Origin of the sequence: Rhizobacter sp. Root1238 (genome assembly GCF_001425825.1) — a bacterium.
GTDB lineage: Bacteria > Pseudomonadota > Gammaproteobacteria > Burkholderiales > Burkholderiaceae_C > Rhizobacter.
Genome location: NZ_LMDM01000001.1, coordinates 168,801 through 223,987, shown reverse-complemented (window position 1 = coordinate 223,987; position 55,187 = coordinate 168,801). Strand labels below are relative to the sequence as shown.

Genomic DNA, 55,187 nt, shown 5'->3' with positions numbered 1-55,187 from the left:
CAGCTTCGCGCCCGGCAATGCCGACGGCGGCCTGACGACGCAGGAGGAGAAATCGCTCGGCGCCTACGCGAAGAGCGGCGATTCGCCGATCAGCGGCCTGATCAAGCCCGGCGACATCCCGCCGACCGGCGGCCTCTACCTCCTCGACGTGGTACCCGACGGCGAGGTGCGCTTCGGCTTCCCCAACATCTCGGACAACGCCGAGATCGTCGAGCTGATCGCCTGCGGCGCGCACCTGACGCTGTTCACCACCGGCCGCGGCTCGGTGGTCGGCTCGGCGATCTCGCCGGTGATCAAGGTGTGCGCGAACCCGGACACCTACGACCTGCTGGCCGACGACATGGACGTCAACGCCGGCCGCATCCTGCGCGGCGATGCGACGCTCGACCAGGTCGGCGCCGAGATCGTCGCGCTGGTGCAGGACGTCGGCCACGGCCGCGAGACCGCCAGCGAAGCGCTCGGCCACCGCGAGTTCATCCTCACCTACAAGGCCTTCGAGCCGATCGGCCCGAGCTGCCTGCCCGTGCGGCAAGCGACACGCGCGATGCCGCTCCAGTCTTCCACGCGAGCCACGCCATGACCACGATGACCACGCTGCCGACCCGCATGCTCCCGCGCACCCGCCACGCGCTGACCACGTTGGGCATGGGCGGTGCGCCGCTCGGCAACATGTACGACCTGATCTCCGAGGACGCGTCGCGCGCCGCCTTCGACGCCGCGTGGGCGGCCGGCATCCGCTTCTTCGACACCGCGCCGTTCTACGGCTACACGCTGTCGGAGCGGCGCTTCGGCGAGGCGCTGCGCGAGCACCCGCGCGACCAGTGGGTGCTGAGCAGCAAGGTCGGCCGGCTGCTGAAGCCGCTGTCGCCGCATGCCACGCGGCGCGAGCTGCCGGCCGGCGAAACGGCCTGGCAGAACCCGCTGCCGTTCGAGGTGCACTACGACTACAGCGCCGGCGCGATCCGCCGCTCGGTCGAGGACAGCCTGCAGCGCCTCGGCACGAACCGCCTGGACCTCGCGCTGGTGCACGACATCGGCCGCGTGACGCACGGCGACCGCCATGATTTCCACTGGCGGCAGCTGACCAGCGGCGGGGGCTTGCGCGAGATGGAGGCACTGCGCCGCGAAGGGCTGATCGGCGCGATCGGGCTGGGCGTCAACGAATGGGAGATCGTGCGCGACACGATGGAGCACGTCGACCTCGATTGCACGCTGCTGGCCGGCCGCTACACGCTGCTGGAGCAGCAGGCGCTCGACCCGTTCCTCGCGCGCTGCGTGGAGCGCGGCGTCGGCATCATCGTCGGCGGACCGTTCAACTCGGGCATCCTCGCGGCGGGCCTGCGGCGGCCCAGCAGCACGCTGAAGTTCAACTACGCGGCGGCACCGGCCGAGGTGCTCGGGCGCGTGGCCCGGTTGCAGGCGGTGTGCGACGGCTTCGAGGTGCCGCTCGCGGCCGCCGCGCTGCAGTTTCCGCTCGGGCATCCGGCGGTGGTGTCGTGCGTGCCGGGGCCGCGCAACGCGGACGAATTGAACGGCATCGTGCGCTGGATGACGCAGCCGATCCCCGCGGCGCTGTGGGCCGCGTTGCGCGAGCAGGGCCTGATCGCCGCCGACGCCCCGGTGCCGGCGGGAACCGACCGATGACCGCGCCGTACCGCATCGATGCGCACCAGCATTTCTGGTCGCTCGCACGCGGCGACTACGGCTGGCTGACCCCCGACCTGGCACCGCTGTACCGCGACTTCGCGCCCGCCGACCTGCAGCCGCTGCTCGCCGCCCACGAGGTGCGTGGCACGGTGCTGGTGCAGGCCGCGCCGACGCTGGCCGAGACGCAGTGGCTGCTGCGCCTGGCCGCGCAGCACGACCTGGTGCGCGGCGTCGTCGGCTGGGTCGACCTGGCACACGGCGATGCAGTGCCGGCCCTCGACGCACTCGCCGCCGATCCGCTGCTGAAGGGCGTGCGGCCGATGCTGCAGGATTTACCTGACCCGGCCTGGATCGCCACCGCGCCCATCGATGCCGCGGTGGGCGCGCTGGTGCGCCACGACCTGCGCTTCGACGCGCTGGTGAAGCCCGCGCACCTGCCGCACCTGCTGGCCTTTGCGCAACGCCACCCGGCCCTGCCGATCGTGATCGACCATGCCGCCAAGCCTGATATCGCACGCGGTGCCTTCAGCGCCTGGCGCCGCGGCCTGCAGGCGCTGGCGCAGCTGCCGTCGCTGCACTGCAAGCTGTCCGGCCTGGCGACCGAAGCCGGCACGGGCTGGCGCGCCGCCACGCTGCGCCCGTATGCCGAGACGGTGCTCGAGCTGTTCGGCCCGCAACGCGTGATCTGGGGCAGCGACTGGCCGGTGCTGACGCTGGCCGGCGGCTATGCCGAGTGGGTCGCGGCGACCGACGAGTTGCTGGCACCGCTGGATGACGCCGATCGCCATGCGGTGTGGGCCGGCAATGCCGAGCGCTTCTACCGCCTGGACTGAGCAGGCCGGGCCGAGAAGGTGTGAACAACGACAACGATGGAGACAACATGAACCAAAGGTCGATTTCCCTCTGGGCCACGCTGGCCTGCACGGCCGCGCTCGGCCTGTCCGGCGCGCAGGCGCAGACCAAGGCCTACGCCGGCGTCACGCTGAACGTGATGACCTTCACCGGGCCGCAGATCGCCGAGCCGCTGCAGCGCCGCGGCAAGGAGTTCGAGGCCGCCACCGGCGCCAAGGTCAACGTGATCACGGTGCCGTACTCCGACCTGTACCAGAAGCTGCTGACCGACTGGTCGACCGGCACCAACTCGATCGACGCCGCGATCCTCGCGCCGCAGTGGATGCCCGACTACGTCGGATTCCTCGAGGACCTGAGCCCGCGCGTGAAGGCCGACGCCAAGCTGCGCGAGGACGACGTCGCGCCGTTCTTCCGCGAGTTCTCGCAGAAGTACGGCGGCAAGACCTACACCGTGACGCTGGACGGCGACTTCCACATCGCCTACTACCGCAGCGACGTGCTGGCCAAGCTCGGCCGGAAGCCGCCGCAGACCTGGGACGAGTACCTCGACATCGCGAAGGCCGCGCATGGCAAGGACTTCGGCGACGGCAAGCCGATCGTCGGCTCGTGCATCGCGAAGAAGCGTGGCGCGCAGTCGTTCTGGATGATCACCTCGGTGGCCGGCGCCTTCCTGCAGGCCAAGGGCACCAGCGAGGGCGCGTTCTTCGACCCGGCGACGATGAAGCCGCTGGTCAACAACGACGCCTTCGCACGCGCGCTGGAGATCTACAAGGAGACCGGCAAGTACGGCCCGCCGAACGAGATCAACATGGACGTCGGCGACACCCGCACGCTGTTCGTCAGCGGCGGCTGCGCGCTCACCGTCGACTGGGGCGACATCGGCCCGCTGGCGGTCGACCCGAAGGCGTCGAAGGTGGTCGACAAGGTCGGCGCGCTGATGCTGCCCGGCACGACCCGGGTGCTCGACCGCGCCAGCGGCAAGCTGGTGGCGTGCGATGCCACGCGCTGCCCGCATGCGGTGAACGGCGTGAACCGCGCGCCGTTCGCGGCCTTCGGCGGCTGGTCGGGCGCGATCAACGCGAAGGCGAAGCCGCAGGCCAAGGACGCGGCGTATGCCCTCTTCTCGTACATGTCGCAGCCGGAGCAGTCGAACGCCGACGTGACGGTCGGCGCGACCGGCTTCAACCCGTACCGGCAGAGCCAGTTCAAGGACATGGGCCCGTGGAAGAAGGCCGGCATGTCGGACAAGGCGGCGAAGGACTACCTGGGCGCGATCCAGGATTCGCTGAACTCGCCGAACATGGTGCTGGACCTGCGCATCCCGTTCAACCAGCGCTACCAGCAGGTGGCGCTGGACACCGCGATGGCGCGCTTCCTGGCCGGCGAGCTCGACGTGAAGGGCACGATGAAGAACATCGAGGACACCTGGAACGAACTGAACGACGAGCTCGGCAAGGCGAAGCAGCAGGCCGCCTACAAAGCGAGCATCGGCGCCAAGTGACGAAGGCGGCGTTCAGCGACTGGCTCGATCGGCAGGCCGGCACGGTCTTCATCGCACCCGCGGTCACCGTCGTCCTGCTGTTCTCGATCTTCCCGCTGCTCGCCTCCGCCTGGCTGTCACTGACGCGCTTCTCGCTGCAGGCCGGCGGCTACGAGCTGAGCTTCGTCGGCGCGCTGAACTACCGCAAGCTGATCGCCGGCTCGCAGCAGTTCCACCTGCTGGGCACGGCGGGCGAGCTGGCGGCCGGGACCTGGGTCGCGCTCGCGGCCGCGCATGCGCTGCTCGCGTGGGCGCTGCTGCGCAGCCTGCGGCGGCGGCAAGCCTATGCGCAGGCCGCGCCGCGGGCGCCACAGGGCGCGGCAGCGGTGCTGACGCTGGCCTGCGTGATCGTCGCCGCGCTGCTGTCGCCGCTCGGCCCGTTCGCGGCCGCGGCCCAGGCGGCGCGCGATGCGCTCGACCTGCCGTGGTTCGCGTGGCTGCTCATCGCGTTCGCCGGCTTCGTGATCGCCGCGCTCATCGCCCGCAGGCTCGGCGCGCCGGCCCGCGTCGCCGGCCTGGTCGGCCGCCAGCTCGCCGGCAGCGTGTGGCTGCTGGTCGCGCTGGTCGCCGCCGGCACCGCGGGTGGCCAGCAAGGCTCGCTGCTGACGACGCTGTTCTACGTGGCCGGCGGCGTCGCGCTGCAGTTCGCGCTCGGGCTCGGTCTCGCGCTGCTGTGCGCGCAGCCGATCCGCGGGCGCAACCTGTTCCGGCTGTCGTTCTTCCTGCCGCTGATGGTGACGCCGGTCGGCATCGCCTACATGTTCCGGATGCTGGCCGACATGGGCGTCGGCCCGTTTGCGCCGGTCGCCCGCCTGCTCGGCCTGGGTGCGGTGACCTGGGCGCAGAACGCCTGGTCGGCGCGCTGGGTCGTGCTGATCGGCGACACCTGGCAGTGGGTGCCGTTCATCTTCATCGTGCTGCTGGCCGCCATCGAGGGCCAGCCGCGCGACCAGCTCGAGGCAGCGCAGCTCGACGGCGCGCCGTCGTGGCGCATCTTCCGCGACATCACCTGGCCGGCGATCGCGCCGACCGCCGCGGCCGTGGTGCTGATCCGGCTGATCGAGGCCTTCAAGATCGTCGACCTGCCGAACGTGCTGACGAATGGCGGTCCCGGTATCGCGACCGAGAGCATGACGCTGCATGCCTTCATCGACTGGCGCTCGCTGAACCTCGGCGGCTCGGCGGCGGTGGCCTACCTGCTGCTGCTCGCCTCGACGCTGATGGCGGTGAGCTTTTTCCACTTCGTCGTGCGGCCGGCGCGCGGGGAGCCGGCGGCATGAAGCGCTGGCTCGAACCGCAGCGCCTCGGCGAGCTCGCGCCGCTCCCGCGTGCGCTGGTCTACGGCGCGCTGCTGGCGTGGACCTTCGTCGTCTTCTTCCCGCTGTACTGGGTGCTCGTCACCTCGTTCAAGGAGCCGCTGCAGGTGGCCGACGGGCCGGTGTTCCTGCCCTTCGTCGATTTCCAGCCGTCGCTGCATGCGTGGAAGTACATCCTGGTCGAGACCGGGCGCGACACGCTGCGGCCCTACCTCAACTCGATGCTGATCGCGAGCCTGTCGACGCTGCTGGCGGTCGCGATCGGCTCGATGGCGGCGTACGCGCTGACGCGCATCGTCTACCGGCCGAGCGTCGCGGCGGTGCTGCTGTTCATCGCGAGCGTCGCCGCGGTGGTCGCGCTGGTGCTCGGGGCCGGGCTGTCGCTCGGCTGGGCCCTGCCGCTCGGCGCGATGCTGTTCGTGCTGGGCTTGCGGCCGCTGCAGCGGCGCATCACCGCGCGCCTCGGCAACGACGACATCCTGTTCTGGATGATCTCGCAGCGCATCCTGCCGCCGGTGGTGTCGGCGATCCCGATCTACGTGATGTTCCAGCAGGTGCACCTGCTGGACACGCAGTTCGCGCTGATCGTCACCTACATGACCGCCAACCTGCCGATCGTCGTCTGGCTGATGGTCGACTTCTTCGACGGCATCCCGCGCGAGCTGGAGGAGAGCGCGGCGCTGGACGGTGCGTCGCGCTTTCGCATCCTGTTCGACCTGATGCTGCCGCTGGCGCGGCCGGGGCTGGTCGCGACGACGCTGCTGCTGCTGATCCTGAGCTGGAACGAGTACCTGCTCGCGCTGTTCCTGTCGACCGCGAACGCGCAGACCATGCCGCTGCTGGTGGCGGCGCAGAACGCGACGCGCGGGCCGCAGTGGTGGACGATGAGCGTGCTGATCCTGCTGATGATCGTGCCGGTGGTCGTGATGACCTTGTTCCTGCAGAAGTTCATTGCCCGCGGCCTGCTGACCGGCGCGGTGAAAGGCTGACCCTTGACGACCCCGCTGTCCTCGACCCCGCACCCGGTCACCTTCGACCACCTCGGCAAGCGCTTCGGCGCGGTCGAGGTGCTGCGAGATTTCAACCTGCAGGTGGCGCCCGGGGAGTTCCTCGTGCTGCTCGGCGAATCGGGCTCGGGCAAGAGCACCGCGCTGCGGGTGTTCGCCGGGCTGGAGACGGCCAGCGCCGGGCGCATCCTGATCGGCGAGCGCGACGTGACGAACGTGCTGCCGAAGAACCGCGACATCGCGATGGTGTTCCAGAGCTATGCGCTGTACCCGCACAAGACGGTGGCAGAGAACGTCGCCTACCCGCTGGACGTGCGCGGCGTGCCGAAGCCTCAGCAGCACGAGCAGGTGCTGGCGGTGGCGAAGCAGGTGCAGCTCGACGGGCTGCTCGACCGCTACCCGCGGCAGCTGTCCGGCGGGCAGCGGCAGCGCGTCGCGCTGGCGCGCGCGATGGTCCGGCGGCCGTCGGTGTTCCTGATGGACGAGCCGCTGTCCAACCTGGATGCGAAGCTGCGCGGCCACATGCGCGCGGAGCTGAAGCACCTGCAGCAGCAGCTCGGCATCACGACGCTGTACGTCACGCACGACCAGGTCGAGGCGATGACGCTGGCGCATCGCGTGGCGCTGCTCGACAAGGGCGTGCTGCAGCAACTCGACACGCCGGCGCGCATCTACAACGACCCGGCCAACCTGTTCGTCGCCGGCTTCATCGGGTCGCCGCCGATGAACTTCCTGCGCGGGGCGTTGTCGGGCGGCTGGCTGGAGGGCGCCGGCTTTCGCGTGCCGACACCGGTGACCGCGAGCGCCGCGGATGCGGTGCTCGGCATCCGGCCGGAGGACTGCCGGATCGCCGACGGTGGCACGCTGCAGGGCGAGATCTACGCGGTGGAGCTGATCGGCGACCACACGCTGGTCACGCTGCACATCGGCACGCACAAGCTGACCGTCAAAGGCGCGAAGGATTTCGACCAGGCGGTCGGGCGGCGGGTCGGCGTGGCGTTCGATCCGGGCGCGGCGTTCGTGTTCGACGGCGCGACGGGTGCGCGCATGCGCTGAACGCCTACAGGTGGCGCGACAGCAGCATCCGCAGGCCGGCGAAGCCGAAGAACAGCGCGATCGTGCTGTCGAACGCGCGGCGGGTGGAGCGGTGGATGCGCCGCGCGACGGCGGTCGAGAACAGCAGCGCATAGCTGACGAAGATCAGCACGCCGAGCAGGCCGCAGACCGCGAACACGACCAGCGAATCGGTCGGCGAGGCGTGCGCGGGCAGGCCCATCGAGATCGTCGACAGCCACACGAAGATCGCCTTCGGGTTCGTGATGTGCATCGCGATGCCCTTCAGGAACACCTGCCGCAGGCTGCCGGTGCGGCCGGACGCGCCGGCGTCGGCCGCATCGTGGCGCGACAGCGCGGAGCGACCGGCCTTGAACGCGAGCCACAGCAGGTAGAGCCCGCCGATCACCTTGACCACCATCAGCGCGCCGGACCACGCGGCCAGCAGCGATGCGAGGCCGAGCGCGGCGGTGAGCCCGAGCGTCCACGACGACAGCGTGATGCCGGCAGCCAGCGCGAGCGCCGGTGCGCGGCCCCCGTTCATCGCGGTGCCCATCAGCGCGACGATGCTCGGGCCGGGGCTCGCACAGCCGATGAAGTAGGCGGTGCAGGCGACGGCGAGGTTGGGGTTGGCGGTGAGGGTGTCGAGGTGCATGGGGCGTCTCGGGGCTCGATCATCTGTGCGAGGACGGGGCAGGTCTGATGCCGCGACGAAGCGGTCCGTCAGGCGTTCCCATGGTTGCCGCGGATGTGCGAGTAGCGGTGGATGTCGGTGCGCTGCTCCCAGCCCTGGCTTTCCCAGTAAGCCTGCCCCACATCGTTGGTTCGGTACACGTCGATGTGCGACTTCAGGATGCCGAGCTGTTCCAGCGCTGCCAGGCAGCGGTCGACCAACGCGTTCGCGATCCCTTGCCGGCGATGCTCGGCGAGCACGACCAGGTGCTGCAGATAGCCGCGCCGCCCGTCGTGCCCGCTCATCAGGCAGCCCACCAGGCGGCCGTCCTTCTCGGCGACGAAGCTCAGGCCGGGGTTGCGTTCGAGGTAGCGCGCGGTGGCGTCGCGCGAGTCCGCATCGCGGAACGAGACGCCCGGGGTCGCCTTCATCAGGTCGATCACGGCGTCGTAGTCGCCCATCGTCATCACGCGGAGCGAAGCGTTCGACGGCGCCGTCACTTCGACGCTTCCGGCGTGTACGACTGCATGAACCGCTTCGTCGTGGCGAGCAGCATGCCATCCAGGATCCTCAACACCGGCTGGGCGATGACCGAAGGGACGCCGCCGTAGAAGGCCTGCGCGATGCCGCCGGTGATGCAGGCGATGGTGTCGCTGTCGCCGCCGATCGAGATCGCATTGCGGATCGCGTCCTCGAAGTCGGTCGACTCCAGGAAGGCGATGATCGCCTCGGGCACCGTGCCCTGGCACGAGCTGTCGAAGCGGTAGACGAGCCGGATGTCGTCGAGACGGCGCGACAGGTCGTAGCCGAACGTGGTCTCGACGTAGCGCTTGATGTCGTCGCGGCTGGTCCCGGTGCGGGCCAGGAAGATGCTGGCCGCAACGGCCTGCGCGCCCTTGATGCCTTCCGGGTGATCGTGGGTGACGCGGGTGTAGTGATCGGCCTTGGCCAGCACCTCGTCGAGCGAGTCGAACGCGAAGCCGACCGGGCTGATGCGCATCGCCGCGCCGTTGCCCCAGCTGTAGTACGGCGTGGGGTCCTCGGATCGCGCCCATTGCTTGAAGCGGCCGCCGTAGCCGGCCCGCGGGTAGCGGCCGGCATAGGCCTTCAGCAGCGTGGTGTAGTCAGCGTCGTCGAGGATGGCTTCGGCCAGCGCGACGGTCAGCACGGTGTCGTCGGTGAAGGTGCAGCGGGGTCCGATCAGCTCGAACGCCTTGGTCTTGATGTTGTTCCACTCGTAGATCGATCCGATCACGTCGCCGGCGATGGCTCCAAGCATGGTGTGCCTCCTTGGGGGCTACTCTACCGGCTGGCGGCTCATCATCGACTTGCTACTCAAAGTCTGTAGACGCAAAGTAGGCGCTGGTGCACTCTTCGCGCCCCATGGAATGAAGAGGAAGAATTTGCGCATGGCCGACCCCGCTCCCACTTCGCGTCGAAGGGTCAAACAACGGTCTCGCGCCATCGAGAGTCGGCGCATCAGTCGCTTGCTCGCCCAGGTCATCGACATCACCGACGGCACGCGCCACCTGCTTGAACTCTCGGAGCAGGACGCCTGGGCGCTGGCCGATGATCAGGCGCCTCAGCTCGACCGCAGGCAACACGACGCGCTGCGCCGGATGGCGATCACTGCGCTGCTGCTGGTGTCAGAGGAAGCCGAGCGTCTGGGGGAGCGGTTCGACGGCGCGCCGTGAGGGCGCGGGAGCCGTCGGTGCGCTTCGGCACAAACCCTTCGACACGGGCCCTCGGCAGGCTCGGTCCCTGCTCAGGGCGAACGGAACGGGAGCGGCGCGCCTCAGGCCACCGCGTACGCCTGCAGCACCATCTCCTCGTCCCCCACATCGCTGATCTCGATCAGCACCGTGTGCTGCAGCGCGACCTCCGGGTGGTTCGCGCAGTTCTTGCAGAACCACAGCACCTCGCCCAGCGACTCGACCTCGTGCGACGTCGTGACGACCTGCGCCGCCTTCGGGATCGGCCCGAAATCGAAGTGCTCCAGGTTGGCCATCGCCACCGAGTGGTCCCACAGGCTCGCGTCCTTGCCCCAGGCCATCACGTGCAGGCAGCCGTCCTGCACCAGCCAGTTGCTGACCTCGATCTGCCAGGTCAGCGTCAGCTTGGCATCGATCATCACGACCGCCCGGAACGGCGCGAGCGCCGCCAGGTCGGGCAGCCGCGCACCGGGCACGAGGTGCAGGTAGCGCGCCGGTGGACCGGCCTGCGCCGGCCCGCCCGACAGCACGCGCAGCGTTTCGCGGATCGCCGCCAGCACGTCGAAGAAGCTGCCGTAGACGTCTTCGTCGGCGTCGTAGCGCGCCTGGTGCTCGGCCAGGTACTCGACCGCCGGCAGCAGCTCGGGCATCAGCGGCACGATGGCGTCGGGCTCGTCCTCGAGCCGCCGCAGGATCAGGTTCAGGAACGCATCGGCCGCGGTCGACGCGTACAGGCCCTGGTTGATCTCGAAGATGCGCGGCGACACGACGAAGTCGCGGAACACCGGCATGTAGAACCGGAACGGCCCGGCCGGCATCGCGCCCAGGTCTTCGGCACGCGACAGCACGTCGCTCTGCTCGAACAGTGCCAGCGCCTGCTCACGCGTCTTGTCGGCGAACTGGCGGTAGGCGTACGCGATGTCCAGGTCGGCCGCGAAGTCACCCCATTCGCCGGCGTCCGGCGGCGCGGCGGTGTCCAGGGCGTCCACCTCTATCGCCGCCGGTCGTCGCCCTGGCGCGGCCCGCGTCCGCGCGGACCGGGCGGCGGCCCGTCGCGCCGCTGCGCAGGCGGACGGCCCTGCGGCCTGGCATCTCGCGGCGGCTTGGCATCGCGCGCAGGCCGGCGCTCCTGGTCCTGCGCCGCCTCGGCCCGGGCGATCTCCAGCAGCCCGTCGAGTTCTTCCTCGGCGACCTGCTTCAGCACGCAGAAATTGGCCCGCGTCAGCGTCGTGCGTTCGTAGTCGAACAGCAGCCCGGCCCGGTTGCGCCGCTGCTGCTCTTCGAGCTCGCGGCGCGACTGCAGGCCGACGCCGCGCCGCGTCAGCTCGTCGATCGCGATCTGGCGGTGCTCGTCGCTGATCTCGCCACCGGGCTTGCCGTCCAGGTCGAAGCGCTGGCGGCCGCGGGCCACCGACAGCAGGTACGAGGTACTGCCGGTGTAGCGGCGGAAGAACGCCGTCAGCACCTGCTTGCTGAACACGCCGGGGGCACGCGCTTCGATGTCGACGTGGGTGCGCAGCTTCAGCGGCTTCGGCGGGCCGTCGAACAGCGCGGGGAAGCGCTGGCGCAGCGCCTGCGCGCAGGCGGCAGGGCTCATGCCCGGGGCCTTGGCGGGCGCTTTCGCGGGCGCCGCGTCAGGCACTTCGGCGGGTGTTTCCGCTGACGCTTCAGCAGACACCTCGGCAGGCACCTCGGCGGGCGCGTCGACAGGCGCGCCGGCAGCAGCAGACGTGTCGGCAACGGAGGTGTCGTCGACGGGCGACTCTGCCGCTGGCGTGGCCGGGGAAGGGGGCGTTGAACTCATGGGGTGAAGCGACAAGCGGGAAAGGAGGGGATTGTGACGCCGTGTGGCGAAGTCGGTGTGTCAGGGGGTGAGGGGCGCCGGGCACTCAGCGCCGCGCGCGGTGGCGCACCTGGGCCAGCGGCCGCTTGCCCTTCAGCTGCCGCTCGATGCCGTCGTTCAGCTGGCTGCGCAATGCCGTCACCTCGTCGACCTTGCCGTAGACGCCGGGGAAGCGCAGGTCCAGCCACAGCCACAGCGTGCACGAGCGCAGCGCCTGCTCCATGCGGTCGAGCCGGCTGTGGCCGTCGACGTCCTGCAGGAACCATGGCGAGCCGGCGCGGCCGGTCAGCGCATGGCTGCTGCTCCAGTCGAGGAACTCCTGCACCTGCGAGACGGTGCGGGTGTCCACCGGCGCCTGCGCGTAGATGAAGCGCTCCTTCAGCGTGAGCTTCGCGGCGCTGCGGTCGAGCTGCTCGGCCAGTTCCAGCATCTGCTCCAGCTCGGCCACGGCGAAGTGCGCGTTGTCGAGCTTCAGCTGCTCCATGAAGACGCCCAGCACCTCGCGCAACTGCGTCTTGCGCATCCGCGACGCGATGGTGTCCACATGCCAGCCGTTCGGCGCCACCGGCGCCTTGAAGTCGCGCGGCGCACGCGGCGTGCGCGGCAGCCGTTCCTTCAGCATGCGCAGCGCCTGCGGCTCGGCCTCTTTCAGCACGCCGACGAAGCCCTCTTCATGCATGCCGAAGCGGCCGGCGCGCCCGCCGATCTGGTGCACCTCGGATTCATCGAGCGGCCGGTCGCCCTGGCCGTCGAACTTGCTCATCGTGCTGAACAGCACGCGCCGGATCGGCAGGTTCAGGCCCATGCCGATCGCGTCGGTGGCGACCAGCACATGCGATTCGCCCTGCGCGAAACGCTCGGCCTCGCGCCGGCGCACCTCGGGCGGCAATGCGCCGTAGATCACTGACACCGGGTGGCCGCCGGCGGCGATCTGGTCGCGCAGCGTCAGCACGTCGCGCCGGCTGAAGGCCACCACCGCATCGCCCTTCGTCAGCGCGCCGATCGGCACCGGCGCCTCGATCAGCTGCACATGCTGCTTGCGCTCGAAGTGCCGGACGCTGCAGCGCTCGCCGCACAGCCCGAGCAGGTTCTCGATCGCCGGCACCGCATAGGCCGAGCAGATGATGATCACCTCGCTGGCCGGCACCGCGACGATCGCCTGCGTCCACGCCCAGCCGCGGTACGGGTCGAAGATCATCTGGGCTTCGTCGATCACCGCGACGTCGACCACCTTGCTGGTGTTCACCATCTCGATGGTGCTGGACACCAGCCCGGCGCCTTCGGCCGGCACGTTCTCTTCACCGGTGAGCAGCGAGCAGGCCACGCCGCGGCCCACCAGTCGGTCGCGGCCTTCCAGCGCCAGCAGCCGCAGCGGGGCCAGGTAGGCGCCGTCGTGCGCGCGCGCCAGCTGTTCGAATGCGGCGTAAGTCTTGCCGCTGTTCGGCGGGCCGACGTAGAGCGTCACGTTGCGCTGCAGGCGGCGCGCCTTCACGAAGGTGTCGGGGTAGCCCTGGAACGCGAGCTCGCTGTTCAGGCCGGCCAGCGTGTCGAGCTCGGACACCTGGTGTTCCCAGCGCTCCTGCGCGCGCACACAGGCGGCGCGCAGGTCGGCCACCGGCTGCGGCGTTGCGCATTCGGCCAGCAGGCGCGGCAGCAGCATGTCGAGGTGGCGCGGGTTGTGCGCGCGGCTGCGCTGCACCAGCGCCTCGAGCGCGGCCTGCACCTCGCCGGCGTGCGGCCAGGCTTCGATCGGGCCGAGCGCGGCCAGCAGCGCCGGCTTGTCGCCGTTGCGGAAGAAGGCCCACACCGGTTCCGACGCGATCGGGATCCGGAACATCACCGGCACGCGCCAGTTCACGTCGGCCAGCTGCAGCGGCTGGCTGATCAGGCGCGTCCAGCGGCCGCCTTCGCGGGCGATGCCGAGCGCGTCGAGCGCGGCGGTGCGGTCCAGCATCACGGTGCGCACCTCGGGGCCGTTGCCGACCTCGTCCAGGTGCTGCAGCGCCGCGTCGATCACGTCGGGTGCGATCCAGCGGCTCGGCCGGGCGCCGGCCACCGCCTTCTGCAGCAGCACGAGGCCGAGCTTGTCGAGGCGCTCGTCGAGCCCCGACGCGTGTTCATCGAAATAATCGGCGGGCTTGACGACCTGGGGCAGCGCATAGGCGGCCTGGCGGATGCGGGCGAGCTGCTCGGGCGAAACGTGCGCGGGCACGCGCGCCGCATGGCGCGGGTTGGGAAGATTCACGGTGGGGGAGGCACTCACAAAGGCTGGGGTACGGCGGGAAAAGCCCCGGAACTCTAACCGGTGTGCCCCGGGCGCCCGCCGGCGCGCATGCCCTTCCACCGCATGGGGCCGCTGCGGCTGCTCAACAATCGGCGCATGAACCCCCGACTCTCGGTCCCGAAGGACAAGCTCAAGTTCGTGTTGCTCGAAGGCATCCACGCGTCCGCCGTCGACGTGCTGAAGCGCGACGGCTACTCGCAGGTCGTCACCCATGCGAAGGCGCTGGCCGGCGATGCGCTGCACGCGGCGATCGCCGACGCGCACTTCCTCGGCATCCGCTCGCGCACCCAGCTGACGGCCGACGTGCTGAAGGCCGCGCCGAAGCTCGCCGCGGTCGGCTGCTTCTGCATCGGCACCAACCAGGTCGACCTGCGCGCAGCGATGGACCTGGGCGTGCCGGTCTTCAACGCGCCGTTCTCGAACACCCGCAGCGTGGCCGAGCTGGTGCTGGCCGAGATCATCATGCTGATGCGCGGCATCCCGGCGAAGAACGCGATCCTGCACCGCAACGGCTGGACCAAGAGCGCCGAGAACTCGTTCGAGGTGCGCGGCAAGACGCTCGGCATCGTCGGCTACGGCCACATCGGCACGCAGATCGGCGTGCTGGCCGAGCAGCTCGGCATGGCGGTGGTCTTCCACGACGTCGAGGCCAAGCTGCCGCTGGGCAATGCGCGCGCGATGGACGGCCTCGACGAGGTGCTCGGCGCGTCGGACGTGGTCACGCTGCACCTGCCGGAGCTGCCGTCGACCAAGGGCCTGATCGGGCGGGCGCAGATCCGCGCGATGAAGCGCGGCGCGCACCTGATCAATGCCTCGCGCGGCACGGTGGTCGACATCGACGCGCTGGCCGAGGCGCTGACGGACGGCCACCTGCTGGGCGCCGCGATCGACGTGTTCCCCGAGGAGCCGCAGGGCAACGACGCGCGCTTCGAATCGCCGCTGGTCGGCATGGACAACGTGATCCTGACGCCGCACATCGGCGGCTCGACGCTGGAGGCGCAGGCCAACATCGGCAAGGAGGTCGCGGCCAAGCTGGTGCGCTACAGCAACAACGGATCGACCACGTCGGCGGTCAATTTCCCCGAGGTCGCGCTGCCGGAGCACACCGGCCGCAGCCGGCTGCTGCACATCCACCGCAACGTGCCGGGCGTGATGGCGCGGGTGAACGAGCGGCTGTCGAAAGCCGGCATCAACGTCGCGGCGCAGTACCTGAGCACGCGCGACGAGGTGGGCTACGTCGTGATCGACGTCGACACCACAGCACCGGAGGCGGCGCTGGCCGACCTGGCGTCGCTGCCGGACACGATCCGCTCGCGGCTGTTGTACTGAGACCGCGGGCGCAGCTCACGCCGGGCTCGCGAGCTTCAACCCGACGATGCCGGCCACGATCAGCGCGAGGCTCGCGAGCCGCGCGGTGGACGCCGGCTCGCCGAACAGCACGATGCCGAGGACCGCGGTACCGACCGCGCCGACGCCGACCCACACCGCGTAGGCCGTGCCGACCGGCAGCGACTTCATCGCGTAGCCGAGCAGGCACACGCTGATGACCATCGCCGCCACGGTGCCGACGCTCGGCCACAGGCGCGTGAAGCCGGCGGTGTACTTCAGGCCGATCGCCCAGCCGATCTCGAACAGGCCGGCGGCCACCAGGATGATCCAGTTCATGCGCAGTCCTCGTCGGTGGTGAGCCCGGGTTGTACCAGCGTTGGCGCGTCCGTGCCGACAGTGCGTCGCGCGGGGCGCCGGAGGTGGTAAAACCTCGGCTCTTTCAACCCATTGGAGATTGGCATGAGCGCCGACAAGGACCGCGGAATCCGCCGTGTGAAGCAAAAGCGTGCGAAGGACGCGAAGAAACAGGAGCGCCTGGCGCGTGAGGCCGCCGCACAAGCAGCCACCACCGCGAAGCCGGCAGGCAAGAAGGCAGCCGCCTGATCTCGTTCTGAACGGCGTGGGGCGACGACGGCCTCGGAAGGCCGGTTCGCACCAGGCTGGTTCGCACTAGGCCGCTTCGTCCACGTCGCCCTTCACCACGCGGCGGATCACCTCGGCCGAGAAGCCCCGGCTCGCGAGAAACCGCTGCTGCTTCGCGCGGCCCGCCGGGTCGAGGGCCGCGACCCCGAACTTGCGCACCCACACCTCGTGGGCACGTGCCAGTTCGGTTTCTTTCAGGTGCTGCGCCTGGTCGGCACCCAGCGTGACGCCGTGCTGCGCCAGCTCCTGGCGGATGCGCAGGTTGCCGTAGCGGCCCTCGCGCACATGGACCCGGCTCTCGACGAAGCGCTGCTCGCTGAAGTAGCCCTTGTCCTGCAGCCAGGACAACACCTCGTCGACCTGCTGGTCGGCATCGGCCGGCTCAGGCTCGGTGTCGGTGTCCGTGTCGGACTGCGCCTTCCGCAGGTGCTGCAGCAGCTTGCGCCGCAGTTCCTGGCGGCTGTGCTCGCGCTGCGACAGCAACTGCACGCCGCGCCCACGCAGCGACAGCCGCTGCCGCATCATCGGCCCGCCGACGTCGGCCGCTTACTCGCGGGCTTCCTTCGGTTCCTTCGGCTCTTTCAATTCTTTCGCAGCCTTCTTGGCCGGCTTCGCCTCATCGGCGGCCGGCGCTGCGCCGCCACCGGTGGGCAGCAGCGGAATGCCCATCGCGTCGCGCACCTTGTTCTCGATCTCGATCGACAGGTCGGGGTTCTCGCGCAGGAATTCGCGGGCGTTGTCCTTGCCCTGGCCGATCTTCTCGCCGTTGTAGGCGTACCAGGCACCGGACTTCTCGAGCACCTTGGCCTCGACACCCATGTCGATCACCTCGCCTTCGCGGCTGATGCCCTGGCCGTAGAGGATGTCGAACTCGGCGGTCTTGAACGGCGGCGAGACCTTGTTCTTGACGACCTTGACCTTGGTCTCGTTGCCGATGACTTCTTCGCCCTTCTTGATGCTGCCAATGCGGCGGATGTCGAGGCGCACCGAGGCGTAGAACTTCAGCGCGTTGCCGCCGGTGGTGGTTTCGGGGCTGCCGAACATCACGCCGATCTTCATGCGGATCTGGTTGATGAAGATGACCATCGTGTTGGTCTTCTTGATGGTGCCGGTGAGCTTGCGCAGCGCCTGGCTCATCAGGCGGGCCTGCAGGCCAGGCAGCGAATCGCCCATCTCGCCTTCGATTTCGGCCTTCGGCGTCAGCGCCGCGACCGAGTCGATCACCACCAGGTCGACCGAGCCGGAGCGCACCAGCGCGTCGACGATCTCGAGCGCCTGCTCGCCGGTATCGGGCTGGCTGATCAGCAGCTCTTGCAGGTTGACGCCCAGCTTCTGCGCGTACGAGGTGTCGAGCGCATGCTCGGCGTCGATGAAGGCGCAGGTGCCGCCGAGCTTCTGCATTTCGGAGATGACCTGCAGCGTCAGCGTGGTCTTGCCGGACGATTCAGGGCCGTAGATCTCGACCACCCGGCCGCGCGGCAGGCCGCCGACGCCCAGCGCGGCATCGAGGCCGAGCGAGCCGGTGGAGACGACTTCGATGTCTTCGATCACCTCGCCTTCGCCGAGCCGCATGATCGAGCCCTTGCCGAACTGCTTTTCGATCTGCGCCAGCGCAGCCTGCAGGGCCTTGGCCTTTTCGGTATTGAGGGTGGCGACTTTGACGGGGGCATCCATGGGGGCGATCTCCTTGAGTTGCGCGGATTATCGCAAAGGCTGGATGTTTGTACAGTCTTTTCTGCCGGTCGCGGACCCCTCCCTACAATCCCGGCAGCGGCCGAGTTCATGCGCCGCACTGGAGGCAGCCATGCGGGTGTTGATCGCCGAAGACGACCAGGTGCTGGCCGACGGGCTGCTGCGCTCGCTGCGCAATGGCGGCTACGCGGTCGACCATGTGGCGAGCGGCACCGAGGCAGACGCCGCGCTGTCGGCCCACGAGTTCGACCTGCTGATCCTCGACCTCGGCCTGCCGAAGCTGCACGGGCTGGAGGTGCTGCGCAAGCTGCGCGCCCGCGGCTCGGCGGTGCCGGTGCTGATCCTGACTGCGGCCGACAGCGTCGAGCAGCGCGTGCAGGGCCTGGACCTCGGTGCCGATGACTACATGGCCAAGCCGTTCTCGCTGCAGGAGCTCGAAGCCCGCGTGCGCGCGCTGACGCGGCGCGGCCTGGGCACCGCGTCGAGCGTGATCCGGCACGGTCCGCTGACCTTCGACGCCACCGGCCGCGTCGCCTACCTGAACGAGCAGATGGTCGAGCTGTCGGCGCGCGAGCTGAGCCTGCTGGAGGTGCTGCTGCAGCGGGCCGGCCGGCTGGTCAGCAAGGACCAGCTGGTCGAGCGGCTGTGCGAATGGGGCGAAGAGGTCAGCAACAACGCGATCGAGGTCTACATCCACCGGCTGCGCAAGAAGATCGAGCAGGGCCCGGTGCGGATCGCCACGGTGCGCGGGCTCGGCTACTGCCTGGAGAAGATCGCAGCCTGATGAAAGCGACGAAAGAACAGCGCTCGCTGTTCGGCGAGATCCTCGACTGGATGCTCGCGCCGCTGCTGCTGCTCTGGCCGATGAGCGTCGTGCTGACGTGGCTGGTCGCGCAGGGCATCGCCAACAAGCCCTTCGACCGCCAGCTCGGCGAGATGGCGCGCGTGCTGTCGCAGCAGGTGACGGTGCAGGACGCCGGCGGCGGCACGCTGCCGTCGGCCAGCTTCGCGCTGCCGGCGAGCGCCGCCGAGCTGCTGCACACCGACGAGACCGACACGCTGTACTACCAGGTGCTCGGCCTGGACGGCCAGTACCTGAGCGGCGACCGCACGCTGCCGATGCCCAACGACGAAGAGCGCGCGGCGCCCGGCGTGGTGCGCTACCGCGACGACGAGATCAACCGCGAGCCGGTGCGCATCGCCTATGTGCGGATCGGGCTACCGGGCAGCGCCGCCGGTGCCGCGCCGGCCGGCGTCGAGCCGCCGATCGTGCAGGTGGCCGAGACGCTGGGCAAGCGCTCGCGGCTGGCCACCGAGATCATCAAGGGCGTGATGCTGCCGCAGTTCGTGATCCTGCCGCTGGCAGTGCTGCTGGTGTGGCTGGCGCTCGCGCGCGGCATCGCGCCGCTGAACGAGCTGCAGCAGCGCATCCGCCGCCGCGAGAGCCACGACCTGAGCCCGATCGACGAGCGCGACGCGCCGGAAGAGGTGTCGCCGCTGGTGCGCGCGATCAACGACCTGCTGGCCCGGCTGGACCGCAGCATCGGCGCGCAGAAGCACTTCCTGGCCGACGCGGCGCACCAGCTGAAGACGCCGCTGGCCGGGCTGCGCACGCAGGCCGAGCTGGCGCAGCGCGAGATCGACGCCGGCGAGCGCGACCCGCAGGCGCTGAAGAAGTCGCTGCAGCAGATCGCGCGTTCGAGCCAGCGCGCCGCGCGCATGGTCAACCAGCTGCTCGCGATGGCGCGCGCCGAAGACGCGTCGCAGGCGCTGCAACGCCAGCCGGTCAACCTGGCGCGGCTGGCGGCCGAGGCGGTGCACGACTTCGTGCCGCGCGCGCTGGAGAAGCGCATCGACCTCGGCTACGAAGGCCCCGATACGGCGTATACCGCGCGGCGCGGCGCGGCCGGGCTGTCGGTCTCCGGCCAGCCGGTGCTGCTGCGCGAGCTGATCCGCAACCTGGTCGACAACGCGCTGCAGTACACGCCCGAAGGCGGCACGGTCACGGTGCGGGCGGTCGACGACCCGTTCGGCCAGGTGGTGGTGGTGCAGGTCGAGGACTCCGGCCCCGGCATCCCGGCCGGCGAGCGCGACAAGGTGTTCCAGCCGTTCTACCGCTCGCTGGGCACCAACGTCGACGGCTCGGGGCTGGGGCTCGCGATCGTGCGCGAGATCGCGCAACAGCACGGCGCCGAGATCACGCTGGAAGACGCCAACCTGCGGCATCGCCCCGGGTTGAGCGACCAGGGCGGCGTGGCCTTCGGGCCGGGGGCGCGCTTCACGGTGCGCTTCCCGGTTCAGCTGCCGGCCGAGGCTGCGACCGGTGACGGCGCGGTGACCGACGGAAACATGGGCGAATCCCATCCGACTTAGACTGCCCCGGGTTAACCCGAGGCATTTCCGATGGCAGTTCACGAACCACACGCTCCCGCTTCGCTCGGCCTCGACCTCGCGCTGCAGGGCGGCGGCTCGCACGGCGCCTTCACCTGGGGCGTGCTCGACCGGCTGCTCGAAGACGACGGCCTGCACTTCAGCGGCGTCTCGGGCACCAGCGCCGGCGCGCTGAATGCCGCGGTGATGGCCAGCGGCTACCGGAAGGGCGGGCGCGACGGCGCGCGCGAGGCGCTGACCGAGTTCTGGCGCGACGTCAGCCGCTCCGGCTCGATCTTCTCGCCGTTCTCGGCCAGCCAGGCCCATTCGCTGAGCGACAACTTCAAGCTCGACAAGCTGCCCGGCTACCAGTGGATGAGCTCGTTCTTCCGCTCGTTCAGCCCCTACGAATTCAACCCGCTGAACCTGAACCCGCTGCGCGACGTGCTGCGCCGGCATGTCGACGAAGACGCGGTGCACGCGAGCGGGCTGCGGCTGTTCATCACCGCGACCAGCGTGACGACCGGCCAGGCGCGTGTGTTCACCGGCCGCGACATCACGGTCGACGTGCTGCTGGCGTCGGCCTGCCTGCCGTTCCTGTTCCAGGCGGTGCACATCGACGGCGAGCCTTACTGGGACGGCGGGTACACCGGCAACCCGGCGATCTACCCGCTGATCTACCAGACCGCGGCGCTCGACATCCTGCTGGTGCGCATCAACCCGCTGGTGCGCGAGGGCACGCCGACGCGCAGCGAGGAGATCATGGACCGGCTCAGCGAGATCACCTTCAACGCGAGCCTGATGTCGGAGATGCGCGCGATCTCGTTCGTCTCGCGGCTGGTGCGCGAAGGCAAACTGGACCCGGGGCGCTACAAGGACCTGCGGCTGCACATGGTGGCCGACGACGACGGCCTCGGGCCCTATGGCGCGAACAGCAAGTTCAACACCGACCGCGCCTTCCTCGACGACCTGTTCGCGCTCGGCCGCGCGGCGGCGACGAACTGGCTGAAGAAGCACCGCGCCGACATCGGCGTGAAGTCGACGCTCGACGTCGACCGCGAGTTCCTGCGGGGCCCGAAGAAGCACAAGTAGGTTCCATGTCGGGCGTCAAGCGGGCCGGGCGCCGGACCGACGCAAGACCTGACAGGCCCGGGCAACCGTTTGCGGCGATGATCGCGCTTTCGCGCCGCCCGCACCATGTCCGCCACCCCGCCCACCGCCCCGCTGCACCGCCCGAGCCTGATCGCGCTGACCTGGCCGCTGCTGGCCGAGCTGGTGCTCGGTCTTCTGGTCGGGTTGACGGGCCTGTGGCTCGCGTCGCGGCAATCGGACACCGCGTCCGGCGCATTCGCGCTCGCGAACAACGTGCAGGCCTCGTTCTTCCTGCTGTTCCGCATCATCAGCATGGGCGTCAGCGTGGTGATCACGCAGAACCTGGGTGCCGGCAACCGGCTCGGGGCCGACCAGACCGCGCGCGCCGCGCTCGGCGCGAGCACCTGGCTCGGCCTCGGCGCCGGGCTGGTGGTGGCGGCCTGCGCGAACCCGCTGCTCGCGCTGCTGAACGCGCCGGCCGACGTGCTGCCGATCGCCGGGCCCTACCTGCGGGTGCTGGCCGTCGCGCTGGCGCTCGACGCATTCAACGCCAGCATGTCGTCGGTGATGCGCGCCCACCTGCATGCGCGCGACACGCTGATGAACATGCTGGCGATGCACAGCCTGCACCTGCTGATCTGCACGCCGCTGATGACCGGCTTCGGCCCGGTGCCGGGGCTCGGGCTGCCGGGCTTCGCGCTCGCGATGGCGCTGAGCCGCGCGTTCGGCGTCGGCTTCCACCTGTGGCTGTGGCAGCGCCGGCTGAACCTGGTGCCGAGCGCGCGCGACTGGTGGGTGATGCGCTGGCGCCGGCTCGGGCCGGTGCTGCACATCGGGCTGCCCGGGGCGGCCGAGAACGTGGCCTACCGGCTCGCGCTGCTGGTGACGATCGCGCTGGTCGCGCGCATGGGCGCGGCCGAGCTCGCGGTGCACAGCTACACGATGCAGATCATGTATTTCATCCTGGTGTTCGGCCTCGCGATCGGCTTCGCCAGCGAGATCCTGGTCGGGCACCTGATCGGCGCCGGCCAGCTGCATGCGGCGCACCGCCTGGTGCGCAAGAGCCTGCGCTGGGGGCTGGTGGTGTCGACCAGCCTCGCGCTGGTCGGCGCGCTGACGGCGCGCTGGACGATGCAGCTCTTCACGCACGACCCGCACATCATCCAGGCGGCGACGACGCTGCTGTGGATCACGGTGCTGCTGGAGCCGGGGCGCACCTTCAACCTGGTCGTGATCAACGCGTTGCGCGCGACCGGCGACGCGAAGTTCCCGGTGATGGCCGGTGCCGCGTCGATGGTGTTCGTGATGGCCGGCGGTGCGTGGCTGCTCGGCGTGTACTTCGAACTCGGGCTGGTCGGCGTGTGGATCGCCTATGCGGCCGACGAATGGCTGCGCGGGCTGACGATGGCCGCGCGCTGGTACCGCCACGGCTGGGTGCCGTCGGCGCGGGCCACGCACCGGCGCGTCGTGCGCCAGCGGCACGGATTGGCCACCACGTGAACCGGATCGACAGCCGGGCTACCGTTGCACCGGCATGCAGAGTTCGCAGACGACGTCCTCTACCGCCGGCAACACCTGCTCCGCCGGGTAGACCTCGAAGAACGGCACGTCGCCGACCAGCAGCCCGGACGTCGGCAGCCAGTCGTTGAGCAGCTGCCGCCACGCCTGGTGCATCAGCGGACCCGGACCGTCATAACCCAGGCAGGCGTGCAGCCCGCCGGCCACGCGCTTGCGCGACACCCGCCCGCTGACCGGCTCGTGCCAGTTCGGCGGCAGCACCACGCAGGCATCGAAGCGGCAGCGCGACACCGGCGCGATGTCCGGATCGTCCAGCCCCATGCCCAGCCGCGGCTGCCCGGCCAGCCCGAGCGCCTCGATGTGCGGCGTGAAGGCGGCCCAGGCCGGCGACACCATCGTGTCGTAGCGGCCCTGCACCCGCCAGTACAGCACCTCGCGCTCGGGCAGCTGCTTCAGCACCACCGGGTAATGCGGGCCGATCGGCGCCGGCCGCGTGCGCACCATGCGCTGGCGGCGCTCCCACAACAGCTGCCCGCCGCGCCGCCAGGCGGTCGGCGTCATGCCGAAGTGCTGCTTGAACGCGCGCGAGAACGCCTCGCCCGATTCGAAGCCGACCGCGAACGCGATCGCCGTGATGCTGTCGCGCGGCGCATGGCGCAGCCGCCCGCCGGCGGCCTCGAGCCGGCGCCGGCGCACGAAGTCGAGCAGCGTCTCGCCGGTCCACGCGCGAAACACGCGGTGGAAATGGAAGGGCGAGAACGCCGCCACCTCGGCCAGCGTCTCCAGCCGCAGGTCGTCGGCCAGGTGTGCATCGATGTGGTCGAGCACGCGGTTCATGCGCCGCAGGTGCGCCTCGGGTGCGTCGGCGCAGGGTTGGCGTCGGGTGGTCACGGCAGGAAGTGCAGCGCAGTCATGGGGCTGCATCCTGCCAGCAAGAACGGTTCGGGGGTCGACACACTGGACATACGGGGAAATGCACGCACGGCATTTTCGTGGAACACCTCGCCGGGCGCACTCCACTCAGCGTGCAGCAACCCGGACGACTGCCGTTGTCGAGAGAACGCTGGCGCACAAGGGCCGTTGGGCGATTCACGATGAGCTGAACAGAGCACAAGCCTTGCTGCGTGTCATCGAAGGCCGGATAGAGCGCCTGGAGCAGGGCTGATACCCGATATCCCCCGCTCACCCGCTTCGCCGCAGCAGCTCGAACACGCTCGCGTCGTCGAGCCCCGCGAAGCCGCGCTCGCAGGCTTGCGCGAACACCGCGGCCGCCGCCTCGCCGAGCGCGGTGGCCGCGCCCGCCTGGCGCGCGACGCCGAGCGCCAGGTGGGTGTCCTTGTTCAACAGCCGGGTGTGCGCCCGCGGCAGGTAGTCGCCGCGCAGCGCGCGGTGCAGCCGGTCGCTGCCGATCCAGCTCTGGCCGCTCGACTGCTCGACGACCTGCAGCGTGCGCGCGACGTCCAGCCCCATGCGCTCGGCCAGCGCCAGCGCCTCGGCCGCGCCGGCCAGGTTGATGCCGGCCAGCAGGTTGTTGACGAGCTTGGTGCGCGCACCGTCGCCCGGCCGCTCGCTGATGCGGAACACCCGCGACGACAGCGCGTCGATCAGCGCGCCGTGCCGCTCGATCGCGTCGCCCGGGCCGGCCAGCATCAGGCTCATGCTGCCGTCGCGGGCGCGGTCGGGGCCGCCGGACATCGGCGCGTCGATGCAGGCGATGCCGTGCCGGTGCAGGCTGGTGGCGAAGCGCTCGACATCGGCCGGCGCGATGGTCGGGCACAGCAGCACGGTGCCGCCGCGCGCCAGCCCGCGCGCCGCGCCGTGCGGGCCGAACAGCACCGCCTCGGTCTGCACCGCATCGACGACCGCGACAATCAGCACGCTGCTCGTCGCGGCCACGCCGGACGGTGTCGCACAGGCCATCGCGCCGGAGCCGACCGCCAGCGCCTCGCAGCGGTCGTCGATGTCGTGCACCGCGACCTGCCAGCCGAGCGACAACAGCCGCGCCGCGATCGCGCCGCCCATGTTGCCGACGCCGACGATGCCGACGCAGCGGGCGAGGCCCGGGTGAGGAGCGGAGACGGCGTCTGCGGGGTGCTGCAGGCTCATGGGGGTCGTCCGGTGGTGGCGGCGAGGCGCAAGCTTAGCGTGCCGGCAGGGACCGCGCGGGCGCGCACCGCCCGCACCCGCGCGGCCTCAGCGCTGCATCAGCCGCCGGCTCTTCGAGATCGACATGAGGATGCCGAGCCCGAGCCCGAGCGTCAGCATCGCGGTGCCGCCGTAGCTGATGAACGGCAGCGGCACGCCCACCACCGGCAGGATGCCGCTGACCATGCCCATGTTGACGAACGCGTAGGTGAACCAGCTCAGCGTCACCGCGCCGGCCAGCAGCCGGGTGAACACCGTCGGCGCATCGGCCGCGATGACCAGCCCGCGGAAGATCAGGAACGTGAAGCCGAGGATCAGCGACACGCAGCCGACCAGCCCGAACTCTTCGGAGAAGGCCGCGAAGATGAAATCGGTGGTGCGCTCGGGGATGAACTCCAGGTGGGTCTGCGTGCCCTTCATGAAGCCCTTGCCCTCGATGCCGCCGGACCCGATCGCGATCATCCCCTGGATGATGTGGAAGCCCTTGCCGAGCGGGTCGGTGGTCGGGTCGAGCAGCGTGCAGACGCGGTTCTTCTGGTAGTCGCGCAGCATCGGCCACACCACGTCGGGCTGGCAGATGCGGTCCTCCGACACCACCACCGCGGTGATCGCGGCGCCGCCGATCAGCAGCACCGGCACGATCAGCTTCCACGACAGCCCGGCGAAGAAGATCACGTACAGGCCGGCCGACAGCACCAGGATCGCGGTGCCCAGGTCGGGCTGCTTGACGATCATGCCGACCGGCACCGCCAGCAGCCCGAGCGCGACGATGAAGTCGAGCACGCGCAGTTGGCCCTCGCGGCGCTGGAACCACCACGCGAGCATCAGCGGCATCGCGATCTTCATGATCTCGCTCGGCTGGATCACGATGCCGACGTTCAGCCAGCGCGTCGCCCCCTTCTTCGTGACGCCGATCACCGCGGTGGCGATCAGCAGCGCGACGCCGACGGCGTACAGCGGCACCGCCAGCTGCATCAGCCGCTGCGGCGGCACCTGCGCGACGACGAACAGGATGATCAGCGCGAGGACCATGTTGCGGCCGTGGTCGACGAAGCGCGAGCCGTTGTCGAAGCCGGCCGAGTACATCGTCACCAGCCCGGCCGCCCCGAGCAGCAGCAGGCCGACCAACAGCGGCGCGTCGAAGCCGGTGAAGACCGGCTTCAGCCGCTGCCAGACCGAGGGTTTCTCGAAGACGACGCTCATGGCGCGCGCCGGCCGGGCCTGGCCGCAGAGGCAGCCGCCGAAGCGGCGGGCGAGGGCGCCGACGCGGCCGGCGGCGAGATCAGCAGCGACGGTGCCGACGCAGCCACCGGCACCACCAGCGCCGGCGGCACATCGGTGGGCGCGGCCGCGACGTTGTTGATCGACACGCCCGGCAGCGGCACGCCGGCGGCCGGCCGCGGCTTGCCGATGGGTGCGTAGGTCTGGCCGCCGCGCGTCGCGAGGATGTCTTCCTCGCTCGGATACTGGCCTTCGAGCACGTAGTCGAACACCCGGCGCGCGATCGGCGCGGCGGCGCCGGCGCCGAAGCCGGCGTTCTCGACCACCAGCGCGATCGCGATGTGCGGCTCTTCGAGCGGCGCGAACGCGGTGAACAGCGCATGGTCGCGGTGCCGCTCGTCGACCTTGCTGGCGTCGTACTTCTCGTTCTGCTTGATCTGGATCACCTGGGCCGTGCCGGTCTTGCCGCCGGAGCGGTACAGCGAGCCCTGGAACGCGCGCGCCGCCGTGCCCTCCTGCGTGACGCCGTACAGCGCCTGGTGGATCACCGCGACGTGGTCGGGGTTCCACGGCAGCGGCTCCAGCGCGCCGCCGGTCAGCGTCTGCTGGCTGCGCGTCTCGACGTTCTCGATCGCGCGCACCAGGTGCGGCTTGAAGCGCTTGCCGCCGGCCGCGAGCGTCGCCTCGGCCTGCGCGAGCTGCAGCATCGTGAAGGTGTTGTAGCCCTGGCCGATGCCCAGCGAGATGGTCTCGCCGGGGTACCACTTCTGCATTTCCTTGCGCTTGTAGTTGCTGCGCTTCCATTCGGTGGACGGCAGCGTGCCGCGCAGCTCGCCCTGCATGTCGATGCCGGTGATCTGGCCGAGCCCGAGCGGCGCCATGAAGTCGTGGATCGCATCGACGCCCATGTCGTTGGCGAGGATGTAGTAGTAGGTGTCGCACGACTGCACGATCGAGCGGTACATGTCGACGACGCCGTGGCCGCCTTCCTTGTCGTCGCGGAACTTGTGGTTGCCGAACCAGAAGAAGCCGGGGTCGCTGATCGCCTGCTGCGGCGTGCGCTTGCCCAGCGTCAGCGCGGCCAGCGCCATCAGCGGCTTGTAGGTGGAACCGGGCGGGTAAGCGCCGCGCAGCGCGCGGTTCAGCAGCGGCTTGTCTTCCGACTCGTTCAGCGCCTTCCAGTTCTCGGCATCGATGCCGTCGACGAACAGGTTCGGATCGAAGTTGGGCTTGCTGACGAAGGCCAGCACCTCGCCGTTGCGCGGGTCGATCGCCACCAGCGCGCCGCGCCGGTCGCCGAACAGCTGCTCGACCAGCGCCTGCAGCCGGATGTCGATCGACAGCACCAGCGTGTTGCCGGGCGTCGCCGGGTTGCTCTTCAGCTGGCGCACCGCGCGGCCGCCGGCGCTGGTCTCGACCTCTTCGAAGCCGGTCGCGCCGTGCAGCTGCGCCTCGTAGGCCTGCTCGATGCCGAGCTTGCCGATGTACTCGGTGCCGCGGTAGTTGGAGTCGTCTTCCGACTCCTCGATCTTTTCCTTCTCGGCCTGGTTGATGCGGCCGATGTAGCCGATCAGGTGGCTGCCGACCTCGCCGAGCGGGTAGTTGCGGAACAGCCGGGCCTTGATGTCGACGCCGGGGAAGCGGAAGCGCTGCGCGGTGAAGCGGGCCACTTCCTCGTCGGTCAGCTTGGTGCGGATCGGCAGCGACTCGAAGCTGCTCTTGGTTTCTTCCATCAGCCGCTTGAAGCGCTTGCGGTCGCGCGGCTGCACCTCGACCACCTCCGACAGCTGGTCGATCAGCGCGTCGAGGTCGTCGATCTTGGTCGGCGTGATCTCCAGCGTGTAGGCCGAGTAGTTGTTGGCCAGCACGACGCCGTTGCGGTCGACGATCAGCCCGCGGTTGGGCACGATCGGCACGACCGCGATGCGGTTGTTCTCGGCCTGCGTCGAGAGTTCGTCATGGCGCATCACCTGCAGCACGACGAGGCGGAACACCAGCAGCCCGAATGCGCACAGCACGAACAGCGCGGCCGCGAGCAGCCGGGTGCGAAACCGCCCCAGTTCCTGCTCGACGTTCTTGAGTTCTGTCATCGGACGACCGCGCGAAGGGTCACAAGGGCCGGTTCTGGTCGGGATCCGGCGGCCGGCGCTGCGGCGCGAGCAGCACCCACGATGCCACCGGCCACAGCAGGCTTTCGAACACCGGCGCGAGCATCAGTTCCCACCCCGGCAGCATGCCGCCCACCAACATTCTCACGATCAGCGAGACCGCGTGCGCCGCGACGAACAGCGGCAGGATCTGCAGCGCCTGCTGCGGCAGCCCGAACCACAGCAGCCGCCGGTGGATCGTGATCGTGAAGAAGCTCAGCAGCGTGTAGGCCAGCGCATGCTGCCCCAGCACCGCGCTGTCGTGCACGTCCATCAGCAGCCCGAACATGAACGCGATGCCGACGCCGATGCGCCGCGGCTGGTGCACGTTCCAGAACACCAGCGCGAGCGCCAGCAGGTCGGGGATGGCCGGCAGCCGGCCGAACGGCACCAGGTTGAACAGGAAGGCCAGCAGCAGCGAACCCCAGATGAACCAGGGGTTCGCCGGCAACAGCAGCTGGTCGGCGCCACGCGGCATCATCGGCGGGTCCCCTTTCGTCCGCTGGCGGCGCCGGGCTTGGCATTCGGATCGATCGCCGGCTCGGGCTTGGGCTGCATCTGCACCCCCAGCGGCTCCAGCACCAGCACATGGCGCACCGCGTCGGGTTGCGCGACCGGCGTCAGCGCGATGCGGGCGAAGCCGGTGTCGACGCGCCGGTCGACGCTGACCACCTTCGCGACCGGGATGCCCGACGGATAGACGCCGTCGACGCCCGAGGTCGCGAGCACGTCGCCGACCTGCACGTCGGCATTGCCGGCCATGAAGCGCAGCTCCAGCCCGGCGCCGGTCGAATTGCCGAAGGCGGCGCTGCGCACCTGGGTGCGCATGTTCAGCACCGGGATCGCGGCGTCCTTGTCGGTGAGCAGCGTGACCTCGGCGCTGTACGGGAAGGCCCGCGTCACCTGGCCGAGCACGCCGGCTTCGTTGATGACCGGCGACGCGACCGCAATGCCCTGCTGCGTGCCGCGGTCGATGATGACCTTGCGCGAATACGGATCGGGCGCGTCGTACAGCACCTCGGCCGTCTGCGAGCGCACCTTCAGGCCCGGCCGCAGATCGAGCAGCGCGCGCAGCCGCAGGTTCTCCTGCTCGAGCTGCTCGACGCGCGCCGAGCGGGCCGCCTGCTCGGCCAGTTCGCGGCGGGCCCGGGCCTCGGCCGACAGCGCATCCTGCAGCCCCATCGCGTAGTCGCTGGCCGCGCTCACCGCATCGACCGGCGCCCGCAGCGCGCGCTCGACCGGGTTCAGCACCGTCGCCAGCACCGCACGCACCGGCTGCGTCAGCTTGAAGCGGGTGTCGGCCACCATCAGGAACAGCGCGAGCGCCGAGAAGAACATCAGCCGCGTGAGCGCCGAAGGGCCCTGTCGGAAGAAGGGTGGCGGTGTCCGGTCGAGGGTACCGAGCGGCATGTCTGTACGGCGAACTTGAAGTGACGAGTGCGCTTCAGCGAACAAAAAGCCGGCCGCGTCAGCGACGCGCCGGCCGTGTGAGAAGGGTCACGTTCACTCGGAGGTGAAGATGGATCCGAGGCGCTCCATCCGCTCCAGCGCCATGCCGCAGCCGCGCACGACGCAAGTCAGCGGGTCTTCGGCCACCAGCACCGGCAGGCCGGTTTCCTCGGCGAGCAGGCGGTCGAGGTCGCGCAGCAGCGCGCCGCCGCCGGTCAGCATCATGCCGCGCTCGGCGATGTCGGCGCCCAGTTCCGGCGGCGTCTGCTCGAGTGCGTTCTTGACGCTGGAGACGATCTGGTTGAGCGGGTCGGTCAGCGCTTCGAGGATCTCGTTGCTGCTGATCGTGAAGCTGCGCGGCACGCCTTCGCTGAGGTTGCGGCCCTTGACTTCCATCTCCTTGACCTCGGAGCCGGGGAAGGCCGAGCCGATGTTCTTCTTGATGGATTCGGCGGTGGGCTCGCCGATCAGCATGCCGTAGTTGCGTCGGATGTAGTTGATGATGGCTTCATCGAACTTGTCGCCGCCGACCCGCACGCTGCCCTTGTAGACCATGCCGCCCAGCGAGATCACGCCGACCTCGGTGGTGCCGCCGCCGATGTCGACCACCATCGAGCCGCTCGCCTCGCTGACCGGCAGGCCGGCGCCGATCGCCGCGGCCATCGGCTCCTCGATCAGATAGACCTCGCTCGCGCCGGCGCCGAGCGCCGATTCGCGGATGGCGCGGCGCTCGACCTGCGTCGAACCGCAGGGCACGCAGATGATGATGCGCGGGCTCGGCTTGAGCATCCGCGAGTCGTGGACCATGCGGATGAACTGCTTGAGCATCTGCTCGGTGACCGTGAAGTCGGCGATCACGCCGTCTTTCATCGGCCGGATGGCCTCGATGTTGCCGGGCACCTTGCCGAGCATCGCCTTGGCTTCGGCGCCGACCGCCTGGATCGTCTTCTTGCCGTTGGGGCCGCCCTCGTGGCGGATCGCGACGACCGACGGCTCGTCCAGCACGATGCCCTTGCCACGCACGTAGATCAGCGTGTTGGCGGTGCCGAGGTCGATGGCCAGGTCGGTGGAGAAGTAGCGGCGCAGGGATGCAAACATGTGCGGGAGAGTTCTTGTTGGCGCCGATCGGCCGGGTCGGGCGGATCGCCGCAATCGCGAATGGAGGTCCGGGCAGGGTCCGCGAGCCGCTCGAAAGTCCTGCAAACCCTTGAATTTGCACGCCGAAAGAGGCTTGTGGATAACCGGGGATAATACCCCAACCCCCCCTGATTTTCAGCCCCGTCGGCACCCTCATCTCCCCTCAAATTCCAATGGCACTGGACTCCAAAGACGTGAGCCGCATCGCGAACCTCGCGCGCCTCGAACTGAGGCCCGCCGAAGAGGCGGCGATGCTGCAGCAACTGAACGGCTTCTTCTCGATCGTCGAACAGATGAGCGCGGTCGACACCAGCGGCATCGAGCCGCTGTACACGCCGCTGTCGGCGGTGCAGGAAGTGACGCTGCGCCTGCGCGACGACGTCGTCACCGAAACCGATCGCCGCGAGGCCAACCAGCGCAGCGCGCCGTCGGTCGAAGACGGCCTGTTCCTCGTGCCGCAGGTGATCGAGACATGAAGGACCTGCATCAACTGGGCGCGGCCGGACTGTCGCGCGCGCTCGCCGCGCGGCAGGTGTCCAGCGTCGAAGCGACGACACATCTGCTTGCACGGGTTGCCGCGCATGAGCACCTGGGCGCCTTCCTGTGCGTCGACGCCGAAGGCGCGCTGCGCCAGGCCGCGCAGGCCGATGCCCGCCGCGCCGCCGGCGAGACCGGCGCGCTGCTGGGCGTGCCGCTCGCGCACAAGGACATCTTCGTCACCGAGGCGTTGCCGACCACCGCCGGCTCGAAGATGCTGGCCGGCTACCGCAGCCCGTTCGACGCCACCGTGGTCACGCGGCTCGCCGCGGCCGGTACCGTGACGCTGGGCAAGCTGAACTGCGACGAGTTCGCGATGGGCTCCAGCAACGAGAACTCGGCCTTCGGCCCGGTGAAGAACCCGTGGGATGCGACCCGCGTGCCGGGCGGCTCGTCGGGCGGCTCGGCCACCGCGGTCGCGGCGCGGCTGGTGCCGGTGGCCACCGGCACCGACACCGGTGGCTCGATCCGGCAGCCGGCCAGCTTCACCGGCATCACCGGCATCAAGCCGACCTACGGCGTGTGCTCGCGCTACGGGATGATCGCGTTCGCGTCCAGCCTCGACCAGGCCGGCCCGTTCGGCCGCAGCGCCGAAGACTGCGCGCTGATGCTGTCGGCGATGAGCGGCTTCGACGAGCGCGACGCCACCAGCGCGCAGCGCCCGCCGCAGGACTATGCCGCGGCGCTCACGACGGTGCGCGCCGGCGCCAGCGCCGCGCAGCCGCTGAAGGGCCTGCGCATCGGGTTGCCGACCGAGTTCTTCCCGGCCGCGCTGGCCGCCGACGTCGACGGCGCGGTGCGGGCCGCACTGGCCGAGCTGCAGAAGCTCGGCGCGACGCTGGTCGACGTGAGCCTGCCGCGCACCGAGCTGTCGATCCCGGTGTACTACATCATCGCGCCGGCCGAGGCCAGCTCGAACCTGAGCCGCTTTGACGGCGTGCGCTTCGGGCACCGCGCCGACAAGTACACCGACCTGCTCGACATGTACAAGAAGAGCCGCGCCGAGGCCTTCGGGGCCGAGGTCAAGCGCCGCATCATGATCGGCACCTATGTGCTGAGCCACGGCTACTACGACGCCTACTACCTGCAGGCGCAGAAGCTGCGGCGCATGATCGCCGACGACTTCCAGCACTGCTTCACGCAGTGCGACGTGATCGCCGGCCCGGTCGCGCCGACGGTGGCCTGGAAGCTGGGCGACAAGAGCGACGACCCGGTCGCGAACTACCTGGCCGACATCTTCACGCTGCCGGCCAGCCTGGCCGGGCTGCCGGGCATGAGCCTGCCCGCCGGCACCGGCGAAGGCGGCATGCCGGTGGGCCTGCAGCTGATCGGCAACTACTTCCAGGAGGGCACGCTGTTGCATGCGGCCCATGCCTTCCAGCAGGCGACCGACTGGCACGCCCAAGCCCCCTCGATCTGACCATGGCGACTCCTTCCAAACTGATCCGCGGCTACGAGGTCGTCATCGGCCTCGAGACGCACGCCCAGCTGTCCACGCGCAGCAAGATCTTCAGCGGCTCCAGCACGCAGTTCGGTGCCGCGCCCAACACGCAGGCCTCGCCGGTGGACCTGGCGCTGCCGGGCACGCTGCCGGTGATGAACCGCGGCGCGGTCGAGCGGGCGATCCGCTTCGGGCTCGCGGTCGGCGCGACGGTGGCGCCGCTGTCGATCTTCGCGCGCAAGAACTACTTCTACCCCGACCTGCCGAAGGGCTACCAGATCAGCCAGTACGAGACGCCGGTGGTGCAGGGCGGCTCGGTCGAGTTCTTCGTCGGCGACCTGAAGCACAAGGTGCAGCTCACCCGTGCCCACCTCGAAGAAGACGCCGGCAAGTCGCTGCACGAGGACTATGCCGGCCAGACCGGCATCGACCTGAACCGCGCCGGCACGCCGCTGCTGGAGATCGTCACCGAGCCCGACATGCGCGCGAGCGTCGAGGCGGTCGAGTATGCGAAGGCGCTGCATTCGCTGGTGGTCTGGCTCGACATCTGCGACGGCAACATGCAGGAAGGCAGCTTCCGCTGCGACGCCAACGTGTCGGTGCGCCGCCCCGGCGCTGAGTACGGCACGCGCCGCGAGATCAAGAACCTGAACAGCTTCAAGTACCTGCAGCAGGCGATCGACTACGAGATCCAGTGGCAGATCGACCTGATCGAGGACGGCGGCACGGTGCAGCAGGCCACCGTGCTGTTCAACCCCGACACCGGCGAGACGCGGGCGATGCGAACGAAGGAAGACGCGCACGACTACCGTTACTTCCCCGACCCGGACCTGCCGCCGCTCGCGATCGCGCCCGAATGGATCGAGCAGGTGCGCGCCGCGATGCCGGAGCTGCCGCGCGTGATGGCCGAGCGCTTCCAGAAGGACTACGGGCTGCCGGCGTACGACGCGTCGATGATGACGCAGGGCAAGGCGGTCGGCGCGTTCTTCGAGGCGGCGGCCAAGGCCTGCGGCCAGCCGAAGCTGGTGGCGAACTGGCTGATGGGCGAGGTGTCGCGCCGGCTGAACGCCGAAGAGAAGGACATCGCGGACAGCCCGGTGAGCGCGGCGACGCTGGCCGCGCTGATCGGCCGCATCGCCGACGGCACGCTGTCGAACAGCGGTGCGCGCCAGGTGTTCGACCAGCTGTGGACCACCGGTGGCGAGATCGACGCGATCATCGATGCCAAGGGCCTGAAGCAGATGAGCGACAGCGGCGAGCTGGAGCGCATCCTCGATGACGTGCTGGCGGCGAACGCGAAGTCGGTGGAGGAATTCCGCGCCGGCAAGGACAAGGCGTTCAACGCACTGGTCGGCCAGGCGATGAAGGCCACCAAGGGCAAGGCGAACCCGTCGCAGGTGAACGAGTTGCTGAAGAAGAAACTCGCAGCGGGCTGACCGGCGACGCTCGATCGCGCCAGCCGCTGCGAAGCCAGGCACGCGCGGGCGCGGAAGGCCGTTCGGTGAGTCTTATTTCCCTGCCGCCTTTCGCGGCGCGGGCGCGGAAGCGGCCGGCAGCGCGCCCATCGACCCGGGCGACGCGCCGCCCCACAGCTTCTTCAGCCGTTCGAGCTCGACGTCGTAGAGGTTGTTGATGCGCACGATCTCGTCTTCCTGGTTCTGCACCAGCGACTTCTGCGCGGCCACTGCGGCGTCGTTCGCGTCGAGCTGCTGGCGCAGCTTGCCCGGCAGCTTCTTGCCCTTGTAGAACTCCTGCTCTTCGACCAGCGGCTTGCGTTCGCGCTCGAGCTCGGCCAGGCGCCCCTGCGAGAACGCGACGCCCTTGCGCACGTCGTCGAGCGCGGCCTCGCGCGCCTTCATGTGGGCGGCACTGTCGGGAAAGCGGTTCACCAGGTTGCGATCGCGCCGCATCGCATCCTGCTGCGCGACACGGTCGGCGGCGGCCTGCCGCTCCTTCGCCTCGGCCTCGGCGCGCTCGTCGGCCGTCATCGTCGGCGGCACGACCCGGCGCACCGATCCGTCGGTGTTGAGCTCGCGCTGCTCGCGGGTCGAGCACTCGGCGATGGGACGGTCGGAGGTCAGGCGCCGGCCACTGCCGTCGACGCAGCTGTAGATGGCGGCTTGGGCCGACGAACCGGCCGCGAGGCCTGCCAGCAACGCCATGCAGCGCCACGTTCGCATCGATCGATTCACCACAATCAGGCTCGTCATTTACACCCCGTAACGGTCCCGGTAGGCGACCACGCGCGCCAGGTGGCTGCGCAAGGCCGGATCGTCATCCGACTGAAGATACTGCAGCAAGTCGGCAAGCGTCGCAATGGCCAGCACCGGCATGCCGAACGCCGCTTCGAACTCCTCAACGGAGGAGCGTGCGCTCAGGTTGTCATCGGAACCCTTGCGTTCCATGCGGTCCATCGCGATCAGCACCGAAACCGGTTCCGCCCCGGCGGCGCGGATCATCTCGACCGATTCGCGCTTGGAGGCGCCGTCGGTGATCACGTCGTCGATGATGACCACGCGGCCCTTCAGCGGCGCGCCGACCATCAGGCCGCCTTCGCCGTGGTCCTTGGCTTCCTTGCGGTTGTGGCAGAACGGCACGTTGTGGCCCAGGCCGGCCAGCGCCACCGCGGTGGCCGATGCGAGCGTGATGCCCTTGTAGGCCGGGCCGAACAGCATGTCGAACCCGATGCCCGACGCGAGCAGGCGGCGCGCATAGAATTCCGCCAGACGGCCCAGCTTGGCGCCGTCGTCGAACAGGCCGGAATTGAAGAAATAGGGCGACAGCCGCCCGGCCTTGGTCTTGAACTCCCCGAACCGCAACACGCCGGCTTCCACCGAGAAGCTGACGAAGTCTTTGGCCAGAGTGTCAGCGGTGGGGCTCATCGGAGGTCTTTCGTGTTCCGTCTGGTGTCTTTGAATCTGAACGGCATCCGCTCGGCGGCCACGAAGGGCCTTGTGCCGTGGGCGGAAAGCATTGGCGCCGATTGTATGGGGGTGCAGGAGGTGAAGGCCCAGGCTGCCGACATCGCCGGCCGCTTCGAGCGCGTGCACGACATGCACGGCCATTTCCACTTCGCCGAGAAGAAGGGTTACTCCGGCGTCGGCCTGTACAGCCGCAAGACGCCGAGCGACGTGGTGGTCGGCTTCGGCTCGCCCGAGTTCGACGCCGAAGGCCGCTATGTCGAACTGCGCTTCGACACCCCGCAGCGCAAGCTCAGCATCATCAGCTGCTACTTCCCGAGCGGCTCCAGCGGCGAGGAGCGGCAGCTCGCGAAGTTCCGCTTCCTGGCGCTGATGACGCCGTACCTGCAGCAGCTGAAGGCCGAGCGCGAGTTCATCCTGGTGGGCGACGTGAACATCGCGCACAAGGAGATCGACCTGAAGAACTGGCGCAGCAACCAGAAGAACAGCGGCTTCCTGCCGGAAGAGCGCGCCTGGATGACGCACACGCTGGACGAGCTCGGCCTGGTCGACGTGTTCCGCACGCTGAACCCGAAGCCCGAGCAATACACCTGGTGGAGCAACCGCGGCCAGGCCTGGGCGAAGAACGTCGGCTGGCGGCTCGACTACCACCTGGCCACGCCGGCGCTGGCCGCGAAGGCGTTGCGCGAGCACATCTACCTGGAGCAGCGCTTCTCGGACCATGCGCCGCTGATCATCGACTACGACTTCACGATCTGAGCATCGTCCATCCAGCGGCTTCAGATTCCCTTGCGCAGCGGCATCAGGCAGAATGATGTCGCACATAATATGTGCGCACATAAGGGAAATCATGAACATCACCTTGTCCGTGGACGAGCGCATCGCGGAGCAGGCCCGTGCCGCCGCTGCCACGATGGGGAAAAGCTTGAACCAAGCCGTCCGAGACTACCTGGAGCAGTTGGCGGGAAGCCAGCAGTTGGCGAACGAGTTGCAGGCCTTCGAGCAATCCGCTCGGGCCACACCGGGACGGCTGGGGGGCTGGCACTTCGATCGCGAAGAGGCCAATCGCCGTGCGTAGCCTGCTGGACACGAACGTCCTTGTCTATGCAGATGCCTCGGACGAGCCCGAGAAGCAGAAACGCGCCATCGCGTTGATCACCGCGACGCGCAGCGCGGGCACTGCGGTGCTGTCCACCCAAGTGCTCCAGGAATACGCGAATGTCGCGTTGCGCAAGCTTCGTCTTCCCCATGAACTGATCCGGCAACGGATTGGTTTCTATCGGCGGTTCGACATGGTGACCACCTCGGCTGACTTGATCGCCGGCGCGCTGGACCTTCACGTCCTGCGAAGTCTGTCGTTCTACGACGCCTTGATCGTGCAGGCTGCCATCGTCGGCGGATGCGAGAGGGTGTTGAGCGAAGACATGCAACACGGCGCGGTGTATGGGGGCGTGCGCATCGAGAACCCGTTCGTCACGCCATGAACGCCGCAGATGTGCAGCACTTCATCCGTCGGCCAAGCGATGAAATGCGTGGCCGCTTGGGCACTGTTTGCGCATTGCCCGTCCGGTGAACGCAGAAAGAATGGGGCTTCCCTTCTTTCCGTGACGAGAACCCTCATGAGCAAGACGCTGACGACCCTGGCCGCATGGAGCCTGGGCCTGCTGGCCACCGCCGCCCACGCCGGCGAGGTCTACACCGGCATCGGCACGCACGGCGTGATGCTGGGCTACGCGCAGCCGGTCGCGCCGTCGGTGACGCTGCGCGGCGACGTGGCCTCGCTCGGCTCGCACAGCACCACGAAGACCGAGAACAGCATCCACTACGACGCCGACCTGAAGCTCAGCCGTGGCGGCGTGTTCGCCGACTGGTTCTTCATCGGCGGCTGGCGCCTGACCGGTGGCGTCACCTTCAACGCGATCAAGCTCGACCTGGCCGGCAAGCCGACCAACAACCAGATCACGATCGGCAACACCACCTACGCGACGCAGGACGGCGACCGCTTCGATGCGCACGTGAAGTTCCCGAAGACGACGCCGTTCCTCGGCATCGGCTACGGCCACCAGGCCGGTGCCGAAGGCACCTGGGGCTTCCACTTCGACCTCGGCGCGAGCATCGGCCGGGCGAAGGTCGAGGCCGCCGCCAGCGGTCCGACCTTCGACAGCATGAATGCAACGGACCGCGCGACGCTGAACGCCGACGTCAACAAGGAAACGCAGGAGCTGCGCGACGGCGTCGGCAAGATCCGCGCGATCCCGCAGCTGAGCCTGGGCGTCAACTACCGGTTCTGATCGCGAAGTCGGGCTAGCATCCCCGCATGCAGCTCGACACCATCGAAACCGAAACAGGCCCGGACCCGACGGCCACCATCATCTTCCTGCACGGCCTGGGCGACAGCGGCAACGGCTTCGCGCCGTTCGCGCAGGAGCTCGACCTGGCCGCCGCCGGCCCGCTGCGCTTCATCTTTCCGCACGCACCGACGCGGCCGGTCACCGTCAACGGCGGCTACGTGATGCGCGCCTGGTACGACATCCTCGCCGCCGACCTGGTGCGGCGCGAGGACGAGGCCGGCCTGCGCGAATCGCAGGCGCTGGTGCAGGCGCTGATCGCCCGCGAGAACGAACGCGGCATTCCCACCTCGCGCATCGTGCTCGGCGGCTTCTCGCAAGGCTGCGCGATGACGCTGCTGACCGGACTGCGCCACCGCGAACGGCTGGCCGGCCTGGTCGGGTTGTCGGGCTACCTGCCGCTGGCGGCGCAGACCGCGGCCGAGCGCGATGGCGCGAACCACGGGCTGCCGATCTTCCTCGCGCATGGCCGGCAGGACCCGGTGATCCCGATCGCCCGTGCGCTCGCATCGCGCGACGCGCTGCTGGCGTTCGGGCACCCGGTCGAGTGGCACGAGTACCCGATGCCGCATTCGGTGTGCGGCCCGGAGATCGCCGACCTGACGCGCTGGCTGGCCGCGCTGCTCGGGCCGCGAAGCGGCCGAGGTGAATAAATCACAAACCGGCCCGGCGGTTTTCACCCCCCGGCGAGACCTGACGCCCCTACGCTGTAACAAGGTGCACAGCGCTGCTGCTGCGCCAGCCATCAGAAGGACAGCGCCATGTTGGATGAACTGCTCTCGCCCCCGGCCGACACCCGCCCGACCGCCCACTTGAACCTGCGGGCCGCGCCCGCGGGGACCGCCCACGTCACGCCGCCATACCCCGGACCGGAGCGCCGCCATGGCCCGTCCGCGATGAACCGCTGGCTGACGATGATGCTCGACGAGATGGACCACGGCCTGCTGCTGGTCGATGCGAACTGCGGCCTGCGTCATGCCAACCAGCTCGGCTGGCAATCGCTGCAGGCCGGCGACGGCCTGCGCGTCGTCAAGAACCAGGTGCTGCCGCGCCATGCGGAAGAACTGTCGGGCTTCCTCGGTGCGCTGCTCGGCGCCTGCAGCGGCCGGCGCCGCATGCTGAACCTGGGCAGCGCCGACGGCGCGATGCCGGTCGCCTTCGTGCCGATGTCCTCGCCCGAGGACGACGGCCTCGCGATGCTGGTGCTCGGCAAGCGCCACCGCTGCGAGTCGCTGACGCTCGACTTCTTCGCCCGCACCCATGGCCTGACCGCGGCCGAGACCAAGGTGCTGCGCGCGCTGTGCGACGGCCAGCGGCCGAAGGAAGTGGCGCGCGGCTTCAGCGTCGCGGTCTCGACGGTGCGCTCGCAGATCAGCAGCATCCGCATCAAGACGCAGACTGCCAGCATTGGCGACCTGCTGAACCGCGTGGCCGTGCTGCCGCCGATCACACCGGCGATGAAGACGGCGCTGTCGCACTGACGCGTCACGGCCACGCCAGGGGCGGCGTGCTAGATTCGACGGGTTCCCGGGCCGCCGCCCGGGCTGTCCCCTTCGCCGCCGCTTCTCCATGGACGCCGCCACCGGCCCAGCATCCGCTCCCGTGCTGTCCGAATCCCTGGGCCTGCTCTCGGCCCGGGGCGAACAACGCCGCTACCGCAAGGGCGTGCTGCTGATCCAGGAAGGCGATCACGGCGACACCTTGTTCATCCTGCTGTCGGGCCGCGTCAAGGCGTTCTCGATGGACGACCGCGACCGCGAGATCGTCTACGGCGTCTACGGCCCGGGCGAGTACCTGGGCGAGATGTCGCTCGACGGCGGGCCGCGCTCGGCCTCGATCATCACGCTCGAACCCACGGTCTGCTCGGTGGTCACGCGGCACACGCTGCGCCAGCACATCGCCGAGCGGCCGGAGTTCGCGTTCGAGCTGATCTCGCGCGTGATCCACCGCGCCCGCCTGGCGACGCACAGCGCGCGCAGCCTGGCCCTGCTCGACGTGTACGGCCGCGTCGCGCAACTGCTGACCGACCTCGCGGTGACCGAGCCCGACGGCACGCGGGTGATCCGCGAACGGCTCACGCACCAGGAGATCGCGAGCCGCGTCGGCTGCTCGCGCGAGATGGTCAGCCGCCTGCTGAAGGACCTGGATGCCGGCGGCCACATCGCCGTCAGCCGCACGCAGATCGTGCTGAAGCGGCCCTTGCCTGCGCGCTGGTAGCCCGGACCCGGGCTACTTCTTCGCCGGCGGCTCGAAGCGTTGTGCAGGCTTGGCCGCCCTCGCATACAGGCCCTCGACCCGCGGCAGGTTCGCCTCGATGTCGCGGATGCGCGTCGGCCCGGACGGGTGGGTCGACAGGAACTGCGGCGGCGCGCCCTTGCTGGCCTGCGCCATCTTGTTCCACAGGCTGACGCCGGCGCGCGGGTCGTAGCCGGCGCGCGCGGCCAGCTCCATGCCGACCAGGTCGGCCTCGGATTCGTCCTCGCGGCCGAACTTCAGCGTCAGCAGCTGGCCGCCCATGTCGGCCACCGAGCGGCCGATGCTGCCCAGCCCGAGGATCGCGGCGCCGAGCCCGATCGCGCCCTGCGTCGCCAGGTTCTTGCCCATGCGTTCGCGCGCATGCTCGCGCAGCGCATGCGCGACCTCGTGGCCCATCACCATCGCGACTTCGTCGTCGGTCAGCTGCAGCTGCTCGAGGATGCCGGTGTAGAACGCGATCTTGCCGCCGGGCATGCAGAACGCATTGATCTGCTTCGAGCCGATCAGGTTGACCTCCCACTTCCAGCGGCTCGCGCGTTCGTTCCACTCCGAGCTGAACGGGATGATGCGCTGCGAAATGGCGCGCAGCCGCACCACCTGCGGGTGGCTGTCGGGACCCAGCGCGCGCTGTTGCGAGGCCTGCTGCTTCATCTGCGCGTACTGCTGCGCGGCGGCCTGCTCGATCTGGTCGGCCGACACCAGCTTCGTGAAGCGCGACTCGCCGCCGACGTCGACGCCTTCGCGCGCCCAGGCCGGCACCGCGAGCGATGCGCCGGCGGCGGCGGCCAGCGTCATCGCGAAGCGGCGGCGCGCATGGAAGGCGCAGCCGCAGGTGATCGAGGGGAGATTGGCGTCGTGGTTCATGGCAACTCAGATGGCAAATGGGAGGCCCGGTTCCGACGCATCAATCGTCGACCGGAATCGCTGTCGGATCGACCTCGAGCGCCTGCACCGGCGCGCGCAGCCAGATGAGCATCAGCAACGCCGGCAGCGCCAGCACCGTCGACAGCACGAAGAAGCTCGGCCAGCCGATGGTCTCGGCGGTGACGCCGGCCACCGGCCCGACCCAGACGCGGCCGACCGACGCGAACGCGCTCAGCAGCGCGTACTGCGTCGCGGTGAAGCGCTGGTTGCACAGGCTCATCAGGAACGCGACGAACGCGGTCGTGCCCATGCCGCCGGTGATGTTCTCCAGCGCGATCACCATCAGCAGCCCGCCGTCGACCGGCGTCGCCTGCTTCAGCCAGACCACCGTCCAGTCGAAGGCCGGGATCGTGACGCCCGGCAGCAGCCCGTGGCCATGGCCGGCGAGCCACCAGAAGCCGAGGTTGCTCAGCATCTGCAGCACGCCGAACAGCAGCAGCGCGCGCCACAGGCCGAGCTTCAGCATCAGCGCGCCGCCGAGCAGCGCGCCGCCGATGGTCAGCCACAGCCCGATCAGCTTGTTCGCGACGCCGACCTCGGCCGGGCCGAACTGCATCGCCTTCAGCAGGAACGGCGTCATCAGCGAGCCGGCGAACGCGTCGCCCAGCTTGTAGAGCACGATGAACGCCAGGAAGGCGCCGGCGCCCGGTTGCGAGAAGTAGCTGCGCAGCCCGCCGAGCAGCGTCTCGAAGCGCGCCGCGCGCGCCGCCCACGCGGCCAGCGGCAGCGTGAACGCGATGCCCAGCAGCAGCGCGAGCAGTTCGGTCCAGCGTTGCTGCAGCGCGGCCGGCAGGCTGCTGCCGGCCCACCACGGCGACAGCACCGCCGCGGCGATCGGCGGCCCGAAGCGCTCGCTCAGCATGAAGCCTGCCGCGACCGCGGCCAGCACCGCGACGAAGCCGAGCACATCCTGGCGCGCGACCGACGACGGCCGCAGCGCCACCGGCAAGCGGGGCAGCGCAACCGCCGACAGCACCGCCGCGCCGACCATCAGCCCGGCCATCACGCGGTAGACGTCGGGCCACGACCAGCCGCCACCCTGTGTCGGATCGACCCAGATCAGCGCGACGCCGCCCGACAGGATCATCGCGAGCCGGTAGCCCAGCACGTACAGCGACGAGCCGAGCCCGCGCTCGCGCGCCGGCAGCAGGTCGGTGCGGTAGGCATCGACCACCACGTCCTGCGACGCCGAGACGAACGCGACCAGCACCGCCAGCAGCGCGAAGCTGCGCGTCGCGCTGCCGGGCGAGGTGGCGCTCATCAGCAGCAGCGCTCCGGCCAATGCGAGCTGCGTCAGCACCAGCCAGCCGCGGCGCCGGCCGAGCCACGGCAGCTCGAAGCGGTCCATCAGCGGCGCCCACAGGAACTTGAAGGTGTAGGGCAGGCCGACCAGGCTCAGGAAGCCGATGGTCGCCATGTCGATGCCTTCGACGCTGAGCCAGGCCTGCATCGCCTGGCCGGTCAGCGCGAGCGGCAGCCCGGATGCGAAGCCGAGCAGGCTCACCACCAGCAGCCGGAATCCGACGGCCGCGCGGGAGGAGGACAGCGCGGGCGGCGCCGAGGCGGAATCGGTCATGCGCCGATTCTAGAGACGGTGGGCGACGGGCCCGGCGGCTACTTCGGCGTCGACGGGGCCGATGGCGTGGCGGCCGGTTGCTGCCGGTAGATCGCCTCGGCCAGCGCCAGCAGCTGCTCGCGCGGCAGGCTGCCGGCCAGCGCATAGCCAGTGCCGGCCTCGACCCAGTAGAAGAGGTTCACGTCGCCGTCGCGTTCGAAGCGGAATGCCGCCGGCGCGGCCTCGTCGGGCTTGCGCAGGTAGACGGTCACGCGGGCGGTGCCGCCGGCGGCCTGGTACATCAGCTGCGCACCGGGGCCGGCCCCGTTGCCGTCGGGCAGCAGCCGCCCGCCGACCAGCTCATACCCCTGCTCGCGCAGGTCGAACAGCTTGACCGGCACGTTCAGGCGCCGCGTCAGCCAGCGCGACAGGTGCTCTTCCTGCGCGCGGCTCTCTTCGGCGGTCTTGCCGGCGACCGCGACCTCGACCGGGTGGCGCTGCTCGGGCACGTAGACGCTGTGCGCAAGCGCTGCGCGCTGCACCCAGCTGCCGGCCGGCGCCTGGGCCTGGGTCGCACCCATGCGCGCCGGCTGCACCCGCCACATCGCGCCGGCGCCGATCAACCCGCCGAGCGCGAACACCGCGAGCGCGGCGGCCCACTGCCCGCGGCCCCGCCACCACGGCGTCGCCGCCTCGGGCGCATGCTGCAGCACGAGCTGCTGCAGCCGGTCGGGCACCGGCTCGCTCGCCGCGGAGGCCAGCCGCGCGCGCAGCGCATCGCGGTCGGCGGCCCACAGCCGCACGCGGGCGGCCTCTTCGGGGTTCGCCTGCAGCCAGGCATCGACCTGGGCGCGGCGTTCGGTCGGCAGTTCGCCGTCGAGCCACGCGCTCAGCGCGTCGTCGCGTTCGTCGGGGGTGGGGAAGGGAGGGGCAGCCATCGTCGACATCCAGTTCAGGGGTCTCGTTCAGACCACGCGCCGCAGCGTCTGCACCGCCGGTGTCGGCGCATGGCCGTCGAGCAGCGCGCGCAGCGCGGCCCGCCCGCGCGAGATGCGCGACATCACGGTGCCGATCGGGATGCGCAGCACCTCGGCGCATTCGGCGTACGACAGCTCCTCGACCGACACCAGCAGCAGCGGCTCGCGCTGCTCGACCGGCAGCCGCCGCAGCGCGGCGACCAGGTCCATGCGCAGCCCGACATCGGCCCCGGGGTCGCTGCCGCGCAGGTCCTGTTCGACCTGCAGCTCGTGCGGGTCGACGATGGCCAGCCGCCCGCCGCGGCGCAGCGTGTCCATGTGGGCGTTGTGCGCGATGCTGATCACCCAGACCAGGATGTCGCGCTGCTGGTCGAACTGGTGCCAGTGCGACAGCGCGCGCTCCAGCGCGGTCTGCACCAGGTCGTCTGCCGCGGCGGCGTCGATCACCAGCGAGCGCGCATAGCGGCGCAGCCGCGGGATCGTGCCGAGGAGTTGCTGGCGAAAGCTGGTGGGGACGCTCACCTGAGGTTTACGCAGGGCGGGCGAAGGCTATTCCGCGTCAGCCGTTCCAGATCGCGGCTTCCGTCACGCCCAGCGCGCGGAAATCGTCCTCGCGCCGCTCCAGGTCGTTGACGCAGAAGAACTCGTCGAGCTGCGGCGGTGCCACCGACGTGCCCGACAGCATCGAATGCGCCTGGCCGCGGTGGTGCACCTGGTGCTGGTAGAGGTGGGCCAGCAGGCGGTGCAGCGGCTCGCGGTCGATGCGCTGCGTGCGCGGCACCTCGATCACGCGCTCCAGCAACGCGACGTCGGCGAGCAGCGCGTGGGCGACGGTGAGCAGGCGCTGGTCCATGCGCTGCTGGGCCGCCGCCAGGTCGGCACAGGTCGCGCACGGTTCCTCGGGGTCGAAGAACGAGCCCGGGTCGGGGTGCGGCGCGTCGCCGCGCAGGCTGCGCTCGATCGCATCGAGGTAGTAGTCGTCGACCGTCAGGTTGTGGTTCAGCGTCGCGCGGATCGACGGGAAGAAGCCGGTGCGCGGCGCGATGAATTCATCCTGCGTCAGCCGCCCGCAGGCCTGCAGCAGCCGGTGGTTGGCCCAGGCGTTGTTGTGGGCGCCGGCATACAGGTGGCGGGCAAGCGATGTCATGGCGGCGCTCCGTCGTGGGTCAGCGATGTTCCCGCAGCGCGAGGCGCTCGTCCAGCCAGCGCAGCAGGTCGATCCACATCTGCCGCATCTCGGCATCGGTCGGCGTACGGATCGCGCTCGGCAGCTCGATCGTCACCACCGGCACGCCCTTGTGCACGCCGCCGTAGTGGCCGAGCGAGCCGGGGAAGATGCCGACGCGGTCGAGGTAGAGGCGGCCGAGCCGCTGCGGCGGCACGCTCGGGCCGTCGAAGTCGAGCACGCCGTAGGGCGCGTGCACGGTGACGATCACGTCCGGCTTCCAGGTCTCGATCGTGTCGGTCACGAAGCGGCTCTCCGGCTCCGACAGCGCGCTCGGGCCGGGCCAGCGGCGCGGGTCCTTCTTCGTGCGCTTGACCCAGTAGACCGGCGCGTCGCGGTCCCAGTGCGGCGTCGGGAAGTTGCGGTTCAGGTCGACGCCGTGCGCATTGGTGCGCGTCGGCCGCGCCAGCAGCAGGCCGTCGGGGTTCAGCACCGGCACGAAGCGCCAGTCCAGGCCGGCGCCGGTGTCGCCGGCCTGCGCGATCCAGTGGAACGCGAGCGCGCTCGACGACAGCTCGTCGCCATGGATGCCGCCCAGCACCAGCACGCGGCGCGGCGCGGCGCCGGCGGCGGCGGCGGCTTGTCGTCGGGCAGCAGCAGCGGCTGCGGGGCCGGCACGTCGCGCTGGTACAGCGCCACGCCCTTCACCGACGCGGCGCCGGAGGGCTTCAGCGCGGCGCGTTCGCACAGCGCGAGGCCCAGGTTCGGCAGCCGGCGTGCCAGTTCGGGGCAGGGCGACGCGGCCTGCGCCGCTGACGCGAAAGCGACCAGCAGCGCCGCTGGAATCATCGAGAATCGTGTCATGCTGCACGAGTGTAGAAGCTGCCAGACCCCCTCAAATGGGAGTTGGCGGCACCTGCTGCCGCCCTCCACAATCCCGGCATGAATGCAATGCTGCGCCCCATGGCACCCAGTTTCTCGGCCCAGGAGTTCCGCGTTGCGCTCGGGATGTTCGCCACCGGCGTCACGATCGTCACCGCGCTCGACCTGCACGGCAACCCGGTCGGCCTGACCGCCAATTCGTTCAATTCGGTGTCGCTGTCGCCGCCGCTGGTGCTGTGGAGCCTGTCGCGGCGCGCCGGCTCGATGCCGGCGTTCACGCGCGGCTCGCACTACGCGATCAACATCCTCGCCGCCGACCAGCGCCCGCTGGCCGAGCGTTTCGCGTCGAAGGACGTGGACCGCTTCGCCGGGCTGCGCTTTCGCGAAGGCGTCGGCGGTGCGCCGGTGCTCGAAGGGGTCGCGGCGGTGTTCGAGTGCTTCAACCGCAGCCAGTACGAAGAGGGCGACCACGTGATCTTCGTCGGCGAGGTCGAGCGCTGCGAGCGGCGCGAAGGCGCACAGCCGTTGATCTACCACGGCGGGCGCTACTTCACTGAACTGCCGTTATGACAGCCCCTCGGTCGACGGGTACGTCGACCGATCCCCCGAGGGGATGCGGGCCGGCTTGGGGCGGCCCGGCGCTCGGCCCGCGAGCTAGTCCCCGCTCAAGCGTCTTCGTGCGAACTCGGCGAACCAGCCGACGCTCCCCGCATTCGCCATCGCATCGAGCTTGAACACCTGCTCGGCCGGCGTGCCCATCAGCAGCTTCTTGACCGGCAGCTCCATCTTCTTGCCCGACAGCGTGCGCGGGATCGCGTCGACCTGGAAGATCTCGTTCGGCACATGCCGCGCCGACAGCGCACCGCGGATCTCCTGCTTCAGCCGCGCGACCAGCGCATCGTCGAGCACGCGGCCCTCGCGCAGCACGACGAACAGCGGCATCCAGCTCTCGCGGCCCAGGTACTCCAGGTCGACGACCAGGCTGTCGAGCACCTCGGGCAGCGCCTCGACCGCGCGGTACAGCTCGGCCGTGCCCATGCGGATGCCGTGGCGGTTGATCGTCGCATCGCTGCGGCCGTAGATCACCGCACCGCCACGCGGCGTGATGCGAAGCCAGTCGCCGTGGCGCCAGACTCCGGGGTACATGTCGAAGTAGCTCTCGCGATAACGCTGGCCGTCGGCATCGCCCCAGAAGTACAGCGGCATCGACGGCATCGGCCGCGTGCACACCAGCTCGCCCACCTCGTCGACCAGCGCCTGCCCGCGGCCGGTCGCCGGATCGGGCTCGCTCCAGGCCTCGACTGCCGCCCCCAGGCAGCGGCACTGCATCTCGCCCTCGACCACCGGCAGCGTCGGCAACCCGGCCACGAAGCCCCCGGCGAAATCGGTGCCGCCCGACAGCGAGGTCAGCCACATCGGGCGGTCGTCGACGCGTGGCAGGTGCTGCGCCGCCCAGCGGTACACGTCGGCCGACAGCGGCGAACCGGTGCTGCCGAGCGCGCGCAACCGCGCCAGGCCCGGCATCCGCGCCGGCTCCAGGCCGGCCTTCATGCAACTCGCGAAGAACGCCGCGCCGGCGCCGAAGAAGGTGCTGCCGGAGTCGGCGACGAAACGCCACAGCGTGCTCCATTCCGGCTGGCCGCTGCGCCCGGACGGGCTGCCGTCGTACAGGCAGATCGTCGTGCCGTTCAGCAGCCCGGCGATCTGGCAGTTCCACATGATCCAGCCGGTTGCGCTGTACCAGTGGAAGCGGTCGCCGCCCTCGGCGCTCGGGCCGAGGTCGTTGTGCAGCCCCATGAACTTCAGGTGCTCCAGCACGACGCCGCCATGGCCGTGCACGATCGGCTTCGGCAGCCCGGTCGTGCCGCTCGAATAGACGATCCACAGCGGGTGGTCGAACGGCAGCGGGTCGACCTGCAGCGGCCGGTCGTCGCACAGCAGCCCGTCGAAGTCGAGCCAGCCGGCCGGCAGCGTAGCGCCGAGGTTGCGCCACAGCAGCACCTGCTTCAGCGTCGGCAGCTCGCCGACCAGGCCCTTCAGCAGCGCGAGCCGGTCGTGCGTGCTGCCACCGTGCACATAGCCGTCGCAGCCGACCAGCAGCGTCGGCTCGATCTGGCGGAAGCGGTCGAGCACCGCGACCGGCCCCATGTCGGGCGAGCAGACCGACCAGACCGCGCCGAGGCTCGCGGTCGCGAGGAAGGCCACCAGCGTCTGCGGCGTGTTCGGCATGAAGGCGCAGACGCGGTCGCCGCGCACCACGCCGAGCCGCCGGTAGTGCGCCGCCAGCGAGGCGACCTGCCGGCGCAGCTTCGGCCAGCTCCATTCGAGCAGGCTCGCGCAGTCGCGCAGCCGCTCGTCCTGGAACACCACCGCCGGGTGGCCGGCCGCATGGGCCGCATCGGCATGGCGGAACACCTGCTGCGCGTAGTTCAGCTGCGCGCCGTCGAACCAGCGCGCGCCGGGCATGCGCTCGTCGGCCAGCACCTGCGCGAACGGGGTCGGCGACTGCAGTCCGTAGAAATCCCAGATCGAGCGCCAGAACGCATCGAGGTCGCTGACCGACCAGCGCCACAGCGCGTCGTAGCCGGCGTGTGTCGTCGCATCGAAGCGCAGGCCGCGCTCGCGGGCCAGCCAGTCGGTGTAGCGCAGGATCTGCGGTCGTGGCATGGGAACCTCCTTCGTTAGCGCAGCGGGCCGAGCGCCGGGCCGCCCCAAGCCGGCCCGCATCCCCTCAGGGGATCGGTCGACGTACTCGTTGATCGAGGGGCTGTCATTCACTCGATTCCGATGTACTGCCAGGTGTCGCGCATGAACGGATGCCGAAGGTGCCCGATCACGCGCCGCTGCAGCACGTCGCTGACGACGGTGTGCACATGCGCCTTGTACGGCATGTACGCCACCAGCATGTTCTTCGCCTCGCGCATCAGCGCGGCGCGTTCCGGCCCGTCGGGCAGCACGTTCTGTCGCTCGAACAGGCGATCGTAGGCCGGCAGCGCGAAGTGCGCGTCGTTCGATTCGTTCGCGTTCGGGCCGTAGCCGATGCCGAGGAAGAAGCCGCCGTCGGGCGTGCCGGCCACCCAGCTGAAGCCCCACATCATCAGCTTGCCGGCGCGACCCATCTTCAGCAGGTCGGGCCAGCTCGCGATGTCGAACTGGATGCGCAGGCCCACCGCCGCCATGCACTTGTGCCACAGCTCGTTGAACTGGCGCTGCCGCTGCTCCGGCCGCGATGCGAGCCGCAGCACCAGCGGCCGACCGTCGGGCAGTTCGCGCCAGCCATCGCCATCGCGGTCGACGTAGCCGAAGAGATCGAGCAGCGCCATCGCGCGCGACACGCTGGTCTCGCTCATCGTGCTGCGGTAGTCTTCCTCGTAGCCGGACGTGAACGGCGCCACCACCGATTGCGCCGGGATGCCCTGGCCGTGGCGCAACTCCTCCAGGTCCTGCCGGTTGTCGTAGGCCAGGCAGATCGCGCGGCGCAGCGCCACCTTCTCGGAAGCGTTGCCGCCGACCACCGGGTCGTCCATGTTGAAGTAGGTCAGCGCCATGTCGGCCTTCGCGCTGCGCTGCAGCCGCACGCCGTGGCGCGCGAGGTGCGGCGCGATGCGGTTGCCCGGTGCGGCGATCGGCGTGAACTCCACCGGCAGCTCCAGCACGTCGAGCGCGCCGTTGACGAATGCGAGCCAGCGCGGCTGCGACTCGGTGATCACGCTGACCTCGATGCGCTCGGCCAGCGGCAGGCGCCGGCCGGCCAGCTCGCGCGCGACCTGCTGCGCCTGCGCATCGTCGGGCGCCGGCTCGGCCTCGAAGTGCTGTTCGCGGAAACGCGGGTTGCGCACGAGTTCGATGCGCGACGCGCGGCGCCAGCTCGCGAGCATGAACGGGCCGGTGCCCACCGGGTGCGCGGCGATCTCGGCGCCATAGTGCTCGACCACCTCGCGCGCCACCGCACCGACCAGCGCACCCTGCGTGAACCAGTGGTGGAAGCGCGGGCTCGGCTCGGCGAGCCGGATGCGGAAGGTGTAGCGGTCGAGCGCGCGGATGCCGTCGACCTCGCGGTCGTAGTCGAACGGCTTGCCGCGCTGGCGGGCCTGCGCGCGCAACTCGCTCAGGTCGCGCAGCTTCGCGTTCTCGAACACGTAGAGGTTCTCGCAGTTCAGCCGCGGGTCGTAGTAGCGCTTGACGCTGTAGACGTAGTCCTGCGCGACCAGCTCGCGCGGCGTGCCGCCGAAGACCGGGTCGTCGGCGAAGAAGATGCCGGGACGCAGGCGGAACGTGAAGGTCTTGAAGTCGTCGCCGATCTCGGGCAGTGCCGCGGTGTTCGGGCGCAGCTTGACCGGGCGCGCGAGGTAGTCGTAGCGCAGCGGCGGCTCGAAGATCGCGGACGCCACCTGCGCCGAGTTGACGTCCGAGATCTGGCACGGATCGAAGCCGGTCTCGGCGGCGTCGAAGGCCAGGCGCAGCGTGGTGTCGGCCGCGCCCGCGCCGCCCGGTGCCGCGCACGACAGCGCCGCCGAGGCGGCAAGCCAGGTGCGGCGCGTCAGCTCCATGCCTGCTGCGCCGCGCCGCTCAGTGCCGGACCCGGCGACTCTCGTCGATGTCGAGGTACTGCCAGAAGCGGCTGACGAAGACCGGCCGCCGGTACCCGATCACCCACGGCTGCGCCAGGTCGGTGACGATGCGGTGCACGTTGTACTTGTGCGGCGCGAGCGCCGTCACGATGCGGTTCGCCTCGTCGAGGAGCGCGAGGCGTTCCGGGCCGTCGGGGATGCTGCGCATGCGATCGTAGATCGCATCGAAGCGCTCGTTCCTGAACCGCCCGAGGTTCTGGCCACCGGCGCCCGGGCCATAGAGCAGCTGCAGCGCGTCCTGCACGTCGGGGGTCGACGCGGTGTAGCCGAGCTGCCACACCATCAGCTGGCCGGCGCGGGCCGCCTTCAGGTTCTCCGGCCACTGCGCGGGCTTGATTTCGATGCGCACGCCGACCGCGTCCATGTTCTTCTTCCACAGCTCGTCGAACTGGCGCGACAGGCTGTCCGGCAACGTGGCGTAGCGGATCACCAGCGGGCTGCCGTCGGGCATGTCGCGCCAGCCGTCGCCGTTGCGGTCGACATAGCCGTACATGTCGAGCAGCGCCTTCGCGCGGCCGACGTCGTAGTCGCTGTTCTCGGTCTTGTAGTCCGGGTCGTAGCCGAAGGTGCCGGGCGCCACCATGCTCTGCGCCGGGATCGCCTGGCCGCGGCGCACGCCGGCGATCTCGCGGTTGACGTCGGTGGCCAGCCGGATCGCGCGGCGCAGCGCGACCTTGTCGGCCGTGTAGCCGCCGACCGTCGGGTCTTCCATGTTGAAGTAGTACAGCGTGCGGTCCGGGTTGAGGACGCGCTGCATCTGGATGCCGCGCTTCGCCAGGTTCGGCGCCAGCTTGCCGTTGGGCACGGCCTGGTTCGCGAACTCCAGCGGCACCGCGACGAGGTCGGTCTCGCCGTTCAGGAAGGCCAGCCAGCGCGGCTGGCTTTCCTCGAGGATCGAGATTTCGACGCGGTCGATCATCGGCAGCCGGCGCCCCTTGAAGCGCTGCAGCAGCGCCTGGCCTTCGGCATCGTCGGCATTCGGCTCGGCATCGTAGAAGGCCTCGTGGAAGCCGGGGTTGCGCTCCAGCACGATCTGCGAGCTGCGCCGCCATGCACCGAGCTTGAACGGCCCGGTGCCCACCGGGTGCTCCATCGTCCTGTCGCCGTAGAGCTCGATGACCTCGCGCGCGACCGCGCCGTACAGGCTGCTGTCGGCCAGCGTGAACAGCAGGCGCGGGCGGGGGGTGTTCAGCTTGATCTGCAGCGTGTAGCGGTCGAGCGCCTTCAGGCCGTCGACCGGCTTGTCGTAGTCGAACGGCGCCTTCTTCGCGAGCGCCTGCTGGCGCAGCTCCTCCAGGCCAATGAAGCCCTGGTCGTTCATCTCCGCGTAGTTCGGGCTCGCGTTGGCAGGATCGAAGAAGCGCTTGATCGAGTAGACGAAGTCCTGCGCGACCAGCTCGCGGCGCCGGCCCTTGAACGCCGGGTCGTCCTGGAAGTAGACCCCGGGGCGCAGGTGGAAGGTGTAGGTGCGGAAATCCGCCGACACCTCGGGCATCTCGACGGCGGCCTCGGGTCGCACCTTGAACGGGCGGGCCAGGTAGTCGTAGCGGACCAGCGCTTCGAACAGGTGCGTCGTGACGTAGCGCGAGTACAGGTCGCTGATCTTCACCGGGTCGAAGCCGGTCTCGGCGGCGACGAAGGCCCAGCGGAAGGTCTTCGCGACCGGTGCGCCGGCGGCGGGCGACGACGCAGCCGGCTGCGCCTGGGCGCCGCCCGCGAAGGTCAGCAGCAGCGCGGCGCCGGCGGCGAGGAATCGGTGTCGGGGGAGCAGCATGGATCGGCAGGTCATGGCGAGGTGCGCGCGGCTTCGAGCGCGGTGTCGATGTCGAGGAATTTCCAGAACTCGCGGACGAACGGGTTGCGGCGGTAGCCGAGCACCCACGGCTGCATCAGGTCGGTGGCGATGCGGTGCGCGCTGATCTTGTACGGCGCGTACGCCACCATCAGCTTGCTCGCCTCGCGCAGCACCGCCTCGCGCTCCGGCCCGTCGGGCATGCGGCCCTGCTTCTCGAACAGCACGTTGAAGGCCGGCAGGTCGAAGCGCGAATGGTTGGCGCCGCCCTTGTTCGGGCCGTACGCGAGCGCGAGGAAGGTGTCGGCGTCCGGCGTCGTCGCGCTCCAGGCCACGCCCCACATCATCAGCTTGCCGGCGCGCGAGGCCTTCAGGTTCTCCGGCCACTTCGCGGTCCTGAACACCATGCGGATGTTGACCGCGCGCATGCTCTTGTCCCACAGCTCGACGAGTTGCCGGCTCAGCTGGTCGGGCTGCGTCGAGTATTCGATCACCAGCGGGCTGCCGTCGGGCAGGTCGCGCCAGCCGTCGCCGTCGCGGTCGACATACCCGTAGGTGTCGAGCAGCGCGCGCGCCCGGTCGGGGTCGTAGTCGCTCATCTCGGTCTTGACCGTCGGGTCGTAGCCGTACACCGCCGGCGCGATCGCGGTCTGCGCCGGCACCGCCTGGTTCTTGCGCGCCAGCTGCAGTTCGGCCGGCGTGTTGTAGGCCAGCGAGATCGCCCGCCGCAGTGCCACCTTCTCGGGCGTGTAGCCGCCGACCACCGGGTTCTCGTGGTTGAAGAAGCCGGCGATCACCGCGTCGACCAGCGGCGCCTGCTCCATCTGGATGCCGCGCTTGGCCAGGTTCGGCGCGAGCCGGTTGTGCGGGATCGCGATGCCGGAGAACTCGGCCGGCAGGCGGTCCAGGAAATCGTTCTGGCCGTTCAGGAAGCTCAGCCAGCGCGGCTGCGCCTCTTCGATGATCGAGATCTCGATGCGGTCGAGCATCGGGATGCGCTTGCCCTTCATCGCGCGTGCGATGGCCTGGGAGCGGGGATCGTCGGCCGGCGCTTCCTCGTCGTAGAACTGCTCGCGGTAGCCGGGATTGCGCTCCAGCACGATCAGCGAACTGCGGCGCCAGTCGGCCAGCCGGAACGGCCCGGTGCCGACCGGGTGCGCCATGATCTTGTCGCCGTAGAACTCGACCACTTCGCGCGCCACCGCGCCGAACGCGCCGGCGTCGGTCAGGATCTGCTGGTGGAAGCGCGGCGACGGCTCGGCCAGCTTGATCTGGAAGGTGTAGCGGTCGAGCGCGCGCAGGCCGTCGACCTCGCGGTCGTACGGGAACGGCTGCTTCGAAGCCAGCACCTGCCGGCGCAGTTCCGACAGGCCGAGCAGCTTCGCGTTCTCCAGCAGGTACAGGTTCGGGCTCTTCCACTGCGGGTCGTAGTGGCGCTTCAGCGTGTAGACATAGTCCTGCGCGACCAGCTCGCGGCGCTGGCCCTTGAAGGCCGGGTCGTCCTGGAAGTAAGTGCCGGGTTTCAGGCGGAACGTGAAGGTCTTGAAGTCGGCCGAGATCTCGGGCATCGCCGCCGCGGTGTTCGGCTTCATGCGGATCGGGCGCGCGAGGAAGTCGAAGGTCAGCGGCGTCTCGAAGATGCCGGCGGTGACGGTGCGCGAATAGAGGTCGCTGAGCTGCACCGGATCGAAGCCGGTTTCGGCGACCGGGAAGGCATAGCGCAGCACCTTCAGCGAGGCCGCAGGCTGCGCGGCAGGCGCCGGCCCGGCAAGCGCCGGCAGCGCGGCCGCCATCAGCGCGAGGAAGGCGAGCAGCCCGGCTGCACCGCGTCGGATCATGGTCACGAACTCCTGGTGGGAGGGCACGCTGCCGGCGCTCGTGGCGCGGCGGCATGCCGAAGGCGCGAAGTCTAGGGCCTGCCCGGGGCGCTCGGCCTCCGGGCTTGCCCCGGCCCGTGCGCGGGAACTTTCGGCATCGGCATGCAAGTTGCGTGCTCTCCGGGTTCCTGAGGGCAAACGCGGGGCAGGGGTCTTCTGGCCGGGCCTTAGACTCGCGCCTGCCCAGATTCCGGCAACCGCGCCTCCCGACCCGGGCCGGCGGGGGGTGCCGGTCCTCTTTCTCGACCCGAGACGCTCACGACGATATGGCGGCCTACCTGATACGGCGCCTGTGGCAAATGATCCCGACCTTGATCGGGGTGGTGCTGCTGGTGTTCTTCCTCTTCAAGTACGTCGGCGGCGACCCCGCCGAAATCCTCGGTGGCCTGAACGCCACCCCGCAGCAGGTGGACGCGATCCGCGAGCAGCTCGGGCTGAACAAGCCGGTGTGGCAGCAGCTGCTGATCTACTTCCGCAGCATCGTGACGCTGGACTGGGGCCACAGCTGGGCCACGCAGGAAGCCGTCAGCAACATCTTCGCGACCCGCGCGCCGGCCACGCTGACGGTGATGCTGCCGATCCTCGCGCTCGACACGCTGCTCGCGCTGCCGATCGCGATGTGGGTGGCTTACCGCCGCGGCTCGCTGGCCGATCGCAGCATCATGGTGATCTCGACCGTCGCGCTGTCGATCTCGTTCCTGGTCTACATCATCGTCGGCCAGTACGTGTTCGGCTTCCAGCTCGGCTGGTTCCCGGTGCAGGGCTGGAGCGACAGCACCTGGACCAACCTCGCGGTCTACGTGCCGCTGCCGGTGCTGCTGGCGCTGCTGGTGGGCCTGGCCCCGCAGACGCGGCTGTACCGCACCTTCTTCCTCGACGAGCTCGGCCACGACTACGTGCGCACCGCGCGTGCGAAGGGCATGACCGAGCGCACGGTGCTGTTCAAGCACGTGCTGCGCAACGCGATGATCCCGATCGTCACCAACATCGCGCTGGCGCTGCCGGGCGTGTTCGTCGGCTCGTTCCTGATCGAGGTGTTCTTCTCGATCCCGGGCCTCGGCCGCGAGATCATCCTCGCGGTGAACCGCAGCGACTACCCGGTGATCCAGGCGGTCACCGTCTACCTGGCGATGCTGACGATGCTGGTGAACCTGGGCGCGGACATCCTTTACAAGCTGATCGATCCGCGGGTGGTGCTCAAATGAGCGCGGT

The 55,187-nt window shown here is 69.8% G+C and carries 56 protein-coding genes (2 of these 56 cut by a window edge); 27 read left to right on the top strand and 29 right to left on the bottom strand.

The features are described 5' to 3' along the window. The 7 genes in view from ASC98_RS01020 to ASC98_RS00990 are tightly spaced (at most 47 nt apart) and all read left to right on the top strand, a layout consistent with a single transcriptional unit that may run on beyond the window. On the top strand, positions 1–580 hold the 3' portion of the coding sequence (locus ASC98_RS01020) for a UxaA family hydrolase (RefSeq protein ID WP_056803181.1). The gene continues 668 nt to the left of window position 1, outside the view; 580 of the gene's 1,248 nt are visible here — the last part of the coding sequence; its start codon lies off the left edge, out of view; it ends in the stop codon at positions 578–580. A 5-nt stretch (positions 581–585) separates the two neighbouring features. Next, positions 586–1,644: an aldo/keto reductase gene (locus ASC98_RS01015; protein WP_056804713.1), complete on the top strand. Its 1,059-nt coding sequence runs from the start codon at positions 586–588 to the stop codon at positions 1,642–1,644. After that, entirely contained in the window at positions 1,641–2,480 is an 840-nt protein-coding gene (locus ASC98_RS01010; protein ID WP_056803178.1) for an amidohydrolase, read from the top strand. Before ASC98_RS01015 ends, ASC98_RS01010 begins: the two co-directional genes overlap by 4 nt. A 47-nt stretch (positions 2,481–2,527) precedes the next feature. Then, positions 2,528–4,000 (top strand): ABC transporter substrate-binding protein, encoded by a 1,473-nt coding sequence (locus ASC98_RS01005; RefSeq protein ID WP_056804710.1) that lies wholly within the window; start codon positions 2,528–2,530, stop codon positions 3,998–4,000. Then, positions 3,997–5,319, top strand: coding sequence for a carbohydrate ABC transporter permease (locus ASC98_RS01000; RefSeq protein ID WP_056803177.1), 1,323 nt, complete (start codon positions 3,997–3,999; stop codon positions 5,317–5,319). The genes ASC98_RS01005 and ASC98_RS01000 overlap by 4 nt, the downstream gene beginning before the upstream one ends. Next, positions 5,316–6,344: a carbohydrate ABC transporter permease gene (locus tag ASC98_RS00995; RefSeq protein ID WP_056803174.1), complete on the top strand. Its 1,029-nt coding sequence runs from the start codon at positions 5,316–5,318 to the stop codon at positions 6,342–6,344. The genes ASC98_RS01000 and ASC98_RS00995 overlap by 4 nt, the downstream gene beginning before the upstream one ends. 3 nt (positions 6,345–6,347) lie before the next feature. Beyond that, complete coding sequence (locus ASC98_RS00990; protein ID WP_235581130.1) at positions 6,348–7,418, top strand: ABC transporter ATP-binding protein; 1,071 nt, start codon at positions 6,348–6,350, stop codon at positions 7,416–7,418. A 4-nt stretch (positions 7,419–7,422) separates the two neighbouring features. Here the strand turns inward: ASC98_RS00990 and ASC98_RS00985 are convergent, their stop codons facing one another. The 3 genes from ASC98_RS00985 to ASC98_RS00975 form a co-directional block, all read right to left on the bottom strand. Beyond that, positions 7,423–8,070 (bottom strand): LysE family translocator, encoded by a 648-nt coding sequence (locus ASC98_RS00985; protein WP_056819530.1) that lies wholly within the window; start codon positions 8,068–8,070, stop codon positions 7,423–7,425. Positions 8,071–8,138: 68 nt separating this feature from the next. Next, positions 8,139–8,555: a GNAT family N-acetyltransferase gene (locus ASC98_RS00980; protein ID WP_056804701.1), complete on the bottom strand. Its 417-nt coding sequence runs from the start codon at positions 8,553–8,555 to the stop codon at positions 8,139–8,141. 29 nt (positions 8,556–8,584) lie between these two features. After that, entirely contained in the window at positions 8,585–9,367 is a 783-nt protein-coding gene (locus tag ASC98_RS00975; RefSeq protein ID WP_056803168.1) for an ADP-ribosylglycohydrolase family protein, read from the bottom strand. 130 nt (positions 9,368–9,497) lie between these two features. On the opposite strand from ASC98_RS00975, the gene ASC98_RS00970 reads away from it, so the two are divergent. After that, complete coding sequence (locus ASC98_RS00970; protein ID WP_157597833.1) at positions 9,498–9,782, top strand: hypothetical protein; 285 nt, start codon at positions 9,498–9,500, stop codon at positions 9,780–9,782. Between the two features lie 101 nt (positions 9,783–9,883). On the opposite strand, the gene ASC98_RS00965 is transcribed toward ASC98_RS00970, so the two are convergent. The 3 genes from ASC98_RS00965 to ASC98_RS00955 form a co-directional block, all read right to left on the bottom strand. Beyond that, positions 9,884–10,789, bottom strand: coding sequence for a hypothetical protein (locus ASC98_RS00965; protein WP_056803163.1), 906 nt, complete (start codon positions 10,787–10,789; stop codon positions 9,884–9,886). 2 nt (positions 10,790–10,791) lie between these two features. Next, on the bottom strand, positions 10,792–11,397 hold the full coding sequence (locus tag ASC98_RS00960) for a ProQ/FINO family protein (RefSeq protein ID WP_056803161.1): 606 nt from the start codon (positions 11,395–11,397) through the stop codon (positions 10,792–10,794). Between the two features lie 292 nt (positions 11,398–11,689). Further along, on the bottom strand, positions 11,690–13,888 hold the full coding sequence (locus ASC98_RS00955) for a helicase-related protein (protein ID WP_235581129.1): 2,199 nt from the start codon (positions 13,886–13,888) through the stop codon (positions 11,690–11,692). A 135-nt stretch (positions 13,889–14,023) separates the two neighbouring features. On the opposite strand from ASC98_RS00955, the gene serA reads away from it, so the two are divergent. After that, entirely contained in the window at positions 14,024–15,256 is a 1,233-nt protein-coding gene (gene serA, locus ASC98_RS00950; RefSeq protein WP_056804698.1) for a phosphoglycerate dehydrogenase, read from the top strand. A 15-nt stretch (positions 15,257–15,271) separates the two neighbouring features. On the opposite strand, the gene sugE is transcribed toward serA, so the two are convergent. Continuing rightward, positions 15,272–15,592, bottom strand: coding sequence for a quaternary ammonium compound efflux SMR transporter SugE (gene sugE / locus ASC98_RS00945; protein WP_056803158.1), 321 nt, complete (start codon positions 15,590–15,592; stop codon positions 15,272–15,274). 123 nt (positions 15,593–15,715) lie between these two features. On the opposite strand from sugE, the gene ASC98_RS29975 reads away from it, so the two are divergent. Then, positions 15,716–15,859, top strand: a complete 144-nt coding sequence (locus tag ASC98_RS29975; RefSeq protein ID WP_157597832.1) for a hypothetical protein — start codon at positions 15,716–15,718, stop codon at positions 15,857–15,859. A 66-nt stretch (positions 15,860–15,925) separates the two neighbouring features. On the opposite strand, the gene recX is transcribed toward ASC98_RS29975, so the two are convergent. Then, positions 15,926–16,423: a recombination regulator RecX gene (recX, locus tag ASC98_RS00940; protein ID WP_056803157.1), complete on the bottom strand. Its 498-nt coding sequence runs from the start codon at positions 16,421–16,423 to the stop codon at positions 15,926–15,928. A gap of 21 nt (positions 16,424–16,444) precedes the next feature. After that, positions 16,445–17,572 (bottom strand): recombinase RecA, encoded by a 1,128-nt coding sequence (gene recA / locus ASC98_RS00935; RefSeq protein ID WP_056803155.1) that lies wholly within the window; start codon positions 17,570–17,572, stop codon positions 16,445–16,447. A gap of 130 nt (positions 17,573–17,702) precedes the next feature. Here recA and ASC98_RS00930 point away from each other — a divergent pair, with 130 nt between their 5' ends. From ASC98_RS00930 to ASC98_RS00915, 4 genes are all read left to right on the top strand, one after another. Continuing rightward, positions 17,703–18,374, top strand: coding sequence for a response regulator transcription factor (locus tag ASC98_RS00930; RefSeq protein ID WP_056803153.1), 672 nt, complete (start codon positions 17,703–17,705; stop codon positions 18,372–18,374). Next, positions 18,374–19,963 carry a sensor histidine kinase gene (locus tag ASC98_RS00925; RefSeq protein WP_056819527.1) on the top strand — a complete coding sequence of 530 codons (1,590 nt, stop codon included), beginning with the start codon at positions 18,374–18,376 and terminating at the stop codon, positions 19,961–19,963. The genes ASC98_RS00930 and ASC98_RS00925 overlap by 1 nt, the downstream gene beginning before the upstream one ends. A 30-nt stretch (positions 19,964–19,993) precedes the next feature. Next, positions 19,994–21,052 carry a patatin-like phospholipase family protein gene (locus ASC98_RS00920; protein WP_056803150.1) on the top strand — a complete coding sequence of 353 codons (1,059 nt, stop codon included), beginning with the start codon at positions 19,994–19,996 and terminating at the stop codon, positions 21,050–21,052. Between the two features lie 105 nt (positions 21,053–21,157). After that, entirely contained in the window at positions 21,158–22,552 is a 1,395-nt protein-coding gene (locus ASC98_RS00915; RefSeq protein ID WP_056803148.1) for an MATE family efflux transporter, read from the top strand. Between the two features lie 18 nt (positions 22,553–22,570). Here the strand turns inward: ASC98_RS00915 and ASC98_RS00910 are convergent, their stop codons facing one another. From ASC98_RS00910 to ASC98_RS00880, 7 genes are all read right to left on the bottom strand, one after another. Next, positions 22,571–23,461 (bottom strand): GyrI-like domain-containing protein, encoded by an 891-nt coding sequence (locus ASC98_RS00910; RefSeq protein WP_056803146.1) that lies wholly within the window; start codon positions 23,459–23,461, stop codon positions 22,571–22,573. 291 nt (positions 23,462–23,752) lie between these two features. Next, complete coding sequence (locus ASC98_RS00905) at positions 23,753–24,676, bottom strand: NAD(P)-dependent oxidoreductase (protein ID WP_056803143.1); 924 nt, start codon at positions 24,674–24,676, stop codon at positions 23,753–23,755. An 87-nt stretch (positions 24,677–24,763) separates the two neighbouring features. Further along, entirely contained in the window at positions 24,764–25,918 is a 1,155-nt protein-coding gene (gene rodA, locus ASC98_RS00900) for a rod shape-determining protein RodA (protein WP_056803139.1), read from the bottom strand. Beyond that, the gene (gene mrdA, locus ASC98_RS00895) at positions 25,915–28,026 is read right to left on the bottom strand and encodes a penicillin-binding protein 2 (RefSeq protein ID WP_056803136.1); all 2,112 of its coding nucleotides are present in this window, start codon (positions 28,024–28,026) and stop codon (positions 25,915–25,917) included. The genes rodA and mrdA overlap by 4 nt, the downstream gene beginning before the upstream one ends. A gap of 19 nt (positions 28,027–28,045) precedes the next feature. Beyond that, the gene (gene mreD / locus ASC98_RS00890; RefSeq protein WP_056803133.1) at positions 28,046–28,564 is read right to left on the bottom strand and encodes a rod shape-determining protein MreD; all 519 of its coding nucleotides are present in this window, start codon (positions 28,562–28,564) and stop codon (positions 28,046–28,048) included. Next, on the bottom strand, positions 28,561–29,493 hold the full coding sequence (gene mreC, locus ASC98_RS00885; protein ID WP_056803129.1) for a rod shape-determining protein MreC: 933 nt from the start codon (positions 29,491–29,493) through the stop codon (positions 28,561–28,563). The genes mreD and mreC overlap by 4 nt, the downstream gene beginning before the upstream one ends. A 93-nt stretch (positions 29,494–29,586) precedes the next feature. After that, a complete protein-coding gene (locus ASC98_RS00880) occupies positions 29,587–30,630 on the bottom strand; it encodes a rod shape-determining protein (RefSeq protein ID WP_056803126.1) in 1,044 nt (347 codons plus the stop codon). A 212-nt stretch (positions 30,631–30,842) separates the two neighbouring features. Between ASC98_RS00880 and gatC the strand changes: the two genes are divergently transcribed. From gatC to gatB, 3 genes are read left to right on the top strand one after another with little or no spacing between them, the layout of a single operon-like run. Beyond that, positions 30,843–31,145 carry an Asp-tRNA(Asn)/Glu-tRNA(Gln) amidotransferase subunit GatC gene (gene gatC, locus ASC98_RS00875; protein ID WP_056803123.1) on the top strand — a complete coding sequence of 101 codons (303 nt, stop codon included), beginning with the start codon at positions 30,843–30,845 and terminating at the stop codon, positions 31,143–31,145. Then, on the top strand, positions 31,142–32,626 hold the full coding sequence (gatA, locus tag ASC98_RS00870; RefSeq protein WP_056803120.1) for an Asp-tRNA(Asn)/Glu-tRNA(Gln) amidotransferase subunit GatA: 1,485 nt from the start codon (positions 31,142–31,144) through the stop codon (positions 32,624–32,626). The genes gatC and gatA overlap by 4 nt, the downstream gene beginning before the upstream one ends. A 2-nt stretch (positions 32,627–32,628) precedes the next feature. Further along, entirely contained in the window at positions 32,629–34,083 is a 1,455-nt protein-coding gene (gene gatB / locus ASC98_RS00865; RefSeq protein ID WP_056803117.1) for an Asp-tRNA(Asn)/Glu-tRNA(Gln) amidotransferase subunit GatB, read from the top strand. A gap of 72 nt (positions 34,084–34,155) precedes the next feature. On the opposite strand, the gene ASC98_RS00860 is transcribed toward gatB, so the two are convergent. Together ASC98_RS00860 and pyrE are read right to left on the bottom strand one after the other, a co-directional pair. After that, complete coding sequence (locus ASC98_RS00860; RefSeq protein ID WP_235581128.1) at positions 34,156–34,809, bottom strand: DUF4124 domain-containing protein; 654 nt, start codon at positions 34,807–34,809, stop codon at positions 34,156–34,158. 48 nt (positions 34,810–34,857) lie between these two features. Further along, positions 34,858–35,529: an orotate phosphoribosyltransferase gene (gene pyrE / locus ASC98_RS00855; protein WP_056803112.1), complete on the bottom strand. Its 672-nt coding sequence runs from the start codon at positions 35,527–35,529 to the stop codon at positions 34,858–34,860. A gap of 12 nt (positions 35,530–35,541) precedes the next feature. On the opposite strand from pyrE, the gene ASC98_RS00850 reads away from it, so the two are divergent. The 7 genes from ASC98_RS00850 (at position 35,542) to ASC98_RS00820 (ending at position 40,133) form a co-directional block, all read left to right on the top strand. Next, entirely contained in the window at positions 35,542–36,327 is a 786-nt protein-coding gene (locus ASC98_RS00850; protein ID WP_056803110.1) for an exodeoxyribonuclease III, read from the top strand. 91 nt (positions 36,328–36,418) lie between these two features. After that, on the top strand, positions 36,419–36,646 hold the full coding sequence (locus ASC98_RS00845) for a DUF6364 family protein (RefSeq protein WP_056804695.1): 228 nt from the start codon (positions 36,419–36,421) through the stop codon (positions 36,644–36,646). Then, on the top strand, positions 36,639–37,052 hold the full coding sequence (locus ASC98_RS00840; protein WP_056803107.1) for a PIN domain-containing protein: 414 nt from the start codon (positions 36,639–36,641) through the stop codon (positions 37,050–37,052). Before ASC98_RS00845 ends, ASC98_RS00840 begins: the two co-directional genes overlap by 8 nt. A gap of 135 nt (positions 37,053–37,187) precedes the next feature. After that, positions 37,188–37,859, top strand: a complete 672-nt coding sequence (locus ASC98_RS00835; RefSeq protein WP_056803104.1) for a hypothetical protein — start codon at positions 37,188–37,190, stop codon at positions 37,857–37,859. 26 nt (positions 37,860–37,885) lie between these two features. Further along, positions 37,886–38,569: an alpha/beta hydrolase gene (locus tag ASC98_RS00830; RefSeq protein WP_056803101.1), complete on the top strand. Its 684-nt coding sequence runs from the start codon at positions 37,886–37,888 to the stop codon at positions 38,567–38,569. Between the two features lie 108 nt (positions 38,570–38,677). Then, a complete protein-coding gene (locus tag ASC98_RS00825; protein WP_157597831.1) occupies positions 38,678–39,397 on the top strand; it encodes a helix-turn-helix transcriptional regulator in 720 nt (239 codons plus the stop codon). A 121-nt stretch (positions 39,398–39,518) separates the two neighbouring features. Further along, a complete protein-coding gene (locus ASC98_RS00820; RefSeq protein WP_235581127.1) occupies positions 39,519–40,133 on the top strand; it encodes a Crp/Fnr family transcriptional regulator in 615 nt (204 codons plus the stop codon). A 12-nt stretch (positions 40,134–40,145) separates the two neighbouring features. On the opposite strand, the gene ASC98_RS00815 is transcribed toward ASC98_RS00820, so the two are convergent. From ASC98_RS00815 to ASC98_RS31420, 7 genes are read right to left on the bottom strand one after another with little or no spacing between them, the layout of a single operon-like run. Continuing rightward, the gene (locus ASC98_RS00815; RefSeq protein ID WP_056803091.1) at positions 40,146–41,036 is read right to left on the bottom strand and encodes a M48 family metallopeptidase; all 891 of its coding nucleotides are present in this window, start codon (positions 41,034–41,036) and stop codon (positions 40,146–40,148) included. A 40-nt stretch (positions 41,037–41,076) separates the two neighbouring features. Next, a complete protein-coding gene (locus ASC98_RS00810; protein WP_056803088.1) occupies positions 41,077–42,672 on the bottom strand; it encodes an MFS transporter in 1,596 nt (531 codons plus the stop codon). Between the two features lie 38 nt (positions 42,673–42,710). After that, positions 42,711–43,589: an anti-sigma factor gene (locus tag ASC98_RS00805; RefSeq protein ID WP_157597830.1), complete on the bottom strand. Its 879-nt coding sequence runs from the start codon at positions 43,587–43,589 to the stop codon at positions 42,711–42,713. Positions 43,590–43,616: 27 nt separating this feature from the next. After that, complete coding sequence (locus ASC98_RS00800) at positions 43,617–44,150, bottom strand: sigma-70 family RNA polymerase sigma factor (RefSeq protein WP_056803082.1); 534 nt, start codon at positions 44,148–44,150, stop codon at positions 43,617–43,619. Between the two features lie 37 nt (positions 44,151–44,187). Next, positions 44,188–44,775, bottom strand: coding sequence for a DinB family protein (locus ASC98_RS00795; RefSeq protein ID WP_056803079.1), 588 nt, complete (start codon positions 44,773–44,775; stop codon positions 44,188–44,190). 19 nt (positions 44,776–44,794) lie between these two features. Next, on the bottom strand, positions 44,795–45,394 hold the full coding sequence (locus ASC98_RS00790) for a M14 family zinc carboxypeptidase (protein WP_235581146.1): 600 nt from the start codon (positions 45,392–45,394) through the stop codon (positions 44,795–44,797). Further along, a complete protein-coding gene (locus ASC98_RS31420) occupies positions 45,280–45,657 on the bottom strand; it encodes a hypothetical protein (protein WP_235581126.1) in 378 nt (125 codons plus the stop codon). The genes ASC98_RS00790 and ASC98_RS31420 overlap by 115 nt, the downstream gene beginning before the upstream one ends. A gap of 99 nt (positions 45,658–45,756) precedes the next feature. Between ASC98_RS31420 and ASC98_RS00785 the strand changes: the two genes are divergently transcribed. Continuing rightward, positions 45,757–46,245 carry a flavin reductase family protein gene (locus ASC98_RS00785; protein ID WP_235581125.1) on the top strand — a complete coding sequence of 163 codons (489 nt, stop codon included), beginning with the start codon at positions 45,757–45,759 and terminating at the stop codon, positions 46,243–46,245. An 84-nt stretch (positions 46,246–46,329) separates the two neighbouring features. Here the strand turns inward: ASC98_RS00785 and ASC98_RS00780 are convergent, their stop codons facing one another. The 4 genes from ASC98_RS00780 to ASC98_RS00765 form a co-directional block, all read right to left on the bottom strand. Next, positions 46,330–48,342, bottom strand: a complete 2,013-nt coding sequence (locus ASC98_RS00780) for an acetoacetate--CoA ligase (RefSeq protein ID WP_056803070.1) — start codon at positions 48,340–48,342, stop codon at positions 46,330–46,332. A 107-nt stretch (positions 48,343–48,449) separates the two neighbouring features. After that, the gene (locus ASC98_RS00775) at positions 48,450–50,225 is read right to left on the bottom strand and encodes an ABC transporter substrate-binding protein (RefSeq protein ID WP_056803067.1); all 1,776 of its coding nucleotides are present in this window, start codon (positions 50,223–50,225) and stop codon (positions 48,450–48,452) included. 19 nt (positions 50,226–50,244) lie between these two features. Beyond that, a complete protein-coding gene (locus ASC98_RS00770) occupies positions 50,245–52,080 on the bottom strand; it encodes an ABC transporter substrate-binding protein (RefSeq protein ID WP_082541777.1) in 1,836 nt (611 codons plus the stop codon). Positions 52,081–52,091: 11 nt separating this feature from the next. Then, entirely contained in the window at positions 52,092–53,936 is a 1,845-nt protein-coding gene (locus tag ASC98_RS00765; protein ID WP_235581124.1) for an ABC transporter substrate-binding protein, read from the bottom strand. 305 nt (positions 53,937–54,241) lie between these two features. Here ASC98_RS00765 and ASC98_RS00760 point away from each other — a divergent pair, with 305 nt between their 5' ends. After that, entirely contained in the window at positions 54,242–55,180 is a 939-nt protein-coding gene (locus ASC98_RS00760) for an ABC transporter permease (RefSeq protein WP_056803062.1), read from the top strand. Beyond that, positions 55,177–55,187, top strand: partial view of an ABC transporter permease gene (locus ASC98_RS00755; RefSeq protein ID WP_056803060.1) — the beginning only. Its footprint extends 1,036 nt past the window's final position; only the first 11 of its 1,047 coding nucleotides appear in the window; it begins with the start codon at positions 55,177–55,179; its stop codon lies off the right edge, out of view. Before ASC98_RS00760 ends, ASC98_RS00755 begins: the two co-directional genes overlap by 4 nt.

Bases quoted from the DNA above. Each gene is read 5' to 3' on its own strand.
- ASC98_RS01015 (WP_056804713.1), top strand. From the start codon at position 586: ATGACCACGCTGCCGACCCGCATGCTCCCGCGCACCCGCCACGCGCTG.
- ASC98_RS01010 (WP_056803178.1), top strand. From the start codon at position 1,641: ATGACCGCGCCGTACCGCATCGATGCGCACCAGCATTTCTGGTCGCTC.
- ASC98_RS01005 (WP_056804710.1), top strand. From the start codon at position 2,528: ATGAACCAAAGGTCGATTTCCCTCTGGGCCACGCTGGCCTGCACGGCC.
- ASC98_RS00995 (WP_056803174.1), top strand. From the start codon at position 5,316: ATGAAGCGCTGGCTCGAACCGCAGCGCCTCGGCGAGCTCGCGCCGCTC.
- ASC98_RS00985 (WP_056819530.1), bottom strand. From the start codon at position 8,070: ATGCACCTCGACACCCTCACCGCCAACCCCAACCTCGCCGTCGCCTGC.
- ASC98_RS00980 (WP_056804701.1), bottom strand. From the start codon at position 8,555: ATGACGATGGGCGACTACGACGCCGTGATCGACCTGATGAAGGCGACC.
- ASC98_RS00975 (WP_056803168.1), bottom strand. From the start codon at position 9,367: ATGCTTGGAGCCATCGCCGGCGACGTGATCGGATCGATCTACGAGTGG.
- ASC98_RS00970 (WP_157597833.1), top strand. From the start codon at position 9,498: ATGGCCGACCCCGCTCCCACTTCGCGTCGAAGGGTCAAACAACGGTCT.
- ASC98_RS00960 (WP_056803161.1), bottom strand. From the start codon at position 11,397: ATGAGCCCTGCCGCCTGCGCGCAGGCGCTGCGCCAGCGCTTCCCCGCG.
- serA (WP_056804698.1), top strand. From the start codon at position 14,024: ATGAACCCCCGACTCTCGGTCCCGAAGGACAAGCTCAAGTTCGTGTTG.
- sugE (WP_056803158.1), bottom strand. From the start codon at position 15,592: ATGAACTGGATCATCCTGGTGGCCGCCGGCCTGTTCGAGATCGGCTGG.
- ASC98_RS29975 (WP_157597832.1), top strand. From the start codon at position 15,716: ATGAGCGCCGACAAGGACCGCGGAATCCGCCGTGTGAAGCAAAAGCGT.
- recX (WP_056803157.1), bottom strand. From the start codon at position 16,423: ATGATGCGGCAGCGGCTGTCGCTGCGTGGGCGCGGCGTGCAGTTGCTG.
- recA (WP_056803155.1), bottom strand. From the start codon at position 17,572: ATGGATGCCCCCGTCAAAGTCGCCACCCTCAATACCGAAAAGGCCAAG.
- ASC98_RS00930 (WP_056803153.1), top strand. From the start codon at position 17,703: ATGCGGGTGTTGATCGCCGAAGACGACCAGGTGCTGGCCGACGGGCTG.
- ASC98_RS00925 (WP_056819527.1), top strand. From the start codon at position 18,374: ATGAAAGCGACGAAAGAACAGCGCTCGCTGTTCGGCGAGATCCTCGAC.
- ASC98_RS00920 (WP_056803150.1), top strand. From the start codon at position 19,994: ATGGCAGTTCACGAACCACACGCTCCCGCTTCGCTCGGCCTCGACCTC.
- ASC98_RS00915 (WP_056803148.1), top strand. From the start codon at position 21,158: ATGTCCGCCACCCCGCCCACCGCCCCGCTGCACCGCCCGAGCCTGATC.
- ASC98_RS00905 (WP_056803143.1), bottom strand. From the start codon at position 24,676: ATGAGCCTGCAGCACCCCGCAGACGCCGTCTCCGCTCCTCACCCGGGC.
- rodA (WP_056803139.1), bottom strand. From the start codon at position 25,918: ATGAGCGTCGTCTTCGAGAAACCCTCGGTCTGGCAGCGGCTGAAGCCG.
- mrdA (WP_056803136.1), bottom strand. From the start codon at position 28,026: ATGACAGAACTCAAGAACGTCGAGCAGGAACTGGGGCGGTTTCGCACC.
- mreD (WP_056803133.1), bottom strand. From the start codon at position 28,564: ATGATGCCGCGTGGCGCCGACCAGCTGCTGTTGCCGGCGAACCCCTGG.
- mreC (WP_056803129.1), bottom strand. From the start codon at position 29,493: ATGCCGCTCGGTACCCTCGACCGGACACCGCCACCCTTCTTCCGACAG.
- ASC98_RS00880 (WP_056803126.1), bottom strand. From the start codon at position 30,630: ATGTTTGCATCCCTGCGCCGCTACTTCTCCACCGACCTGGCCATCGAC.
- gatC (WP_056803123.1), top strand. From the start codon at position 30,843: ATGGCACTGGACTCCAAAGACGTGAGCCGCATCGCGAACCTCGCGCGC.
- gatA (WP_056803120.1), top strand. From the start codon at position 31,142: ATGAAGGACCTGCATCAACTGGGCGCGGCCGGACTGTCGCGCGCGCTC.
- gatB (WP_056803117.1), top strand. From the start codon at position 32,629: ATGGCGACTCCTTCCAAACTGATCCGCGGCTACGAGGTCGTCATCGGC.
- ASC98_RS00860 (WP_235581128.1), bottom strand. From the start codon at position 34,809: ATGGCGTTGCTGGCAGGCCTCGCGGCCGGTTCGTCGGCCCAAGCCGCC.
- pyrE (WP_056803112.1), bottom strand. From the start codon at position 35,529: ATGAGCCCCACCGCTGACACTCTGGCCAAAGACTTCGTCAGCTTCTCG.
- ASC98_RS00845 (WP_056804695.1), top strand. From the start codon at position 36,419: ATGAACATCACCTTGTCCGTGGACGAGCGCATCGCGGAGCAGGCCCGT.
- ASC98_RS00835 (WP_056803104.1), top strand. From the start codon at position 37,188: ATGAGCAAGACGCTGACGACCCTGGCCGCATGGAGCCTGGGCCTGCTG.
- ASC98_RS00830 (WP_056803101.1), top strand. From the start codon at position 37,886: ATGCAGCTCGACACCATCGAAACCGAAACAGGCCCGGACCCGACGGCC.
- ASC98_RS00825 (WP_157597831.1), top strand. From the start codon at position 38,678: ATGTTGGATGAACTGCTCTCGCCCCCGGCCGACACCCGCCCGACCGCC.
- ASC98_RS00815 (WP_056803091.1), bottom strand. From the start codon at position 41,036: ATGAACCACGACGCCAATCTCCCCTCGATCACCTGCGGCTGCGCCTTC.
- ASC98_RS00810 (WP_056803088.1), bottom strand. From the start codon at position 42,672: ATGACCGATTCCGCCTCGGCGCCGCCCGCGCTGTCCTCCTCCCGCGCG.
- ASC98_RS00805 (WP_157597830.1), bottom strand. From the start codon at position 43,589: ATGGCTGCCCCTCCCTTCCCCACCCCCGACGAACGCGACGACGCGCTG.
- ASC98_RS00795 (WP_056803079.1), bottom strand. From the start codon at position 44,775: ATGACATCGCTTGCCCGCCACCTGTATGCCGGCGCCCACAACAACGCC.
- ASC98_RS31420 (WP_235581126.1), bottom strand. From the start codon at position 45,657: ATGACACGATTCTCGATGATTCCAGCGGCGCTGCTGGTCGCTTTCGCG.
- ASC98_RS00785 (WP_235581125.1), top strand. From the start codon at position 45,757: ATGGCACCCAGTTTCTCGGCCCAGGAGTTCCGCGTTGCGCTCGGGATG.
- ASC98_RS00780 (WP_056803070.1), bottom strand. From the start codon at position 48,342: ATGCCACGACCGCAGATCCTGCGCTACACCGACTGGCTGGCCCGCGAG.
- ASC98_RS00775 (WP_056803067.1), bottom strand. From the start codon at position 50,225: ATGGAGCTGACGCGCCGCACCTGGCTTGCCGCCTCGGCGGCGCTGTCG.
- ASC98_RS00770 (WP_082541777.1), bottom strand. From the start codon at position 52,080: ATGCTGCTCCCCCGACACCGATTCCTCGCCGCCGGCGCCGCGCTGCTG.
- ASC98_RS00765 (WP_235581124.1), bottom strand. From the start codon at position 53,936: ATGATCCGACGCGGTGCAGCCGGGCTGCTCGCCTTCCTCGCGCTGATG.
- ASC98_RS00760 (WP_056803062.1), top strand. From the start codon at position 54,242: ATGGCGGCCTACCTGATACGGCGCCTGTGGCAAATGATCCCGACCTTG.